Source organism: Mesorhizobium sp. WSM4820 (genome assembly GCF_055811075.1).
In genome coordinates, this window is sequence record NZ_JBVVQN010000013.1 from 165,905 (window position 1) to 223,575 (window position 57,671).

Here is a 57,671-nt window from a genome sequence, read left to right on the forward strand (position 1 = left end):
CGCCGCCACTTTTGCCGTGCCGATCACCAGCTTCAGCGGATGGATGTGCCCGGTGCCGGTGTCGCGGGTGCCGCCGAAATAGCGCGCCGAGCCCAACCGCTCCGCCGTCTCCCTGGCGTCCATGAAGCTGATGTGCGGATAGCCGAAGCGGTTCGCCATGATCTCGGCATGCGCCTTGTAGTCGTCGACATAGCGCTGCTTGTGCGCCACCGACATCTGGCCTTGCATGTAGTCGATCTCGATCTTGTTGACGGCGGCGAATTCGAGGAGATGCGCCTTGGCCTCTTCGGCGAGGTCGAACAGCGCCTTGGCCCGGGAAAAGCCGTATTCCGCTTCGATCTCCTCGGCCCAGGCGCGCTGACCGGTGCCGAGCTGGCCGCCATTGCGGCCCGATGCGCCGTCGCCGAAACGATGCGCTTCGACCAGCACGACATTGCTGCCGGCCCTGGCGAGGTGCACCGCCGCCGACAGGCCGGTAAAACCGCCGCCAACGACGACGACGTCGCAGCTCAGGTCACCGTCAAGCGCCTTGTATTCGGGCCGTGGACCGGCGGTGTCCTCATACCAGGAGCGGCCGGGGGAGATTGGGGATTGGTAGGTCAGGATTGCACCGCCTTTCGGCGGTGGTGAATAGTGAATGGTGAATGGTGAATGGACGACGAAGCGGCTCGCTTGCCATCGGCGAAGACGTCGTTCATTTCACCATTCACCATTCACCATTCACGGGACGAAGTCGCCACTCACACATTCAATAACAAATACTCCCGCTCCCACGGGCTGATCACTTCCATGAAGGTCTCGAATTCCGCCCGCTTGATCGCCGCATAGGTGGCGGCGAACGACTTGCCGAGCAGCGTGCAGAGTTCCTCGTCGGCTTCGAACAGGTCGACCGCCTCGAGCAGGCTGCGCGGCAGGTCGATCTCGGCCGCGTTGGCGGTGGTGAGAACCGGCGGTTCGGCCTTGATCTTGTTGGTCATGCCGATCAGCCCGCAGGCGAGCGATGCGGCCATCGCCAGATAGGGATTGGCGTCTGAGGAGGGGATGCGGTTCTCGACTCGCCTGGCTGCCGGGTCGGAGCGCGGGACGCGGAAGGCGGTGGTGCGGTTGTCGTAGCCCCATTTGTTGTTGACCGGCGCCGAAGCCGACTGCGTCAGCCGGCGATAGGAATTGACGTAGGGCGCAAACATCACCAGCGCGTTCGGCACATGTTTCTGCATGCCGCCGAGGAAATGGAAGAAGGCTTCGGTTTCCGAGCCGTCCTCGGCAGAAAAGACGTTCCTGCCGGTCTTCTTGTCGATGATCGATTGGTGGATATGCATGGCCGACCCGGGCTGCCCCTGGATCGGCTTGGCCATGAAGGTGGCATAGATCTCATGCTTCAGCGCCGCCTCGCGGATGGTGCGCTTGAACATGAACACCTGGTCGGCCAGTTCGATCGGATCGCCGTGGCGCAGATTGATCTCGAGCTGGCCGGCGCCTTCCTCGTGGATCAGCGTGTCGATTTCCAGGCCCTGGCTTTCGGAGAAATGGTAGATGTCGTCGATCAGTTCGTCGAACTCGTTGACGCCGGCGATCGAATAGCCGGCGCCACCGCCGATCGCCCGTCCCGAACGCCCGACCGGCGGGGTCAGCGGGTAGTCCGGATCGGGATTCTTGCGCACCAGGTAGAACTCGATCTCGGGCGCCACCACCGGCTTCAGCCCGCGCTTGTCGTAAGCGGCAAGCACACGCTTCAGCACGTTGCGCGGCGTGAACTCGACCGAGCGGCCGTCCTGGTGGACGAGATCGCAGATGACCGCCGCCGTCGGGTCCTCTTCCCACGGCACCACGGTCAGCGTCGAAAGGTCCGGCATCAGCTTGAGGTCGCCGTCGTCTTCCGGATAGTTGAAGCCGTTGCCGTTCTCGGGGTAGCCGCCGGAGATCGTCGTCATGAACACCGCCGAAGGCAGCGCCAGCGAGGTGTTGGAGGTGAATTTCTTCGACGGCATCATCTTGCCGCGCGCAACACCGGCCTGGTCGGGGGTGATGCACTCGATATCCTCGATGCCGCGCCACGCCAGCCAGGCGCCGACTTCCTTCCAGTTTTTCACACCACGTTGATTTTTCACGAAGGCAGGCGTGCGGATACGTCCTCCGCGGCTCGACGGACGGACTTCCTTTTTTGCAGGCGGCATCATTCACCAGATTAGGTTGCGGATTTGGGAGTATAGCCGGGGCCGGTGATGGAAGGGAAGGGGAGCCGGCCCTGCCTTCGCCCGCCAGTTGAAAATCGCTCCAGGCAGCTTAGGTTCGAGGCAAGTCCAATGACCTCGGCTGAAGACGTCGAATGCGGAACCATGAATTGACCACGATCGGCTTCGATGCCGACGACACGCTCTGGCAGAACGAGCAGTTCTTCCGCATCACCGAAAAGCGCTTTGCCGCGCTGCTCGCCGATCATGCCGAGGAGGAGCACATCTCGGCAAGATTGCTGGAGGTCGAGAAGCGCAACCTCGCCGTCTATGGCTTCGGCATCAAGGGGTTTACCCTGTCGATGATCGAAACGGCGATCGAGATTACCGAGGGCCGCGCGCCGGCCTCGGTCATCGCCGAAATTCTCGCCGCGGGCCGCGAGATGCTTGGCCATCCGATCGAGGCGCTGCCTCATGCGCGCGAAACCGTTGAAAAACTGGCGGACGCCTATCGCCTGGTGCTGATCACCAAGGGCGACCTTTTCGATCAGGAACGCAAGCTGGCGCAATCGGGTCTCGGTGACCTGTTCGATGCCGTCGAGATCGTCAGCGACAAGAGCCCAGCCACTTATACCAGCATCTTCAGCCGTCACGGTGATGGCGCCGAAAAAAGCATGATGGTCGGCAATTCGCTCAAGTCGGACGTGGTGCCGGCCATCGAGGCCGGCAGTTGGGGCATCCACGTGCCGCATGAGCTGACCTGGGCGCTGGAACATGTCGAGCCGCCGGTCACCGCGCCTCGCTTCCGCCAGATAGCCGATCTCTCGGAACTGCCCCGGCTGGTCGAAAGCATCGGGAAAGCCGGCTGATCGCGTGTCTCGGCGTCGGACCGGACGTGCGCGGCAGGCGTATCGATGCCGGACATTGCGCATCGCAATCCTTGTTGTCGGCTCCGCCAAAGAGCCGCGCTGTCGCTGACCCTACTCGCGCGGCCCCTCCATCGCGCGGCCCCTCCAAACGCGCGGCTCTTGTACAATCGATGCTGCAAAATCGTTTTCTACTTGCAAATCAGTCGCAATTGCAGAATATGCGACAAGCGCGGCGTCACAGCGCCCGCGCGACATGCGAGTAAATCGCGACAGGAGATTTTGATGATCGAGAGATACGGGCGATGGGTTGCCGTCGGGTTGATGGCTGCGGTTTTCGCTGCGGCAGTGGCTTCAAGCCCAGCGAAAGCGCAGGAAAAATTCAAGGCCGTGACGACCTTCACCGTCATCGCCGACATGGCGAAGAACGTGGCGGGCGACGCAGCGATCGTGGAATCGATCACCAAACCGGGGGCGGAGATCCACAATTACGCGCCGACGCCGGGCGACATTCAGCGGGCGCAGGGCGCAAAGCTCATTCTGTGGAACGGGCTCAACCTCGAACTCTGGTTCGAAAAATTCTTCCAGAACCTCAGCGACGTGCCCGGCGCCATCGTCTCCGAGGGCGTCCAACCGATGAGCATCGACGAGGGACCCTATACCGGAAAACCGAATCCGCATGCCTGGATGTCGCCGACAAACGCGCTGATCTACGTCGACAACATTCGCGACGCCTTCGTCGAGCACGATCCGGCGCATGCCGAGACCTACAAGGCCAATGCGGAAGCCTACAAGGCAAAGATAGAGGCGGCCGTCGCGCCGATCCGCGATAAGCTTGCCTCGATCCCGCAGGACAGGCGCTGGCTGGTGTCGAGCGAAGGCGCTTTCTCCTACCTCGCACGCGATTTCGCGCTGAAGGAGCTTTATTTGTGGCCGATCAACGCTGACCAGCAAGGCACCCCGCAGCAGGTTCGCAAGGTGATCGACGCCGTCAGGGACAACAAGATCGTCGCCGTCTTCAGTGAAAGCACCGTGTCGGACAAGCCGGCCCGGCAGGTCGCGCGCGAGACGGGGGTCCATTACGGTGGCGTGCTCTACGTCGATTCCCTCAGCGAGGCGGACGGCCCGGTGCCGACCTATATCGACCTGCTGCGTGTGACATCGGATACAATTCAGAAAGGCCTCGCCGCAGGGCTGTCGCAATGAACGAAGCCGTTCCGCCTCTTGCCGCCGCGTCGCAGGATGCGGGAGGCGGTCTCGCCGTGCGCGGCGCGACCGTCACCTACCGCAACGGCCTCACGGCGCTGCGCGATGCGAGCTTTGAAATTCCGACAGGCACGATCACGGCACTTGTCGGTGTCAACGGCTCGGGCAAGTCGACGCTGTTCAAAGCCATCATGGGCTTCGTGCGGCTGGCAAAGGGAGAGATTCTTGTTCTCGGACGGCCGGCCGCGGCCGCGCTGAGGGAGAACGTCGTCGCCTATGTGCCGCAGGCCGAGGAGGTCGACTGGGACTTTCCAGTACTGGTCGAGGACGTCGTCATGATGGGGCGTTACGGCCATATGGGCATGATGCGCATTCCGAAGGCTGCTGATCGCGAGGCGGTTACATCAGCGCTTGCGCGTGTCGGCATGAGCGATTTCCGCAAGCGCCAGATCGGCGAGCTTTCGGGCGGGCAGAAGAAGCGCGTCTTTCTCGCTCGGGCGCTGGCGCAGGACGGGCGCGTCATCCTGCTCGACGAGCCCTTCACTGGCGTCGACGTCAGGACCGAGGACGCTATCATCGAACTGCTGCGCGCGCTCCGGGACGAAGGCCGGGTGATGCTGGTCTCGACGCATAATCTGGGTAGCGTGCCGGAGTTCTGCGACCGTGCCGTGCTGCTCCGGAACACGGTCCTTGCCTACGGGCCGACAGGCCAGACCTTCACGCAGGCGAACCTGGAAAAGGCTTTCGGCGGCGTCTTGCGTCATTTCGTGCTGGGCGGCGCCGGGCTGCATGAGGACGACGACAGGCGCCGCCTTGCCGTCATCACCGACGACGAGCGGCCACTGGTCTTCTACGGAGAGAACGGAGCCATGCAGCACAAGATGCGGGAACCGGACGAATGAGTGTCCTGCTCGAGCCGTTCGGCTACGAATATATGCTCAATGCCATGTGGGTGTCCGCCCTGGTCGGCGGTGTCTGCGCCTTCCTGTCCTGCTATCTGATGCTGAAAGGCTGGTCGCTGATCGGTGACGCGCTATCGCATTCGATCGTGCCGGGCGTCGCCGGCGCCTATATGCTGGGCCTTCCCTTCTCGATCGGCGCCTTCTTCTCCGGCGGGCTCGCCGCCGCGGCGATGCTCTTCCTCAACCAGCGCACCAAGCTGAAGGAAGACGCCATCATCGGCCTGATCTTCTCCTCCTTCTTTGGCCTCGGCTTGTTCATGGTGTCGCTGTCGCCGACCTCGGTGAATATCCAGACGATCGTGCTCGGCAACATTCTGGCCATCACTCCGGAAGACACGCTTCAGCTCGCCATCATAGGCTTCGTCTCGCTCGCCGTCCTGCTGGTGAAATGGAAGGATCTGATGGTGGTCTTCTTCGACGAGAGCCATGCCCGCTCGATCGGCCTCAACCCGAGCGCGCTCAAGATCATGTTCTTCATGCTGCTATCGGCCTCCACGGTCGCCGCGCTTCAGACCGTCGGCGCCTTCCTGGTCATCTGCATGGTGGTGACGCCCGGCGCGACCGCCTATCTTCTGACGGACCGCTTTCCGCGCCTGCTCGTCATCGCGGTCGTCATCGGCGCGGCGACGAGTTTCACCGGCGCCTATGTCAGCTATTTCCTCGACGGCGCCACCGGCGGCATCATCGTCGTGTTGCAGACGCTGATCTTTCTCGCCGCCTTCTTCTTCGCTCCCAAGCATGGAATGCTGGCAGCCCGCCGCCGCTCGGCGAGAGCCTTGGAGGCCAGCCTGTGAGCATCCTCGATACACTGCTTGCCCCCTTCCAGTTCGGCTTCATGGTCAATGCGCTGATTGCTTCGGTGCTGGTCGCCGTGCCGACGGCGCTGCTCTCCTGCTTTCTCGTTCTCAAGGGCTGGTCGCTGATGGGCGACGCCATCAGCCACGCCGTCTTTCCCGGCGTGGTCATCGCTTACATCCTCGGATTCCCGTATTCGATCGGCGCCTTCGCCGCCGGGATGGTCTGCGCTCTCGCCACCGGCTTCCTCAAGGACAACAGCCGCATCAAGCAGGACACGGTCATGGGCATCGTCTTCTCCGGCATGTTCGGCTTCGGCCTGGTGCTCTACGTGAAAATTCAGTCCGACGTGCATCTCGACCACATATTGTTCGGCGACGTTCTGGGCATCGGCCTGCGCGACATCGTCGAAACGGGGCTCATTGCTGCGATCACGGCCGGCATCATCGGCATCAAGTGGCGCGACTTCCTGCTGCACGCCTTCGACCCGGCTCAGGCGCGCGCGGTCGGTCTTCGGGTCAACCTGCTCCATTACGGCCTGCTTTGCCTGATCTCGCTCACCATCGTCGGCGCGCTTAAGGCGGTCGGCATCATCATGGCCATCGCCATGCTGATCGCGCCGGGCGCCATCGCCTTCCTGCTCACAAGGCAGTTCAGCGCCATGCTGATCCTGTCGGTGGCGATTGCGGTCGCCGCGTCGTTCCTAGGCGTCTATCTGTCCTTCTTCATCGACAGCGCACCGGCGCCGACCATCGTTCTCATGCTGTCTGCCGCCTTCATTGCCGCCTTCGTCGTCACCACACTCAAGGCGGGCCGAATGGAGCTCGGTGAGGAGGGCTAGAAACTGGCGGTCATTCCTTGGTTTGACGAGAGCGACGCTGTTTCTGGATCGGCTTCACGTAGATCTCCAGTCTGTGGCTGATGATCGTGAATCCGTGCTGTCGAGCGATTTCCTCCTGGAGCCGCTCTATCTCCGCCGACTGGAACTCGATGACATCTCCGGTCTCGATGTTGATGAGATGATCGTGATGCTCGCGGGGGACGGTTTCGTATCTGGCGCGCCGATCGCCAAAGGTGTGCCGCTCCAGAATGCCCTTTTCGCGCAGAAGGCTGACGGTGCGATAGACAGTGGCGAGCGCGATCGTCGGCTCGATGGCGACAACACGGCGATGGAGTTCCACCACATCCGGATGGTCGCTGGATTCGGATAGAACGCGCATGATGACGCGGCGCGGACCGGTGATGCGCAGTCCGAGTTCCCTGCAAAGCGCGGCGATGGTCTGTTCTGAGGACATGTCACGATCCGCCAATATCGACAGCCATGTCGCGAAGTCGGAACATGCCTGCGGATTTGTTCGAAGGTGCTATCCCAGATGCGTCGCAATTGCAAAAGGACATCGGACTGGGTTCGCTGTCAGGCGGTCAGACACTGACACAAGATATCCAGATCCGATCGCAAGAAGCGAGGAAGGAGCCGGATAGGACGCCGGCTAGCTGCGTCCGAGCCCGATCAAATGGTCGATCACCGGCTGCAGCCGTTCGGTCGTGATCGGCTTGACGACCACCGCATCGACGACGCTCGACAGGCCGAGGCTCTCCGGCGTGCCGCTTTTGGTCGAGAGCAGGATCACCGAGGGACGCGATCTGCCCGAGATGCGCCGCAGCGCGTCGATACGCGACATCAGTGCGTCGCAGTCCTTGTTGTCGGCTCCGCCATCGAGGACGACCGCTCCGGGAATCAGCGAGCGCAGCGTCGTTGCCGCCGTTTCGGGCGATTCCGAGATCGGTTTGAGCCCGGACCGTTCGACGATTTTCGAAACCACCACCCGGTTGACCGGCGATTTTCCGACGACGAGCACGCGGGTGAAGTCGGTGAGCATTTCGGGGTCCACATTCCGGCTCATCAAACTCAACTGGTTCACAGTGCGATTCAAGGTGCGCATGAGCAGGGCGGGCACTCGCTAGTTTCAATGCAGGGTTGTACCTTGGAAACAATTGCCGTGAGATCGCTGCCTATGTCAAGCTGAAATGGCCGGCGTCGAGAACATCGCAAGAAAGGTTAGAATTTAAAGCAAGTTCTTTTCTGGCCGTGCATGCAAACTGGTTGTGCAAGTGCAAATCACCTGCGCAGAGAACTGCGCAGGTGATGCCGCCTCCGCCAGCAGGGATTTCGATCAGCCGACGCTCCGCTGCGTGACGATGACCGGGATCAGCAGGTCGCCCCAGTTGCCGTCGCCGCCATGGTGTCGTGCCGAGCGCACCAGTTCCACCGACACACCGGCCTCGACCGCCTTCATCACCGACTGGTTGAGCCTGTGCAGGTCGTTGGCCAGCATGCGGATGGTCGCCTGCTGGTCGACGGTCATCGTGGTGGCCTGTTCTTCGGCCCGTTCCTTGACGCGGCTTATCGATGCCATTGGTCTTCTCCTTGCGTATTTTTTACCCTTTTGGGGCGTTGCCTCTATTTTGTTGCGTTCGTGCTATTCCGCCGCCGGTTTGAACTGGGCGTGCTCGGTCGATTCATGCATGGCCGTCGTCGAAGACCGGCCACCGGTGATCGCCATCGACACGGCGTCGAAATAGCCGGTGCCGACTTCGCGCTGGTGCTTGGTCGCGGTGTAGCCGTGGGCTTCCGCCGCGAATTCAGCCTCCTGCAGTTCGGAATAAGCCGCCATCTGACGTGCCTTGTAGCCGCGGGCGAGTTCGAACATGCCGAAATTGAGCTGGTGAAAACCGGCCAGCGTGATGAACTGGAACTTGTAGCCCATGGCGCCGAGTTCCTTCTGGAACCTGGCGATGGTGGCATCGTCGAGGTTCTTCTTCCAGTTGAACGACGGCGAGCAATTATAGGCGAGAAGCTTGCCGGGATGGTGCCTGTGCACGCCCTCGGCGAACTTTTTGGCCTGCGCCAGATCGGGCTTGGAGGTTTCGCACCAGATCAGGTCGGCGTGGGGCGCGTAGGCGACGGCCCGTGCGATGCAGGGCTCGATGCCATTCCTGACTTGATAGAAGCCCTCCACCGTACGGCCGGCGCCATAGTCTACGAAGGGCTGGTCGCGCTCGTCGATGTCGGAGGTGAGCAGCTTTGCCGCTTCCGCGTCGGTGCGCGCGACGACCAGCGTCGGCGTGCCCATGACGTCGGCGGCAAGCCGCGCGGCGTTGAGGTTGCGGATGTGTGCGGCGGTCGGGATCAGCACCTTGCCGCCGAGATGGCCGCACTTCTTCTCCGACGCCAGTTGGTCCTCGTAGTGGACGCCGGCGGCACCCGCCTCGATGAAGGCCTTCATGATCTCGAAGGCGTTGAGCGGTCCGCCGAAGCCGGCTTCCGCATCGGCGACAACGGGCGCGAACCAGGTGTCGACCGAAAGCCCCTTGCCTTCGGAGGTCTCGATCTGGTCGGCGCGCTGCAGGGTGCGGTTGATGCGCTTGACCAGTTCGGGCGCCGCATTGGCGGGATAAAGCGACTGGTCCGGATACATGGCGGATGCGGTGTTGGCGTCGGCCGCGACCTGCCATCCGGACAGGTAGATCGCCTTCAGCCCGGCCCGGACCTGCTGCATCGCCTGGTTGCCCGACATGGCGCCGAGCGCGTTGACGAAATCCTCTTCGTGGATGAGCTTCCAGAGCCGGTTGGCGCCCATTTCGGCGAGGCTCTGCCGGATCTGGACCGAACCGCGCAGCCGCTTCACATCGTCCGGCGAGTAGGGCCGCTCGATGCCGTCGAAGCGGCCTTCCGGCGCAGAAGGGACGAAGTTGTAAAAATCAGTCATTGGTCGCTCCGTCAGATCGTTGTTGGGATAGAAACGCCGCCTCATGAAAAGTTCTGCGCCGTTTTGGTATGACAGCATTTACATTTTGGCGCGGGCCAGGCGAGGAAAACCAGAAGATTGGCTGGAAAATAGGGGAAAACCTGTGTTGCGTTTGACAGTCAGGCGCTGTAAATTTGTTACGATTGTAAGGCCGGCATGGCAGCGCCGCGCGGGAGTCATGTAAATTCTGTCAAGGACAGCCGAGTGGCCGATCAAAAAATCTTCGCCGGGCCGCGCATCCGCCGCATCCGCAGCGCCAAGGGCCTGACCCAGACGGCGATGGCCGAAGGGCTCGGCATCTCGCCGTCCTACCTCAATCTCATCGAGCGCAACCAGCGGCCGCTGACGGTCCAGCTGATCCTCAAGCTGGCATCTGTCTACAAGGTCGACCCGCATGAATTGCAGGGGGAGGCGAGGGGGTCGGTCACCGCCCTGAAGGAAGTGTTTTCCGATCCGCTGCTGGTCGGCGAATTGCCTGGCGACCAGGAGCTGATCGAGCTTGCCGAGGCGGCGCCCAACGCTTCCGCCGCGGTGATAAAACTGTTTCGCGCTTATCGCGAGCAGGCCGAGCGCCTTTCCGACCTCAACGAACTCCTGGCGCGTGAGGGCAAAGCGACGGCGCTGTCCGGCGCCCGCTTGCCGATCGACGAGGTGCACGAGATTTTCGAGCGCCGTCCGAACCATTTTGCCGCGCTGGAAGAGGAGGCCGAGGCATTCATTTCGGTGCTCGATCCCGGCGACGACCTGCTCGGTGCGCTGAAGGCCTGGCTGAAGCGCGAATACGGCATCGTCGTCAAGGTGCTGCCGGTCGCCACCATGCCGAACTGGCGCCGCCGCTACGACCGCCATTCGCAGCGTCTGTTCCTGTCCGAGCGCCTGTCGCCGTTCGATCAGTTGCGCGAGGTGGCGATGGAGGCCTGCCTGATCCGCATGACGGTCGCCGTGGCAAGCGAGATCCAGGCGCTGAAGCTGACCACGGATGAAGCCCGCCGGCTCGCCCGCTTCGAGCTTGGCCGCTACGCTGCCCACGCGCTGATGATGCCCTATCAATCCTTTCACGCAGCCGCCACACGCGCGCGTTACGACATCGACGTGCTGCGCTCGCGCTTCGGCGTCTCCTTCGAGCAGGCGGCGAACCGGTTGACCACGCTGCAGCGGCCGGGCACGCCGGGCGTGCCCTTCTTCATGCTCGAGGTCGACAATGCCGGCAACCGCTTCCGCAAGGCTGGCAGCCAGGGTTTTCCGCAGAGCCGCTTCGGCGGCGGCTGTCCAAAGCTTCCCGTGCATGCCGCCTTTACCCAGCCCGCCCAGATCTTCGTCGAGGCGGTGGAAATGCCGGACGGCGCCGAATTCCTCTGCGTTGCCCGCACGCTCGAGGGGCCACAAGGCTCGTTTGCGGAGCGCCCGCGCCGTACCGCGCTTCTGCTCGGCTGCGACATCGGCTTTCGTGATGAGATCGTCTATGGCGCAGCACTGCCGGGGCCGGCTGCCGCTGCGGCCGGAAAAGCCGGACAGGGCACAAATCCGGCCACGCCGGTTGGCCCGGCCTGCCGGCTGTGCGAACGCATCGGCTGCCTCGCCCGCGCCGAGCCGCCGGTGACACGCCCGCTCGGCCTCGACGAAATGGTGACCGGATTAAGCGCCTTCGATTTTCAGTAGACGGGCACAGCGTTTCCATCAAATTGCGCCGCGGCGCATTGTTCTATCGCCCACCGCTGCCTATCAGAACGTCCATCTCAATCGTCAGCGGCTCTCCAACGCTCGGCGAAGCCAGCCCGCGCCAGACTTCCTCGCGCACTGTGACCTGCATGTCTGGAGCAAGCTGGACATACTCCTGACCGCTCAATGTTGCTCCTTTGGTGATTCCGCTGAAATAATCGTCGAAAGATGAGAATTTGATGGGCCGAGTTTCAAGCTGGACATAAATCTCTTGAAACCCGGCGCGGTGGAGCAAGGAATGCAAGCATGTCGCGTCAGGGATGGAGAAGAAGCGATTTAGCTTTTCAGCTTTTTCAGGGGCGCAACGGGCGATTACCGCGCCTATTCTGGCGAACAGCGAGCGCTCCGGCGTCGTCGTCACGCTAACTGCAGTCCAGCCGTTGGGGCGCAGAACCCGACGAAACTCCGAAAGCGCTCCAAGCGGGTCTGAGAAGAACATGAGCCCAAGCTGACAGATCACCGCATCGAACCGACAATCCTCGTAAAGGAGCGCGTGAGCGTCAAACGTTGCGAGGGTGATTGGCTGGTTCTTCAAATTGCGTTTGGCAGTTTCGAGCATGGCCGGCGAGATATCGCCGGCAATCACAGAGCCGGATGGGCCTACCACGATCGCTGCAGCTTGCGCTGCTGCTCCTGTACCCGTCGCGACATCGAGCACCCGATGGGCAGGCGCGATTTGCGCTGCCTTCAGCAAGGATGGAATGAACGAGTTCGTTGCGCGGGCGAACAGCTCGTCATAGCCAATCGCCGCTGTCTTGTAGAATGGCTCATCCATAAGGTCGCCCCAAAATACAATTCACGTCGTCACAGGACGTCTCTTGTCGTGCAGCAGCCGTCCAGCCACGCATCGTAAACTATCCCTGCCAGCTCCGCACGACCGTCTTGCCTCGTCTGTGCGCTCGTCGGTGCGCCAAACGGAACACGGTGCTGGATCACGCCCGATCTTCGTCTTTGCGTTACGCGATGTATGCACGTTTCTGTCGTTTGCTATGCATCGTGTTGCCTCGAAATCGCCGACAGTCGCAATCATGACCGATATATCATCATCACCGTTAGCCGTTTCGCCTGTCGTCTCGCCGCGTGACGAGCGTGTCGGCTTCCTGCTGATTTTCCTGTCGGCGCTGATGTGGAGTTTCGGTGGCGCCATCGCCCGTTTCATCGACGCCGGAGACAGCTGGACGGTGGTGTTCTGGCGCTCGGTCTGGGCCGCCGCCTTCCTCTTCTGCTTCATGGTCTGGCGCGACGGCTGGCACGGCACGGTGAGGTTGTTCCGCGGCATGGGCCTGCCCGGCCTTGCCGTGGCGTTCTGCTTCGCCACCGCATCGACCTCATTCGTCGTGGCGCTTGCCTACACCACTGTCGCCAACATCCTTTTGATGCAGGCTGGCGTGCCGCTCCTGGCGGCGCTGTTTGCCTGGGTGCTGTTTCGCGAACGGGTGGCCTTGGCGACCTGGGTGGCGATTGCCGCCGTCATTGCCGGCGTTGCCATCATGGTATCGGAATCGCTCGATGGCGCGGTGTCGCCCATTGGTGACGGCCTGGCGCTGCTTATCGCCGTGATGTTTTCGATCGCCACGGTCATCACGCGACGCTTTGCCCATGTGCGCATGACGCCGGCGACCTGCCTCGGCACGATGATTGCCGCCGCATTCGCCGCGTCGCAGGCATCGCAATTCGGCGTTTCCAGCAGCGACATGGGCTTCCTGTTTGCATTCGGCGTGGTCAATCTCGGTCTCGGCCTTGCCTTTTTCGCCACCGGCGCCCGGCTGGTTCCGGCTGCTGTCGCAGCACTGCTCGGCACGTTCGAGCCGATCCTCGGCCCGATCTGGGTCTGGCTCATCCATTCCGAGGTGCCGTCCGGACGCACCATCCTTGGCGGAACGGTCGTGGTCACGGCGCTGCTCGTCCATATCGGGCTCGAATTCAAGCGTCAGACGCGGCCGGTGCGGCCGGGTGTCACCGGTATGCCGTCGCCTAATTGATGCAGCGCACGCGCCAAAGCGAGATGAGCCATTGACAATGGCGCAGCCGCGCGGGCAGGCTGTCAATACGGCAACAACAAGACAGGCTCATCTTGCCAAGTCTCCCCTCCGGCCCGACCGAGACCGGACAACATCGTCGTATCCCTGCCCGCGCCGTGGCGAGAGCCTTTGACGGCGCCGGAATGCCACCTGGATCACGAGAAAGGAACCGGGGGATCGGCCGTTGCGCATCGAACCGCTGTCGTGTTGGCGGTTCGCGCTTGTCGCTTGTCGGAAAGCCCAATAATCTGAAGCAAACGCCCAGCCGCGCAGCCCCGCGACGAGCTGGCGATGGAACACTCATCAAAGGAGAGACGCATGATCCGCAAAGCATTCTGGCTTTCGGCGACCTCGGCATTTCTGGCGCTTTTCCCCCTCGGCGCTCATGCCCAGGAGCGCGTCGTCAACGTCTATAACTGGTCGGATTACATCGACAGCTCGATCATCGACGACTTCACCAAGGAAACGGGCATCAAGGTCACCTACGACACCTTCGATTCCAACGAGCTGCTTGAGACGAAACTGCTTGCCGGCGGCAGCGGCTACGACGTTGTCGTACCGACCGCCAATTTCCTCGCACGCCAGATCCAGGCAGGGGTGTTCCAGAAGCTCGACAAGTCGAAGCTGCCCAACATTTCCAACATGTGGGACGTCGTTTCGGAGCGCACGACCAAGTACGATCCCGGCAACGAATATTCGATCAACTACATGTGGGGCACGGTCGGCCTCGGCTATAACGTCAAGAAAGTGCAGGAAGCGCTCGGCACCGACAAGATCGACAGCTGGGACGTGTTCTTCAACCCGGAAAAGCTGGCCAAGCTGAAGGATTGCGGCGTCTTTGTCCTCGATTCTCCGAGCGACATCCTGCCGAACGTCTTCAAATATCTGGGCATCGATCCCGAGACCACATCGCCGGACGATTTCGCCAAGGCCGAAGAAGTGATGCTGAAGGTCAGGCCTTACATCCGCAAGTTCCACTCGTCTGAATATATCAACGCGCTGGCCAATGGCGACATCTGCCTGGCCGTTGGCTGGTCGGGCGACGTGTTCCAGGCGCGCGACCGTGCGACGGAAGCAAACCAGGGCGTTGAGATCGCCTATTCCGTGCCGAAGGAAGGCGCCGAAATGTGGTTCGACCAGATGGCGATCCCGGCCGACGCGCCGCATGTCGCCGAAGCTCATGAATTCCTGAACTACATGATGAAGCCGGAAGTCATCGCCAAGGCGAGCAATTTCGTCTTCTACGCCAATGGCAACAAGGCGTCGCAGCAATTCATCGACAAGGAGATACTCGAGGATCCGGCGATCTACCCGGACGAGGCGACGCTGGCGAAACTGTTCACCATCACCCCCTATGATTCCAAGACCCAGCGCGTCGTCACCCGCACCTGGACCAGGATCGTCACCGGGCAGTAAGCGACAATCAGCGACCCCGGCAGGTGCTGCCGGGGTCAAGTCTTCTGGGGATAGAACGCGAGCACGGAGTGGGACATGAAATCGCTTGGCAGCATCCGCAGGGATTTCGCGCCATGGAACGATCCGAACGCCAAGCCGTACATCCAGTTCGACAAGGTCACCAAGAAGTTCGGTGACTTCACTGCCGTCAACAATTTGTCGCTGACCATATTCGAGCGCGAGTTCTTTGCCCTGCTCGGCGCATCCGGCTGCGGAAAGTCGACGCTTCTGCGGATGCTCGCCGGTTTCGAGGAGCCGACCGCCGGCCGCATCCTGCTCGACGGCCAGGATCTGCGCGGCATCCCGCCATACCGGCGGCCGGTCAACATGATGTTCCAGTCCTATGCGCTGTTCCCGCATATGACGGTCGAGAACAACATTGCCTTCGGCCTCAAGCAGGACGGCATGCCGAAGCCCGAGATCGCGGCGCGCGTTGGAGAGATGCTGAAGCTGGTCAAGCTCGAGCAGTTCGCCAAGCGCAAGCCGCACCAATTGTCCGGCGGCCAGCGCCAGCGCGTCGCGCTTGCCCGCTCGGTCGCCAAGCGGCCGAAGGTGCTGCTGCTCGACGAGCCGTTGGGCGCGCTGGACAAGAAGTTGCGCGAGGAAACCCAGTTCGAGCTGATGGATCTGCAGCAGTCACTCGGCCTCACCTTCGTTGTCGTCACCCACGACCAGGAAGAGGCGATGACCATGGCCGACCGCATCGCCATCATCGACAAAGGCGAGGTGATGCAGGTGGCGACGCCGGCGGAAGTCTACGAGGCGCCGGGCTCCCGTTTCGTCGCCGGCTTTGTCGGCAACGTCAATATGTTCGAAGGCAAGATTGCGCATGGCGAGGCGGGTGCGGCAAGCATCGATGCCGGCAACGGCATCACCATCCGCACCGAGCATGCCGGCGATGCCGCAACTGGCGCGGCCGTCGCCTTCGCGATCAGGCCGGAGAAGATCAGGATATCGTCGACGAGACCGGCCGGCGCCGTCAACGCCATCGAGGGCGAGGTCTACGATATCGCCTATCTCGGCGACATGACCGTCTATCACGTCAGGCTGGACGACGGCCAGGTGGTGCGAGCGAGCACGATGAACGCGGCCCGCATCACCGAGGATCCGCTGAGCTGGAACGACCGTGCCTGGGTGTCGTTCCGGCCGGATGCCGGCGTCGTGCTGACGCGATAGGGGCGGCCATGTCGAATGCCGCTGTCACCGCTGCAACAAGCTCTCGAGCCACCGCTGCGGACAAATCCGCCCTGGCCAGGCTGGGAGAGGCCTTCGTTGGCCGTCTTGTCATCCTCATCCCGTATCTATGGCTGGTCTTTTTCTTCCTTGTTCCGTTCGTCATCGTCTTCAAGATCTCGCTGTCGCAGACCGCGATCGCCATACCGCCCTACACGCCGGTGCTCGGCTTCGGCGACGGCCTTGCCGGTTTCTTCGCCCAGCTGAATGAGCTCAGCATCGACAACTACACATGGCTGACGCAGGACGCGCTCTACGTCAACGCCTATGTGACCAGCGTCATCGTCGCCGCCATCTCGACGGTGCTGACATTGCTTGTCGGCTACCCGATCGCCTACGGCATGGCGCGCGCCCCGGCGATGCTGCGCCCGACTTTGCTGATGCTGGTGATCCTGCCGTTCTGGACCTCGTTCCTGATCCGGGTCTACGCCTGGATCGGCATCCTCAAGCCTGAGGGGCTGCTCAACCAACTGCTGCTCGCCACCGGCGTTATCAGCCAGCCGCTGATCATCCTCAACACCTATACGGCGATCTTCATCGGCATCGTCTATTCCTACCTGCCGTTCATGGTGCTGCCGCTCTATTCGTCGCTGGAAAAGATGGATTATTCGCTGATCGAGGCAGCCAAGGATCTCGGCTGCCCACCGACCAGCGCCTTCTGGAAGATCACCTTTCCGCTGTCGCTACCCGGCGTCATCGCCGGCTGCCTGCTGGTGTTCATCCCCGCCGTCGGCGAATTCGTCATTCCCGACCTGCTCGGCGGCTCACAGACGCTGATGATCGGCAAGACGCTGTGGAACGAGTTCTTCGCCAATCGTGACTGGCCGGTGTCTTCGGCCGTCGCCGTCATCCTGCTGTTGCTGCTGATCGTGCCGATCATGCTCTTCCAGCGGGCCCAGGCCCGCGCCCAGGAGCAGGACAGATGAACCCGACCTGGAGCCGCTTCAACATCACTTCGATCGTGCTCGGCTTTGCCTTTCTTTACCTGCCGATCGTCCTGCTCGTCGTCTTCTCTTTCAACGAATCGAAACTGGTCACCGTCTGGGGCGGCTTCTCGACCAAATGGTACGTCTCGCTGTTCCACAACCAGGGTCTCATGGACGCCACCTGGGTAACGGCCCGTGTCGCCGTCATCTCGGCCACCGTGGCGACCGTGCTCGGCACGCTGGCGGCTCTCACCTTGACGCGCTACACGCGCTTCAAGGGCCGGACGCTGTTTTCCGGCATGGTCTTTGCGCCGCTGGTCATGCCGGAAGTCATTACCGGCCTGTCGCTGCTGCTGCTCTTCGTCGCCGTCGGTCTCGACCGCGGTTTTGTCACCGTCACGCTTGCCCACATCACCCTGACCATGTGCTTCGTCGCCGTCGTCGTGCAGTCGCGCCTGATCACGTTCGACCGCTCGCTCGAAGAAGCCGCGATGGATCTTGGCGCGCCGCCGGTGAAGACCTTCTTCCAGATCACGCTGCCGGTCATCATGCCGGCGATCGTGTCCGGCTGGATGCTGGCGTTCACACTGTCGCTCGACGATCTGGTCATCGCCAGCTTCACCTCAGGGCCTGGCGCCACCACGCTGCCGATGAAGATCTACAGCCAGGTTCGTCTCGGCGTGACGCCGGAGATCAACGCCGCCTGCACAATCCTGATCGCGGTTGTGGCGGTTGGCGTCATCATCGCTTCGCTCGCCAACAAGCGGCGCGAGGTCCAGCGCCAGCGCGACGAGCAGGCCGCTCAGCGTGGGTGACGAAAGGGGCGGCAGCAGCAAAAGCCGGCAGGAAGCACTTCTGACGACGACCGCAGCAGCTTCGTTGCTTACTCGCCGGATACCCCGCGGCTTATCGGCGAAATGAACGGCGTGCTCCACGTTCCGCCGATGAAGAACGAAGACTGGTTGGGACCTTGGCTATTTGTCTGCGTGGCTGGCTGGTCCGCCTGAATGATGCCGCCGGACAGCGCCAGTCCGCGCCCGGCATAGGAGGCGATACCGGAAAGCCAGATCTTGTACTTCGCCGAATTCGCTTCGGCCTTGTCGATCTTCGCCACACCGTTCGAAATGCTCGCCTTGAGTTCGGCCCCGTCGATCGGCAGTGTTCCGTCGGAGACATCGTCGAGCGCGAAGAACCCGCCCTGTTCGTTGTGTTTGAGAAACGCCGGCAGGTTGAACCGGCTCAACGCGCCTTGGCCGAATTTCGCCGAAACCGAGCCGTCGGCATTTTCGAAAATGGAATCCCAGGTTCTGCCCGGCCCCTTGAGGATGACGGAAACGGTTCCCGTGCCAATCGGCACCAGTCGCGTCATTCCGGCTGCGGTGCCAAAAGCGCCGCCGTCGATGTCGGAGGCGAGCAGCCTGATCTCGACCTGCGTGCCTTCCGGCTTGCGGTCAAAACGAAGGCTGCTCTGGATGTTGCCGCCAAAGGCCGATGCATCGGAAATATCGAAGACGGCAAGACCGTTCTTGACCTGGGCAGCCGCGGCGACGTCGGCAAGCTGGATGGCGCCTGCGGTGGCCTGCGCTGCCGACAGTCTGAGATCGAGATCGATGCGGTCGGCGACGCTTATGTCGATTTCGCCGGGGCCAGCGCCGTTCGCGGGCGCCAGGGGTGCGAAGGCGGAGAGAAACGACCGCAGGTCGAGCGTCTCGAAGGCGAGCGTACCGGCGATCACCGGCCGCGCCTCGCCAAAGGAGAAATCCAGCGCACCCATTCCCGGATTGTCGTCCAGGGCGATCTCGGTGTTTTCGAATTTAATGCGGCCGGAGGTCGCCGTGAGCTTGCTGGAAACGGAAACCGAGCCAATTGCTGCGCCCGGCGCGATGCCGGCCCGCGACCATTCGAGCGCGCGCCTGAGCGAGGGTGCGGCAAATTTTGCCTGGCCGTCGAAATAGGCGTTCTCGGACATGCTGGCCACGCCGTCGAACGAAAAACTGGCAGGGGCCGCCTTGAAGGAAAGCGTCATCGGCGCCGCACCTCCGCCAAACAGCACCAGCGGGTTTGACGATGCGGCATCCACGGCGACGCTTTCGCCGCGCCAGATCCCGGTCGCCGACAGCGTCGCATTGCTGTTCATTGCGGCCCAGTTCGCCTGGCCGCTCAGGCTGCTCAGTATCTCAGCGTCCTTGCCATCGACGGAAGTCACCACGCGGCCGTTCCTGAACTCCACGGTGCCGAACGGATCAGCCGGCAGCTTGCTGAGGTCCGGCTTGGCTGGATTGGCGCTGACAACGGCGCGAGCGACGTCGATGGAACGGGTGATGCGCCCGCCCGAAGGCAGGGCGGGCAGGAAAAATCCATGTGCTGCGCGTTGAACCCTGATCGTCGGCCGGATCAGCCGCGCCGTCGAGAACACCACATTGCCACGCAACGCCGCCATGGCGGAGAGATTGACCTCGACCCGTTCAGCCTCGATCACCGGCGGCGCGTCGGTCTCTGTCCATTGCGAAAGCGTCACGTCGGCCAGGATGGCACGGAAATTCGGCCAGACCTCGATCCGTGGCGCGCCGTCGATGGTGACCCTGAAACCGCTCCACGCACTCATTTCCCAGGCGATGCGGTCGCGCACGATACGGGTCGAGGCGACGAGCGGCAGGGCGGCAACGGCCAGCGCGATGACGATCACGGCAACGCCGATCGCCCATATTCCGCGCCGGATCAAAGGTGATGGCATGTCGCCCCGTATGCTTCCGTTCCGACAAAAAATCGCCCGACGGGTGTAACCCCAGTCGTTTACCTACGACTTAGGGCTGACGCATTTCAAGTCTTTATAGCCCAGCGATGGCATTTGCGCACATCCGCGTCGCTCGGCCGAACAAAATCTTGCTCTGCTGCGCTGCGATATGCATAAGCGATGCCAATGCATGTCGCCAAAATGCGCAACGTTTTCGGATAACGACATGATAATAACAAAGTCTAAAGCGCGTCGCTTGAATCTCTTCAAGCGTAACGTGCTTTAAGGAGGAACGATCATGGCTGGCGACGCCCCGCTCTGGACACCGACCAGAGACCAGATCGACGCGGCGCCGATGACCGCCTTCATGCAGGCCGCGGCGGCCGCAACCGGCAAGGTTTTTTCCTCCTACGCCGATCTTCATCGTTGGTCGATCGACGATCGCGAGGCGTTCTGGAGCCTGATCTGGGAGTTTTGCGGGATCGTCGGCGACAAGGGCGCCAATGGGGGCGCCGGCGACGGGATCAGTGGCGGCGAGCGCGTGCTCGTCGATGGCGAGAAGATGCCCGGCGCCGCCTTCTTTCCCGACGCCAAGCTTAACTTCGCCGAGAACCTGTTGAAAAAAACCGGGCTCGGTGACGCCATCGTCTTTCGCGGCGAGGACAAGGTCGAGCGCCGGCTCTCCTGGAACGAGCTGCATGCGCTGACCTCGCAACTGCAGCAGCTTTTCCTGTCGCTCGGGGTGAAAAAGGGCGACCGCATCGCCGCCATGACGCCCAACATGCCGGAGACGGTCGCGGCAATGCTGGCGACAGCCTCGATCGGGGCCGTGTGGTCGTCCTGCTCTCCCGATTTCGGCGAGCAGGGCGTTCTGGACCGGTTCGGTCAGATCGAGCCTGTCGTCTTCATCGCGCCCGACGGTTACTGGTACAATGGCAAGGCGATCGAGGTTGCCGACAAGATCGCGGCCGTTGCGGCAAAGCTCGTCACCGTCCGCAAGATCCTGATCGTCGACTATCTCGGCACGTCGACCGACGTGGCGGCGACCATCGAGAAGGCGACTGCGCTGGACGAGGCGCTCTCATCCTTCGCTGCCAAGTCGGTCACCTTCGAACGGTTGCCGTTCGCGCAGCCGCTCTACATCCTGTTTTCTTCCGGAACGACCGGCATCCCCAAATGCATTGTCCATTCGGCCGGCGGAACGCTGATCCAGCATGTCAAGGAAGAACGGCTCCACGCCGGCCTGCTCGACGGCGACCGCTTCTTTTATTTCACCACCTGCGGCTGGATGATGTGGAACTGGCTGGTCTCCGGCCTGGCGTCGGGCGCAACCCTTCTGCTTTATGACGGGTCGCCCTTTTACCCTGACGGCAACGTGCTGTTCGACTTCGCCGACGCAGAGAAGATGACCTATTTCGGCACCTCGGCCAAATTCATCGATTCCGCGCGCAAGGCCGGCCTCAGGCCGATCAACACGCACGATCTTTCCAGCGTGCGCACGATCTCCTCCACCGGCTCGCCACTGTCGCCGGAAGATTTCCGCTTCGTCTATGACGGCATCAAGAAAGACGTGCATCTCGCCTCCATCTCTGGCGGAACCGACATCGTCTCCTGCTTCGTGCTCGGCGTGCCGACCCAACCGGTATGGATCGGAGAGATCCAGGGACCCGGCCTCGGCCTCGCCGTCGATGTCTGGGACGACGACGGCCAGCCGCTCAGGCAGGAAAAGGGTGAGCTCGTCTGCACCAAGGCGTTCCCGGCGATGCCGATCGGCTTCTGGAACGATCCCGAAGGCAAGAAATACCACGCCGCCTATTTCGAGCGCTTCGACAATGTCTGGTGCCATGGCGACTTCGCCGAATGGACCGCCCATGGCGGCCTGATCATCCACGGCCGTTCCGACGCGACGCTCAACCCGGGCGGTGTGCGGATCGGCACGGCGGAAATCTACAACCAAGTCGAGCAAATGCCGGAAATCCTGGAAGCGCTGTGCATCGGCCAGGATTTCGACAATGATGTGCGGGTCGTGCTGTTCGTGCGGCTGGCGGCCGGCGTTGAACTCGACGCCGAACTGGAAAAAGGCATCCGGGCGAAAATCCGAAGCGGCGCGAGCCCGCGCCACGTGCCGGCTAAAATCGTCGCCGTCGCCGACATTCCACGCACCAAATCGGGCAAGATCACCGAGCTTGCGGTGCGCGACGTGGTGCATGGCCGCGCCGTCAAGAACAAGGAGGCGCTGGCCAATCCCGAAGCGCTCGAGCTGTTCCGCGACCTGCCGCAGCTGGCCGATTAGTTTCTCGAGGTCCAGGACATGCGATCCGTCACGCGTTCAAACGGAGCCGAGCATGGTTAACGAAATATCTCGCTCGAATTTACCTAGATTTCATGAGTGGTACACATCGGTAAATTTTTCGCGGTGCCGGTAAGGTTTTGTTAAGGGCCGACATCGATAGTCGTGCGTAACTTGAGGGAGAAATCCCGTTCCTCTAAATCCCAAGAGGATCTGAATTCGCTCAAGCCCCCGATGTACAGCAATCGATCATTCAAGGCGTCCTGTTGGACGCCTTTCTTTTGTGTGCCGAGCATGAGCCAAAGTGGACACCGGTTTGGGAAAATCCGATGCTCAAACAAAGAGATAGCGCGGCGACACGGGCGACTGAAGATCCGCTGCCCTAATCCGCCAGCACGCGGGTCGACGGGAAGGCGACTTCGACCAGGGTGCCCTCGCCGGGTGTCGAGTTGATGGTGAACCGGGCCCGGTTCGCCTCGACCATGGCCTTGGTCAGCGGCAGCCCGAGACCGGTGCCGTCGCCGCGCCCGCGCTTAAGCGCGTTGAGCTGCTTGAACGGCTTGAGCGCCTGCTCGATCTCGGACTGGCTCATGCCGATTCCGGTGTCGCGCACGCGCATCACCACGTCGCCGGAGTTCTCGTAGGCTGTCGATACGATCACCTGGCCGCCGGCCTGCGTGTAGCGGATGGCATTCGACAGGATGTTCAGCGCGATCTGGCGCACGCTGCGCAGATCGGCCACCACTTCCGGCAGCCGGGAGGCGAAGCTGGAGCGGATGATGACGCGTTCGCGGTTGGCTTGCGGCTGCATCATCGCCACCGTCTCGGCCAGCGTGTCGTTGAGCGACACTGCCTCATAGGCCATCTCCTGCTGGCCGGCCTCGATTTTCGAAATATCGAGCAGATCGTTGACCAGGTCGAGCACATGGTTGCCCGATCGGTTGATGTCGCGCAGATAGTCGCGGTAGCGGTCATTGGCGACCGGTCCGAATTTCTCGTCGACCATCAGTTCGGAGAAGCCGATGATGGCGTTGAGCGGCGTGCGGATTTCGTGGCTGATGCGGGCGAGGAAGTCGGTCTTCTGCGAGGAAGCGCGCTCGGCCACGGCGCGCGCCTGGGTCAGATCCTCTTCGGCCCGCTTCCACTGGGTGATGTCGCGCACCACCGCGCAGAAACCGCTGTCGTTGGGCAGCCTGCCGATGGTCATGAACAGCGGAATGAAGCGCCCCTGCGCCTCGCGTCCGATCACCTCGCGGCCGTCGTTGAGCACGCTCGCCACGCCGGGCTCGGACAATCCGTCGAGATAGTCTCGCGCGGCGCGCTGGCTTTCGATCGCGAACAGCGAGACGAAGGGTTTTCCGGTCACCTCGTCGCTGTCGAAACCGAACAGCGCCTCCGCCGGTCGGCTGATCGAGCGGATCGTTCCGTCTCGGCCGATCAGCACGACGCCGTCGGTCGCGGTGTCGATGATGGTGCGCATCTCGGCAATGCGCGCCTTGAGCTCCGAAGTGTCCGGCTGCGTCTGGTCGTCGGCGGCACCTGCTGCCTCGTCGTCGCCGGAACGGCGCACGACCAGCATCAGCGCCTTGCCGCCACGCCATGGCACCGAGCGCAAAATGGCCTCGATCGGGAACTCCTGACCGTCACGCGTCTTCAACCGCAGCGCGTGGTCGGTTCCATCGGAGGCGCTGCCGTCGTAAGGATCGGCAAACAGCGCGTCGAGGCCACCGGCATCCTCCAACTGGTCGAGCGTGTCATAGCCGGTCAGGCTGAGGAATTCCTCGTTCGCATAGTGAAGATCGTCGCCGGAATGGATCAGCAGCGGCACCGGCAGCTTGCCGAGGATCGAGATGTCCGGAGCCTTGTTGTCGTCCGCGGTCGAAAAAGCCGACGGCACGAACCCTTCGAGCTTGAGCGGCGGCACCGGCAGGCGCGGCCGCTCGACCGTCGCCGGCTCGACGTCGCCGGCATCGCCGATGCCATCGGTTGGCGAACCGGTTTCGCCGCCATCGGGTCGCGCCCAGTCCTCGCTGTCTTCTGCATCGCGGAAATCGGCGGCCGTCGTGCTGTCGGCGTCTTCGGCGATCGATCGACTGGCGGCATCGGTGGGCTCAGCGATCTCCTGCGCCGGTTTGTCCGGCTCGGAGACCGGCGCACCGTCGCCATCGTCGGCGACGTAGTCCCGGTCGGCATAGTCGAGCAGCGAGCCTGAGAGGTCGGACACGGTTGCTTGCGGCTGCTCACCGTCGAGCCTTGCGACATCCTTCTCGTCTTCGACATCGGTTTCGGTCGGTTCCGCCGCAGCCGGCTCTGCCGCAATTGCGGCAGCGGGCTGTTCGGTCGGGGGATTGTCCTTCTTGAGCCGCTCGCCGATCTCACGGAATGCACTGCGTTCCAGCGTCGACAGGCCTTTGTCGTTGGCCGGCTGCCTGTGCTCCGCCAACCGGATCACCTTGTCGGCTAAGCGCCGCTCCGGCTTCGGCACGATGGTCAGCGCCGGCACCTCGCCTTGGAACGGGTCGGTTTCGTCAGGCGTTTTGGCGACTTCCGGCTCGACGGCCACGGGGACGTCGGCATTGGCGACAAGCGCCATGCCGATCGCTTCCGGATCGACCACCGCATCGCCGGTGCGAGCAACGCCGAAACCGCGAAAGCCTTCGAAGGCACGGCTGCGGCCGTAGACGGGCAGCGCCGCCAGGTCGACGGGTATCTTGAAATCGGTGCCGGCGACCGGCCACAGCACCGAGCGGCCGGACCAGGTATCGCGTCGGTCGAGCAGGCCGGCGATGTCGCCGGTCGCATCGAGGTCGAAGGTGGCCGCGACGTCCCTGAAGCGCCGGCCGATCACATCGGCGGCAGGCTTGCCGACGAGTTCCGCGAATTCCGGCGACAGCGCACTGAATTTGCCCTCGGCGTCGGTGCGCCAGACGAAACGCAGGGGCGCCGCCGCGCGGTCGATCGAGGGGATGGCATTTTTGACCGGGGAGGCGGCCCTGACGGCATTTTGTGCGAAGCTTTCCGCCGAAGCATCCGCCTCGACAGGACCGGATGCATCCGGTCCCGGCTTTTGCGCCTCCTCCTCGCTGGCGCTGAAATACCAATGGTCATGCTGTTGAGGTATCCCGCCGGCCGCTTCCGGACCCTGCTCGGTTGAATCAGGCGCAGTTGAATGAGATCCGGTCGAATCGAGCCCAGTGGAATCGGGCCCGGTGGAATCGGGAACGTCATGCTCCGCCGACAGCGAAGTGTCTTCGTCGGCTGCCGCAACTGTCTGCACTGCCGCAGCCGTTTTCGCGACTGTTGCCGGCGGGTTGTCCTGTTGTGCTTTTGGCGGGACTGCGGCATCGGCCGCCGCCCCTGCGCTGAGCACGCCAGCAGGGGCTGCTTCGGAGTCCAGCTGGTTCTCGTCGATCACCACCAGCAGGTGCCGCTCGTCAGTCAGCCGGGCGAGGCCGGCCGGGTAGGAAGCGGTGCCGCCAGGAACGAGGCGTTTGACGACGCGACCGCTCTCGTTCGCAACATCGGCGACAAGTGCTGTCAGCGTTTCGGGCAGGATGCCGAGTGCCGAAAAACCATCGGAAGCGGCCTCTATGTTGCCGTTGGCATCGACGAAGGCGATGAAATGACCGTCTTCGGTAAAGCCGCTGATGGCCCGAGCGGCAAGCTCGGCGGCGCTGCGCGAGCCGGTCTGCGTCGCCGGCACCGCCAGCATGATGGCGTTTTCGCCGTCAGGCATTGTCACCGCGCTGGCCAGAAAGCCAACCGCGCGGCTGGTCAGCCCGGTTGCCAGCCGCACCGTGATGGCGCGGTCGCGGCCGATCTGTGGAAAACCGCTTGTCGCCATGATCTGGCGCCTCGCGATCGGCGGCAAGCCGGCCGAGGCGCCGATGATCGCCTCGATGTCGGGGTAGCCGAACACCGCTGCCCCTGGTCCGTTGGCCCAGATCACCTGTTCGAGGTCTGCCGACAAAAGGGCGATCGCGTCGCCGACGGCAAAGCGCTGGCGGACCGCGTCGAGCACGGCGACGTCGAGGAAGGAGTAGTTTTCAGACGGCATGCGCTTTGGGAACCCTTACGAGGCGGGCAGTTTGCAGTTAACGCTTTGTTAATAAAAGCCGACGGCGCGAAGGTCCACAAGCCATAGCGTGCAACCGCCGGAATCTCTGGGCGCGTGGTTAACGCTGGGAGAGAAAATTTATGGTGCGCTGCAACAAAGATATTGCAATGCACAAGATTTGCCTTTATATTGCCGTCATACATGAACGAGACGGCTTTCCTATCGAAGCCGCTGCCACTGCAAAGGATGGAAAATTGTCCAGGACCAAGACCGCTGATACTATCGAGAGCGTTGAATTCCCGAGCTTCGACGCTTCCAAGGCCACCGACCAGATCCGTGCTTTCGCCGAAAAGGGCGTCGAGCAGTCGAAAGAGGCCTATGCCAAGCTGAAGACCGGCGCCGAAGACACCCAGAAGGCTCTTGAGTCCACCTTTGAGACCGCCAAGACCGTTTCCAACGACCTGTCGCTCAAGACCATTGCCGCTCTGCGCGCCAATACTGAAGCCGGCTTGTCGCATTTCGAAGCTCTGATCGGCGCCAAGTCGCTGTCGGAAGTTGTCGAACTGCAGACCGCATTCCTGCGCAAGCAGGTCGAGATGACTGTCGAGCAGGCAAAGGATTTCCAGACCGTCGCCTCCAAGGCGGCCGAGGACGTCTCCAAGCCGATCAAGACCGCCTTCGAGAAGGCGATGAAGGAAGTTAAGATCGCCTAATATTTGCGCATAGTTCGAAGATGCAACAAAAGGTCGCATTTCTTCGAACAGGATTATGTGAGATATAGTGGTCCAAGCGAATACCCGGCGGGTGGAATCTCCTCCCTCTGCTCTCCGGGATGACCAGCCAGCACCTCCTCCCGCTGGCTCGGAACAGGAAAAGGCCGGCACCTCCTCCCGCCGGCCTTTTTCTTTGCCCGGCGAATATGATGTCGGTGCCGGAACACCCTTTGCCTACAGCGCCGGGCGCCTTCCTGGACGCGCAAAGCACGTTGCGGAACCCTGGGATTTTGCGCATGATCCCCAGCGAAATCGATTCTGATTTTCCGGGCCATGCGCGGCTAAAAGCCTTGAATTAAACTCCGATAGCCCGTATGGACGCATCGCCGAACGACAGAGCGGAGGATGAACGTTCCATCCCGCTCAGGCGAACGTGCCGTTGTAGCTCAGATGGTTAGAGCGCCGGATTGTGGATCCGGAGGTCGCTGGTTCGATCCCAGCCAACGGTACCATTGGTGCACGGTCGCCTTCTTCGGTTTCGGCCGCTTCTCTTGGCTACAGATGTCAGTTCTTACGGAGGGACCGGTCGGTGCCCCGCTTGGTTCGGTTTCCTGATGCATGTTGCGCAAAAGCATGCCCTCGGGCCTGACCCGAGGGTGCGCAGCGTAAAGCGCGTCGCATGAATCCCTTCAAACGCGACGCGCTTTAGCTTGGCCTTAGTAGAGCTTCCGAGTAACGGCAACGTGATGCGAGATTTGGTTACCCACCAGCTCAGGCGACACGTGCGGCGAAGATGTCCTTCTTCACCACCGCATGCACCCCCCAGTTTCCATCGACGACCTGGGTGATGCCGAAGTCTACGCCGATCGACATCAGCGAAATCGCCTCGTCCTCTGTCAGTCCTTTGGTTGTCATGAGGAAGTGGCGCATCTTCCGGAACGCATCGCGCAGCGCTCTGTCGACAGACGACTTCGAATAGATGTCGCTCTGAGCGCTCGGTCCCAGTTCCTCAAGATAGTTGGCGTAGGAAAACCCATGCACCAGCCAGTCCGTTTGCGTCTCGAGCATGGGGTAGTTGAGCTCCTCGAGCGGTGTGCCGGCAAGGTCCGCTTTCTTGTGCAAGATGAGCTGGAACGTGCCGGTGAGCGAGCATTCGATCGCCGTGCCGCATAATTCGCTGTCGCCTTGGCTGGCATGGGGATCACCGACCGAGAGCAGCGCGCCGTCGACGGAGACCGGATAATACATCGTGGCGCCCTTGCCGATGCGCCAGTTATCGATGTTGCCGCCGGTGTAGCTCGGCGGGATGGTGTCTACGACGTCCGCTTCTTTCGGTGCCAGTCCGATCGTGCCGAAATGCGGGCGAATAGGCAGTCTCACGCCCTTCAGCACATCGTAGTTTCGTTTGGTCAGGCTATGGTCGACCGGAACCCCGGGATAGTCGATCGTGTCATGCCTGACGCCAAACGGATCAGTCTGCGGCACCCATTGGAAATTGTAGACCGCTTCGGCCCAGCTTTTGCCGCCGGCAACGTCGACCTCGTAGATGGTGACGACCTCGCGCTTGGTGCCGCCAAGCAGGTCATTGTAGTGGAAGCCCCAATTGGCCGCCGCGTTGGAGCCATATGATTTGCCGCTGAACTTGGGATTGCCAGAGGGACGCGGCCCGCAATCGAGAATCCGCACCTCTAATATGTCGCCCGGCTCCGCGTCGCGGACATAGACCGGGCCGGTCATGATGTGCACGCCCTGCCCCTCACCAGAGCCTTTCTTGTACTTGGCCGGGTCGGTAGGGCCGGCACCGCGGCGGTCGACGCCCTTCTTCTCTTTCGTCCAGACATAGACGCTCTCTGCACCCTCGTCGCCGTCAACCATGCGCTCCAGGTCATCGCCCGCATGGTGGGTGAGCGACTCGATCGTGACGATGTCGCCGGAATTGACCTCGATGCGCGGCTTCAGCGATTTGCTGAAGTAGCCCCAATGCACGGTCTCGGCGTTGGCCGGCAAATAATGATAGGCGCGTTGTGCAGGCAGCTTCGATGTCGTGGCCTGCGCCAGTGCGGGTGTGACCAGCGAGATGCCACCGGCGCCCAGCGTGGCCAGACCACTGGCTGCGAACAGGCCCCCCTTCAGAAAGCCGCGTCGCTCGGCATTTAGATCTTGCTTCAATTTGTTGTAGTGAAGCTCGAAATGCGGACAGCTGATATCATCGCCTTTGCACATGAACAGTCCCCTTGTTTTTGTTGGAAGGAATGTGCGCGATTTTATGCACCACGCGCGCCGTCGGCAATCCAGCCAGCCGGCCGCGAAATCAATGCATCGCGCTGTTTCTTAAAAAAATGCAGGTCAATTCAATGGCTTATGCTCACGCCGGCGAAATCAGCGAGCTTGAGCTCCGTCTGGTGACAGGGTAAAGTCAAGAGATTGTTCGCATGCGCACAAAGACTGTCGCCGGCGTCGCGCTAAAGTGAATCTCGGCGGGCGGGTCGCCTGATGGACGTAACGCGCCCCGGAAAGGTCTCTTATGGTTGCGGCTCTGCGATCGATCGACCACCTGCCCCTCGAACACCGCGACAAGGCGTGGCTCGACTGGTTTGAGGAGCTTTCGCTTTCCGCGTCTGTCGACGACCAGCCGATCCCGAGAGGCACCATGCACCTGCGGGCAGCGAACGCCACCACGCGCCTCGCCGACGTCTCTGGTACACCCCAGCGCATCGTGCCGATGCGCCGGGACCACGGGATTCTATTCGCTCTCATCGTTGCTGGGCGCGGGCGTCTTGTCGCCCCGCACCAGGCGTTCGATCTCGCTGACGGCGACATGATGGTGCTCGGCACGGCCGACGACTGGTCTATGACCTTTCGCAGTGACTTCCGCGCGTTCATACTTCAGGCGGCCGCCGGTCCGCTGGAAGCACGGCTGGGCCGCAGCGGCATCCGCTTGCCGAAGGTGCTAGGCAGCACCGTCGTCGCTGCGGTTGCGAAATCCGGATTGCGAACGCTGGGCTCCAATCTCGAGACTTCCGGTGCGGCCGATCTGACAGCCGCCGAAGTGGCTTTGACGGAACTCGTGGCAAGCGCCCTGCTTGGCGAGGTACGTGAGCCCGCTGGCAGCCTGACCGGGGTGCAAACGGCGCATTTCAGGCGCGTCGCGGCGACGATTGACGCCCGGCTGTCGGACCCGGATCTTGCCTTGGCCCTGATCGCGAGACTGGAAGGGCTTTCCGTACGCTACGCGCAAAAACTGTTCGAGGGGCGCGGCGAAAGCTTCTCCGAATATGTGCGCCAGCAGCGCCTCGAACATTGCCGCATCGACCTGGCGGATCCCAACCATGCACATGAAAGCGTGGCCGCGATCGGACAGCGCTGGGGCTTTCGCGATCAATCGCATTTCAGCCGCACTTTCGGCGCGACGTTTGGAATGAGTCCCAGGCAGGTGAGGCGCGCTAGATCGCAGACGGAGGAGGCTTATCCGCTGCGCGGCAAACCGGACGGCCGCAAGTCGGCGGCGGCGCGGCCGGCCCCGATGCTGCAGGCCGCTATGGATCGCCCGCCAACGGCAAGAGCGCGCGAACGCACGGACCATTGGCATTTGCCAGCAACAGCGGAGACCGTGCATTGGGGCTTTTTCAGCCGCTCGCTGCCGCCGGTGTTGCGCGTCGATTCGGGCGACTCAGTCACCGTTGAGACACTCACTCAGCACGCGGGCGACGACTGGCAGCGGATGGTGGCGGGTGACAGCGGGGCTGAAAGCGTGTTCGATTGGTCACCGGAACACAAGCGCGTCGACCGTCGCGGGGCCGGTCCGGCAAACGCTTCCATCTTCGGGCGCGGCGCTGGCGAGGGGTTCGGCGTTCACATCATGACTGGCCCGATCTATGTGCGCGGCGCCGAGCCCGGCGACGTGCTCGAGATCGAGTTCGTCGAAATTCGGCCACGGCCGAGCGCTGCCTTTCCCGGCAAGGCCTTCGCATCGAACGTATCGGCGTGGTGGGGGTATCAGTATCACGACCTTCTGGACCGGGATGCCAAACGCGAAACGGTGACTATCTTCGAGATCGACATGCGGTGCCCGGCCGCAGCGCGGCCGCTGTACAGCTACGAATGGCAGCCGCAGACCGACCCCTTCGGCGTTGTCCACGCGACGATCGACTATCCTGGCATACCCGTCGACCACAGCAAGGTTTCGCATCGCGACTTGAGTGGTAGCGGCGTGCGCATACCGGCGCGCCTGCACTTCGGGTGCATCGCGGTGGCTCCGCGCGAGGCCGACCTGGTCGATTCCATCCCGCCGGGCTATTTCGGCGGCAATATCGACAATTGGAGGATCGGAGCCGGCGCGAAGCTTTATTTGCCCGTTGCGGTTCAGGGCGCACTGCTCTCGCTCGGCGATGGACATTTCGCGCAGTCGGACGGCGAGATCAATGGCACGGGCCTTGAGTGTTCGCTGACCGGCGACATCATCATCAAGCTGCATAAGGCGGGCGAAGGGTGCCCGGCTTTCCTGCGCGGTCTCAACTCGCCGCTCATCGAAACCGAGCACAGCTGGGTGATACAGAGTTTTAGCCATCCCAACTACCTCAGGGACCTCGGCAGCAACGCGCAGTCGGACGTCTACAAGACATCCACCATCGAGTTGGCGCTGCGCAACGCCTTCCGCCAGACGCGCCGATTCATCATGCAGACATACGATCTCACGGAGGACGAGGTGTTGAGCATCATGTCGCTTGCCGCCGACTTCGGCATCACGCAAGTCGCCGACGGAAATTTCGGCGTGCACGCCACGATCACCAAGGCCGTGTTCGGCGAGCGACAGCACAGCCAGCGCACCGCTCGCCCCTGACCACCCATGATCAGAGATCACGCAGCGGTTTCATTGATGGCGTGTGCCCTCACAACTCCGTGGCGTGCTCTTTTAGTGTCACCTCAAGCGCCTGGCTTAGCGGCACCGCCTTGGAGAATAGGAAGCCCTGAGCAGTTCTGCAGCCGAGCTTGTACAGAATTTGCCGGTCCGCCTCTGTTTCGACGCCCTCGGCCATGACATCGATCCCGAGCGCCCGACCAAGGTCGATCACCGTTTTGACAAGCAGCCGGTCCTCCCGAGACTTGGCCAAGCCGCGAATGAAGCCTTGATCGATTTTCACCTTGCGTATCCGGCTGTCCTTGAGCGATGCCAACGTGGAAAAGCCGGTGCCGAAGTCATCGAGCGCGATGGAAATGCCGGCATGTGCAAGCCGTCCGAGCTTTTCATCCAGTCTTTCCGGGTCCACTGGAGATTCTTCGGTAATCTCGATTTCGAACATCGTTGTCGGGAGGTCTTTTGCCGCCAGACCATTCAGAACCATGTCGTCGATATCGCCGGCTTCCAATTCGCGCGGTGAAACATTCATTGCCACACGAACGTCTCGACGGTCAGCTTTCACCAAGCCGTCGATAAGAGCACAACAGTCGGAGAATACCGTTTGCGTTAGCAGTTGAAGCATTCCGGTTTCGCGTGCGGCTGTCATGATTTCGGGTGGAGAGATGGAACCATGGATCGGATGGGACCACCTCAGCAAGGCTTCAAAACCGATCACGGCCTCGGTGTCGAGTCTTACGATCGGCTGGAACCAAGGTGCCAACCTTCTCGCCTCTATTGCCGAAAGAAGGTCGCGTTCGATGGACTGGCGACGTTGCAATTCCGTGTCGAGTTCGGCATCGAACAGACGAAATTCGTTCCTGCCACGACGCTTGGCCGTGTAAAGAGCGACATCCGCCCGCAGCAACATTTCCGTCAGCCCCGGGCTTTCAGCCAGGTATATTCCGATCGATGCGCCGATCCGGACGGACGCGACCTCAGGATAGGGGCTGGCGACTTTGGCGATGATATTGGATGCGAGGTTGCTGGGAGAAAGCGAACTCCGGAGTGAGGGAAAGAACAGCACGAACTCATCGCCACCGATGCGGGCGAGCGTTGAGCCTACCGGCGCTTCCTGCTCTATGCGGCGGGCGATCCTGACGAGCAGTTCATCACCGGTCCTGTGACCGTAGGTATCGTTGACGGATTTGAAGCCGTCCAGATCGATCAGCATTGCAACGAAGGGGCCGTCTTTATTCTCGAGCTGACTGATCGCGTGTTCGAGGCCGCGTCTGTTGAGAAGCGCCGTCAGGTGGTCCTCCCTGGAATTGCGCTCCATTTCCGCCGCAAGCCGCTCCGCCTCATGTGTCAATCGGCTTGCTTCGCGGAAGCGGGCTTGTCCAACAAACAAGGCTCGAACCAGACCGCCCAAGAAGAGCAGAACGGCGAAAGCAAGAACATAGGCTTCAAAGTTGCCTTGCGCCAGCAAGCACGCCGCTGTGATGAGGAGCGGGGGCGTGATGAAGTTTATCGCTGCCGCGGCATATGAACTGCCATATGTAACCGCACCAGCTGAAATCCCCGCCAGAATAATCAGATGCAGAGGCGCTTGCGGGGTTGTGTAGCCAGCAGTAAGGACGGCAAGGAACGACCAGGCAAACCCTGCCAGAAGGGCAAGGATGCCAAACCAGCGAAGCCGCTGCGAAATCCCGGTCAAATCGTCCTGATGCGCCTTCTCCTTTAGCTGATAACTGGCAAGTCCGAGGCGGGCCGCATTTATCGCATTGACAACCAGGAACCAGATTGCGGCGGCAAAGCCACCGCCAGAAAGGGCCTGCACCGTCAAAATCAGGCCTGACAGAATGAAGCTTATCGGCATTGAGACGACGAGACCGGCCCTCAGGTCAGCAAGCTGATCTCCGAGGATTCTGGCCTCCAGTGCGTGTTCTTTCTTCAGGGCCATAGACCAGTCAATTCGCTTCCCATGCCGCTTCGCAACGTAAGCTTATGCAAGCCCACTGAAGGACGGGTTAACTACTCGGCTTGTATCAGGCTTCCGCGAGGACTTCCTCCTCATTTGTGTGGTGATCGAGAACATGGATCGGCAGCATCCTGGCGCTCGGGAGTTCGGCGCCGGCTTGTTCATGCACGTCGCGCAAAAGCCGCGCTGCCTATCTGTCAGCCGCAATCGTCGCCTGCAGCCACTGCGCGATGGCGTCGAAAGCGATCGGTTTGGTCGTGTCGACGTCAAATAGCGGTCCGCGCCGCAGCGGCTCGGCGCGCTTGGCCAGTTCGATCAGTTCGGGGATGTAGGCCGCGCCGGGATGGCCGGCGGGACGCTGGTCGAGCCGTGCGCGATAGCGCTCGGCCAGAACCTCGCCGGGCGCATGGCACCAGATCTCGGCGGTCTGCTCGACGCCGGCGCTGCGCAGGTGATCCTCGAGCACCTGGCGCGGCTGGAAGCCGAACCAGGCGTCGACGACAAATATGGTGCCCGCCGGAGCCTCGCCGACGACTGACCAGATGGCCTGGTAACTGGCGCGGCCGAGTATGCGGTTGAATTCGCGATCGCCGCCGCCGAGCACTTCGAGGAACGGGTTCTTGATCGTATCGAGCGCCAGCAATGGCCAGCCCATGCGCTCGGCGATGCCGCACGAGACCGTGCTTTTGCCGCTGGCGGGGATGCCGTTGACGAGCACGGCGCGCCGGCCGGGCACGGTGCGCCTGGTGCGATCGAGCCGAGCGGCCGGCAAGGGTATTGGCGAGGCATGTGCAACTTCTGATTGTGCAACTGCCGCTTGCGCGGCGAGCGCTTGCAGACCGGCGCCGATGACCCCGGCGTCGTCGCCCAGTCGCGCCGCTTCCACCGGGCATTGGTACCAGGGCGCCAGGGCAGGAGCCCTGGCAAGCGCCCGATGGGCCGCTAGGCCAAGTCCGCCGCCGAGCAGCACCAGGTCGGGGTCGAACATGGTCACGGTCGTGTCGATTGCCGCACGCAGCGGCCCGGCCCAGGCTTCCAATATACCGCGCGCCAAGGGATCGCCGCCCGCATCCCGGGCAAAAAGCTGATCGACCGAAACGTCCGGACCGAGGCCTGCCCGCGCGATGTGACGGCCAAGCGCCGTGCCTGAGCTGGTGGTTTCAACGCAGCCGCGCCGGCCGCAGACGCACGCTTCGCCTGATAGGTCGACGGTGATATGGCCGAGCTGCCCCGCCGTCCCTTTTCCGCGGACGATCCGCCGGTCCTGGACCACGGCACCGCCAATGCCGGTCCCGATCGTGAACATGACGATGCTTTCATGGCCTCTGGCAGCGCCGAGGGCCATTTCCGCGACCAGTGCCATGTTGCAGTCATTGTCGATCACCACGGGCTTGCCCGCCAGGCTTTCCAGTCGTTGCGCAGGGGAGACCGAGGCGAGGTTGACATAGCCCCCTGACAAGACCGCGCCAAGCCGCGCATCGACGCGGCCGGGGATGCCGATGCCGATGGCCGCAACTTCGGGACAATCGAGCCGGCGCACCATTTCGGCGATCCGGGAGAGCACGAGCTCGGGGTCCGGCGCGCTTTTCTCGGAAATGCGCTCGAGGATTTCGCCCGTGCCGGAAACACGGGCGGCGCGCAGATTGGTGCCGCCGATATCGATTCCTATGGCCATCGAACCAGAGCCTGTTCCATTTCGACTAAATCGAAATGGGGCTCTATCTCTTTGTTTGACCATGATCTTCTCCGAAAACCGGTCCCCACTTTTCGGGATCATGGTCAGAGGCATGACGTCCCGTGCGTGCCTGGTGTGAACGTCGGATAGCTACAGCGCCGCGCATCCTGGTGCGCACAGGACGCTATAGTACTTTGATTTGCGCATGATCCTTTTCGAAGATCGACTACGATTTTGCATCGCGGACCTTCGGTTCGGGGTCATCGTGCTAAGCGGCTTTCTGCCGGTAGTTTCCGATCACCGCCTGAAGCTCGCGCAATCTCGACACCGCGATAGTCCTGAGCCTTTCACGCTGAATGTCACGGTCGAGCGAGATGCAGTCCTTCCACAGCGACCGGCCGGCGATGACGCCTGACGCGCCGTTCCGCATCGCGATCTCGACCTGGCCCAGGAAGGTTGCGTGGTTGACGCCGGCGGAGAGGACCGCCCAAGGCACCTCGCCAGCCATGCTGCTGATCCTGGCGCAGGCTTCCGGCGTTCCGGGATAAGGAAGCTTGAGCACCTTTGCCCCGCATTCCAGCGAAATACGGGTGCCCTCTTCGACGAGCCAGGGGATCTTGGCTGTATACTCTTCAAGGCTTTCCGCTTCGAGCTGATAGGTCAGGAACTCGACGACGAGCAGGAGGTCCTCTTGCGCGAAATCGGCGATGCATTGGCGCAGAATGGCGACATTATGCTCGTTCGCCTCAGGCCTGTCGGGCCTGAGATAGACCATGATCTTGCCGCCGGTGCCGCCGAGCTCGCGCACGCGGCGCGCGCCGATTCCGGGAACGAGACGCGACAGGCGGTAGCCGGCAGGCGAGACGTCGAAGCCCGAAGCGTCGAGGCCGATGAGCAGAGCCGTATCGCGGCTCAGCACCCCGTCATCGACAACCCGCGGCACCGCGCAGAGCGGGTCGAGCAGCACGCAGGATGCCTGGCTGGCGAGGTATCGCGTGATGTCCGACTTGGTGTCGCCCAGCATGTCGTTGGTGATCTTGGCCTGTTCTTCAGGGTCCGACGCAAGCAAGCTTCGCATGCCGCCGCGCTGGTCACAGGCGATGGCCATCATCGCCCCGTCCTTGCCGCATATCTGCTGGTAGCCGCGCAACTCTGCGGTCGTCATCTTTGTCATGGGTCTTCTGTCCGATGTTGGCGCCCATTCACCGGGCGCAGATCAGTGGAAACAAGAAAGGTTCAGTTTTACCTGCCTCCCGACAGGAGGTTTTGCCGCTTTGCTGCGCTATCGGACCGAGAAATTCGGCCTTGGCCGCAATCTGCCGTGGAAACCAGCCCACGTTGCGAGTCAGCCGGATTTGCGCGATAACTCCCATCGGTCGATGGGTCTGTAACACATTGCTGAAAGGAATTGCAAGCTGTCTGCACCTCCCGCACAAGATGCAGCCGCATCGCGGACGATGCTGCATACGGTCGCCAAACTGCACTATGAGGCGGACATGTCGCAGGTCGATATCGCGCGGCGGCTTGGCGTCTCCACCGCGACCATATCGCGCCTCCTGCAGCGGGCGAGAGCGGAGGGCATCGTGCGGATCGAGGTTCTCGATCTTGCAACCCCCGAAGGCATCACCACGCAACTGGTCGAGGCACTCGGGCTGCGTGACGCGGCGGTCATCGAAACGCCGTCAGCCGGTGCGCTGGCGGCGCTCGCTGCGCCGCTCGGCGCCTTGCTCAAGCAAGCGGGACTGACGGCCGGCAAGGTCGTCGCCATCGGCTGGGGGCGAGCCATTCGCCAGGTGATCCAGGCAGGCCTGCCGCGCATTCCCGGCGTTCTTACCGTCGCTGCCACCGGCGGCATGCAGCAGCAGGCGGCGCATTTTCAGATCAACGAGTTTGTGCGGCTGGCCGCAGAAGAGCTGGGCGGGACGCCGCATTTCATCCATGCGCCCTATCTGCCGTCGTCCGAATTGCGTGAGGTCTTCCTCGGCGATGCGGCCATCCGCGACAGCGTCGCGCTTTGGGACCGGACCGACGTTGCGATCGTCGGCATCGGCCTGCCCCATGCCATCAATCCGCCCGAAGCGAGCGCGGCCACGCTGAGCGAACAGGCCCTGTTTCATGCGGCGGGAGACGTCATCCGCCACTACTTCGACGCCGAAGGCAAGCTCATCCCGTGGGAGGGGGAGGGCCGGATGATCGCAATGTCGCCGGCCCAGCTTCGAGCCGTGCCGCTGGTGATCGGCGTTGCCGCCTCGCCGGAGAAGGCGAAGGCGATCATAGGTGCCGCCCGCGCCAGGCTTATCAATGCTCTGGTGACGGACACGAAGACGGCCCAGGCCATTCTCGAGGCTCTCTTGCCCCGATAATGCTGGGCACGCCGATACGTGACATCGGCACAGCTGATCGATTCCAGACCGATCGACACCAAACCCGCAGCCGCGAAATCATCAGTTGTGTCGTCAAGGCGTTGGGGCAATAGTCTGCGGGAGGGGCTCTGCGGAGCAGATGGTGTCCGGTTTGAAAGCGTTTCGATCCCGGAAATGTGCGGTTGCAATTTCTTTCAGCAAAGTGTTACAATATTGCGACCAGGCAAGCATGCGCGCCGAACGGCGCAGTTTCCTGCACCTGCGGAGGCTCGTAACGGGACTGCGCATCAGGCTGGTCGGTTTCGACGGTCGATTTATTGACTGGGGCGCTTGGGAGGAGGCTGCCCCATAACAGCAAGCAGGCGAAACCCGCTTCTCGCCGCCAGCACTTCACAGAGCCGGGACGACTCGCAACGGCAAAATCTGCCAACATTAGGAGGAGGATGTTATGAAGAAGATTGTTGCCGCTCTGGCGGCTCTCGCCATCTGCGCAGCGGCGCTGGTCACGCCCGCATTGGCGCAGGACAAAAAATACACCATTGCGCTCATTCCGGGTCTTACCACCGACGGCTTTTACATCACCATGCGCAAGGGAGCCCAGGCGGCAGCCGATGCCCTTGGTGTGACCCTGGTTTTCCAGGGCGCCCCGGATTTCAATCCGGTAACGCAAGTCCCCGTGCTTGACGCGGTCATCGCCAAGAAGCCGGATGCCATCCTGATCGCGCCGACCGACAAGGTTCAATTGGTCGAACCCCTGCGCAAGGCCCATGACGCCGGCATTCCGGTGATCACCGTCGACACCTTCATCGGCAGCGGCGTCTACCAGACCGGCGCCGGCGAGGCGGATTTCCCACTATCCTATATTGCCTCCGACAACATTCTGGGCGGCGAGATCGCCGCGCGGGCATTGGCCAAGGCCATAGGCGACAAGGGCAAGGTCTACGTTTCGAACGTCAAGCCTGGCATTTCGACCACCGACCAGCGTGAAGAGGGCTTCAAGAAGGAGATGGCGGCCAACCATCCCGGCATCACCGTTCTCGAAACCCAGTTCAACGACAATGACGCCAACAAGGCCGCCTCGCAGCTGCAGGCTGTGTTCGCGCGCAATCCCGATCTCGTCGGGGTGTTCGGCGCAAACCTGTTCTCGGCGCTTGGCGCGGCGAATGGCGTCCAGCAGGCCGGGCAGACCGGCACCGTCAAGGTCGTGGCGTTCGACGCGCCGACCAGCATTGCCGACAACATCAATTCTGGCCTTGTCGACGTCGCGATTGCCCAGCATCCCGCGGAAATCGGCTATTTCGGCGTCGTGTCGGCCTATGCCCATCTGACCGGCCAGTCGATCCCGGTTGCGATCGGCACCGGCTTCACGATCATGGACAAGGCCAACATCGCCGACCCGAACATCTCGAAGTACCTCTATTCCGAATAAGTCCAGCCAGCCTCCTTCCGGCCTGCCGGAAGGAGCCCCTGCGCCGGGTCTTTTTGACCCTGTTTGAGGCCGCTCTGCGGATCGGAACCATTCATGACTTTAACATCGCCAACCGAAACGCATGTCGCTCCTCAGGCGGATCACGGTGATCCGGCCAGGAGCTGGCTCGCACGCGTCGCCGAAGGGCGCGCCTGGCTGTTCCTCGCCGGCCTGATCATCTGTTTCGAGGTCTGGTCGAGGCTCTCCTTCGGCGCGACCTTCGTGCTCAACCCGTTCAACGTGCAGTCGATTGCGATATTCGCCGTGGCGCCGTTGCTGCTGGCGACCGGGCAGACCTTCGTCATCATTTCGGGAGGCATCGACCTCTCGCTGGGCTTCATCATGGGTCTCGCGGCCGTCGTCGCCGCCCACGCCACCAATATGGCTGGCGTCGCCATGCCGGTGCCTCTGGCCATGCTGTTGGGCATTCTGGCGGCCGTGATCGTCGCCGGCGTGCCTGGCGTCATCAATGGCTTGCTGATCTCGCGCCTCAGAATTCCCCCTTTCATCGGCACGCTTGGCATGTTTGGCGTGGCGCGCGGCGCTGCGTTCCTGCTGGCCGGCGGCACGACGGTGCCGGTCCAGAATTCCTGGTTCGCGCTGCTTGGCAACGGCAGGTTCTACGGGGTGCCTTATCTCGTCATCATTGCCGCCGTCTTTGTCGTGGTGATGCACTACATCCTGAGCCAGACCCGGTTCGGCCAGCATAACTACGCCATCGGCGCCAATGTGCAGGCGGCGCGGCGCGCCGGCATCGACATCAGGGGCCACATCCTGCGCCTCTACGTGCTTTCGGCGATGTGCGCCGGCCTCGGGGGCGCGCTCTATGCAGCGCGCTTCACCGCCGGCGCCGCCCAAGCCGGCGAACCGTTGCTGCTTGACAGCGTCGCAGCTGTGGTGATCGGCGGCGCCAGCCTGTTCGGTGGCTCCGGCACCATTTTTGGGACGGTCGCCGGCGCCTTGGTCATTGCGGTCATTCAATACGGGCTGGTCTTCGTCAATGTCGAGCCGTTCTGGCAGTTCATCGCCGTCGGCCTCGTCATCATCATCTCCGTCCTTATCGACCAGGCGCAGCGCCGGTTCAGTGGAGCTCGCCAGGATGAATAGTTCCGAACAAACCACCCCCCTTCTCGAAGTCCGACACCTTTCCAAGCATTTCGGCGCGGTGCAGGCGCTGAACGATTTCTCCATGGCCGTGCGGCCGGGCGAAGTGGTGGCGCTGGCCGGCGACAACGGCGCCGGCAAGACGACCCTGATCAAGGCGATATCGGGCGTCTTTCAGCCGACCGGCGGTGAAATTCTGCTGAGGGGGCAGCCGGTCACCTTCGCGACGCCGCAGGAGGCGCGCGAAAAAGGCATCGAGACCATCTACCAGGATCTCGCTCTCGCCGACAATCTGTCCATCGGCGCCAATATCTTCCTCGGCCGTGAGCCCATGCGCAAGGCCTTCGGTTTCTTGCCGGTGCTCGATCGCAAGGCGATGGCCGTCGCCGCCAAGCAGACCATGGGGCGGCTGGACTTCCATGTCAGCCGGCTCGACGCCCCGGTCAGCAATTTCTCCGGCGGTCAACGGCAGGCCGTTGCCATCGGCCGGGCCGTCTATTGGGACGCGCAGATCCTGATCATGGACGAACCGACCGCGGCCCTCGGCGTGCCGGAGCAGCGCAAGGTCATCTCGCTCATCCACCAGCTCAAGGCGCAAGGCCGGGGCGTGATCTTCATCTCGCACAATCTGCAGGACATTTTCGCCGTTTCCGACCGGATCGTCGTGCTGCGCCGCGGCGTCCAGGCCGGCGAGCGCAAGATCTCGGAAACCAATCATGACGAAGTCGTCAAGCTGATGGTTGGCGGATAGGCCGAGCGCCCGACCGATTTCCGGCGAAACATGCTCGCCCCCGACGATGACAAAATGCCATCCAGATACGCTCGGCGCGGCGGAAAGAAGCAGGTCGGCCAGCAGAGTCGACATTGCCTGAGGATGTCACTATATAGCGGCGGCTTTGGCCGCGTATCCTAGGGTTGCGCAGCGAATGGCGCCGCAAACGTGCCGCGTAATGTGATACCTATTGTCATACAAATTGACTGGATTGCCGGAAAATAACAAGTAGAAACAATGGCGCGATCCGGGACCTGATCCCAGTCAACGGTGCCAGTCTGCTCAGGAAAATAGAATCTCCTTCAGAATTAGAATGTGCTCCTCGAACCTTCGATTTCCGTCAGCCCTGTGGAGCTTGGGCAAGATCGGCTTGCCGGGTGACGGCGACTCGGTTGGAATAGGAGCGTGCATCTTTTCGGGGATGCCGGCGTTTATGATTACCAACCGGCGCAGCCGCCAGGGAACAGCAGCATGAGCGAACACGCGATCGAGTTCTTGCAGGAGTGGATCGGCGAAAAGGTCCACTGCCAGTCCTCGCTGGACAGGATCGAGGAGCAGGCCGAGACCCTCGCCAAGGAATGCGCGGCGAAGGCGGCTGAGGCCGGCATACCGCTGGAGGATATCCAGGAAGAGGTCGGCGACATTCAGGAACTTATCGCGTCGAGGCTGGAAGAGGCGGCTGAGGCCGACCAGGACGAAAAGAATTCGGACTAATGCATGTCGCCAAAAGTGCGCAGCGGTTTTGGGATAACGACATGCATAAAACAAAGAACTAAAGAGCGTCGCATGAATCCCTTCAAACGCGACGCGCTTTAGCGAGTGACATGCCGACCCGGCGAAAGGCATCTATTCACCTGTGCGACGCGTGACACGCCGCACAGTTCTACTTTCCCTGCCTAGCCCCGAATTTGCTCTTGAGCCATGCCTTTGGCAGCGCCGGCACGAAATTGCCGTCGCGCCCGGTCATGTCGTCATTGGCGACCAGCGCATTGAGGATCGCTTCCTCCACACTCCCGATCACGGCGTCGAAGAACGGGTCGATGTCGGTATCCGGGATAAAATCGGCGCTGGCGATGCGGCCTGACGGCGCCAGCGCCGCCTCGCGGTTGGCGGTCGAAAAGGCCAGGAAAATATCGCCCGAGCTGTGATAGCCGAAGCCGCCGGTCATGGCGACGCCGAGCGGCACCCGGCGTGCCAAGCGCTTCATCTGATGCGGCAGCAACGGCGCATCGGTGGCGACGATCCCGATGATTGAACCCTTTTCCGCACGCGGCGTGCTTTCGCGGATCGCCGGTTCGATGAGATCGGGCCCGGCGCGCAGGCCGCGAATGGTAAAATTGCTCCGCCTGCCGAAATTCGCCTGCACGAAGGCGCCGACCGTGTAGCGCCGGCCGTGCCATTCGACGAGGCGCGATGCCGTGCCGGAGCCTGCCTTGAAGCCGAAGGCGATCATGCCGGTGCCGCCGCCGACGCTGCCTTCCTCGATCGACCCGCTGGTCGCGCCATCGAGGGCCGCGGCGACATGCTCAAACCCGAGATGGTGCCCATTGATGTCGTTCAGGAAGCCGTCATAGGTTTCCGCCGCCACCGGCAGGCCCCAGCCGCTGTCGAGCGCGGCCGGCAGAACGCGCTGCATCCAGCGCAGCGTTGCGTCGCGTGAAACGCCGCAGGAATGCGTGTTGGTGATGGTGATCGGAAAGGCGCCGGTTTCCTCGATGATGTGCGAGCCGGTCAATTCGCCATTGCCGTTCTGGCCGAAAATGCCGGCAAACACCGGCGTGGCCAGTTCGGCGCGCGGTCTGGGCAGGATGGCGGTCACGCCGGTGCGCACCGGCCCCTTGCCGACCACCAGCGCACCTTCGCCCGAAATCAGCGTCGAACAACCGACCGCAACGCCAGCCACATCGGTGATGGCGTTGAACGGTCCGGGCGTGCCGTCAAAACGAATGCCGAAGGCTCGCGCGCGCTGCTTGCCGGAAGGCGTCGTCTGGTGATGTGGATTGCCGGAAATCATCGGCACTCAAAACAGCGAGCCTTGGCTGCCGGGCTCCTTGGCTTTGGCGGCCGGCTTTGCAACAGTTTTCGGCCGTGCCGTGCCGCTGGTCGCAATCGCATCGGCGGTCCCGTCGGCGAACTCCAGCGAAAGTGCCAGCCCCGGCGTCACTTCCGCCGCTTGCTTGATCACCGCACCGTCGGCGTCTTTCACCAGGGCGAAGCCGCGCGCCAGCACCGCCTTGTGCGACAGCGTCGCCAGCAGCCGGTCGGCCTGGGTCAGTTTCCCGCGCAAGCGCTCGAGCCGCACCGAAATCACCCGGTCCTGTCGTCGCGACAGCGCCGTCAGGGCATCTGCCTGCAATTTCTGCCGCCTTGCGAGCGGCGCCGGCGACAGCCGCGCCGCGGAGCGCGATAACCGCGTTCGCCGCTCGCGCACGATGGCGAAGAACGCCGCTTGCGCGCGGCCAAGGTCGCGGCCGGCCAGTGTGCGGGCCTCGTTCATGCGTCGCGACAGGGTGGCAGGCGTCAGCCGCTGCGCCTGAAGCCTGGCTCGCTTGTGCTGGACGCTGACGGACAGCGCCCGGCCAAGCCGGCTCGTCGCCTCGTCGAACCGCCGGCGCGGCAATGCCAGCAACTGGTCGGGCGAGGGCAGCGCCCGGGCGGCGGCACGCACCGCCTGGCGCTTGCGCTCGAAATTGCGCGACACCGCGGCCTTGAGCCGCGCACCAAGGCCGGCAAGCGTCACTTCGAGGTCGGCGCGTACGGGCACGGCGATTTCGGCGGCACCCGTCGGTGTCGGCGCCCGCACATCCGCCGCCAGGTCGATCAGCGTCCAGTCCGTTTCATGGCCGACGGCGGAAATCACCGGAATGCGCGAGGCGGCGACGGCGCGGGCCAGCGCCTCGTCATTGAACCCCCAAAGATCCTCGAGGCTGCCGCCGCCGCGCGCCACGATCAGCAGGTCGGGCTGCGGGATGACGCCATCCTGCGCCAGTCCGTTGAAGCCGTTGACGGCGGCGGTCACTTCCGCGCCGGCCGTTTCGCCCTGCACCCGCACCGGCCAGACAAGCACATGCAGCGGAAACCGGTCCTTGATCCGGTGGATGATGTCGCGAATGACAGAGCCTGTCGGCGAGGTGACGACGCCGATGACGCGCGGCATGAACGGCAGCAAGCGCTTGCGGCCGGCATCGAACAGGCCTTCGGCCTGCAGCCGGCGCTTGCGCTCTTCCAGCAGTGCCATCAGCGCCCCGGCGCCGGCGGGCTCCAGATTGTCGATGACGATCTGGTAGGTGGACTTTCCGGGATAGGTGGTGAGCCGGCCGGTGGCGATCACCTCCATGCCTTCTTCAGGGCGGAATTTCAGCCGGCCCATCGTGGTCTTCCAGACCACGGCGTCGAGCCGTGCGCGGTCGTCCTTGAGGCAGAAATAGGCATGGCCGGAGGAGTGCGGCCCGCGATAGCCTGATATTTCGCCGCGCACCCTCACATTGCCGAAGACGTCCTCGACCGTGCGCTTCAGCGCGCCGGAAATCTCGCTGACCGTGTATTCGGTGGCGTTGGTACGTGATTCGGATGCAGCGTCGCTCATTGGCCGATTGGGGGGCGGTTGTTGGCCGGCGTCAAGGCCGTCGCTCGTAGCCGATGTCATAACTCGATCTTAACCCGATCTGATGACTGTGCGGAAAAGAGAGTGGCCAGGACGCATGAGCCGTCGTCTTCAACGCAGCCCATTAACGTTCCAGGTCACGCTGACGGTGATGGCGCTTGCCATTTTCGCGCTTGCCATGGTCGTCGGCTTTGGCTTTTACGCCACTGTGCAGGCGGATAGCGTCTCCCTCGAGCGGCAGAAAATCCTTTTCGCCAATGGCATGCGGGACCGGATCGCGGCGGTGGATCGCGAGCAGGAAAGCATCGCCGTCTGGGACGATTCCGTCATCAATGCCAAGGCCGGCAACGTGGACTGGATGATCGATAACATCAGCGTCTGGATGTATTCCTACTATGGGCATGATCGCGTCTATGTACTGGATGCCGCCGATCGTCCGGTCCATGCGATGCGTGAAGGAAACGTGCTGGCGCCGGCGCGTTACAGCGGGGATGAACCGGTTCTGTTGCCCACGGTCGAAAGGGTGCGCCGGTTGATCCGCGAGCCGGCGAAAGAAGACCTGGCCGGCGATCCGGTCAAATTGGCCGCAGGGGATCTGGTGGAGCTTGACGGAAAACCTGCCATCCTTAGCATTATGCCGCTGGTGCCGAGTTCCGACCGCGTCATCCAGACGCCTGGCAGCGAATACCTTCATATCTCGGTGGACTTCATCACCGACGCGCTGCTGGCCAAGATCGCCGGGCAATATCTGTTGGCGGGCGCCCGCCTGCTGCCGTTGTCGCAGCCGGTCGGCGGGGCTGCCATTCCGCTGGTCGACTCACACGGCGTCATCCTGGCTTATGCCGGCTGGGATCAGGAGCGGCCCGGCAGCGCGCTTGTGCGCGAGGCAGGGCCGGCCCTGATCGGTGGCGCGCTGCTCGCGGCAGGTGTCCTGGCATTCCTGCTGCGCCGCCTACGCCGTGCATCGTCGGCGCTGCAGACCAGTCAGGCCGAGGCGCAGTATCTCGCCTTCCACGACACGCTCACCGGCCTTCCCAACCGGGCGCTGTTCGAGGACCGGCTCCGGCGCGCTTTGCTCACGGCCAGTCACGAAACAGCCAAAGTGGCGCTGCTTTATCTCGACCTCGACCGTTTCAAGCATGTCAACGACACGCTTGGCCATCCTGCCGGCGACGAGCTTGTCCGCCAGACCGCCGCGAGGCTCCAGCAGGCAATCCGGGAGGTCGACACGGTGGCACGGCTCGGCGGCGATGAGTTCGCCATGATCCTGATCGATGTTAACGACATCCGAGGCGCCGAAGATGTTTCGGAGGGTCTGCTTCAAAAGCTGCAGGAGCCGTTCAAGCTGGCCGACGACCAGGTTTTTGTCAGCGCCAGCATCGGCATAGCATTGTCGACCGGTCCGGATGCCGATGCGGACGACTTGCTGCGCAAGGCCGATATCGCGCTTTACGAAGCCAAGAAGAACGGCCGCGGCCGCTACCAGGTCTTCGCCGGCGACATGGACGACCTCCTGTTGCGCAAGCGCCAGGTTGAGAGCGAGCTTCGCCATGCCCTGAATGGCGGAACCGGGATCAAGCTGGCGTATCAGCCGATCTTTGCGGCGGACGGCAGCACGATCCTCGGTGCCGAGGCGCTGATCCGCTGGGGACATGCGGTCCATGGTGGCTTGCCGCCGGCACAATTCATCGCCATCGCCGAAGAACGTGGCATGATCGGCCAGCTTGGCAAATGGGTGCTGCAAGAGGCTTGCCGCTTCGCTGTCGGCACCGAATTGCCTTGGGTGGCCGTCAACGTGTCGCCGCTGCAACTGCGCGACACCGGTTTCGCCGAGCAGCTCGCGGCGGTTCTCGCCGAGACCGGATTGGCGCCAGGGCGCCTGCAGCTCGAGATCACCGAGGGCGTGCTGTTGGATAACAACGATACGACCAGGGCGGCTCTGGCTGCCTTGCGCCGGTCGGGGATCGCCATAGTGCTCGACGATTTCGGCACCGGCTATTCGTCGCTGAACTATCTGCGCCGCCACGCCATCGACAAGCTCAAGATCGACCGCTCCTTCGTCAACCTCCTCGGCCGCGACGAGAGTTCGGCGGCGATCGTCAGGGCGCTGGTCGATCTTGCCGACGCTCTTGACGTCGGCGTCACCGCGGAAGGCGTGGAGACCGAGGAGCAAAAGGCGCTGCTCGTCGCCATGGGCTGCCGAGAGTTTCAGGGCCATCTGCTGTCGCTGCCGCTGGAGCCGGCGCAATTGCTGCGGCTGGCCGGCCTTTTGCCTGGCAAGGACAGCACGCCGGCAGCAGTTTCCGCCTGATCCTTACCAGCCCGGCACGATCTGGTTCGGCTTGCCCCGCTTCATCTTCGAAAAGGCTGCGAAGTCGAAGCTTCCCGTCTCTTCGCCGAGCGGCACGGAGATATTGTCGAGGCTTTCCGAAATGTGACGGGCCAGCGCGTCGACGATCTCCGGCCGCGACGTCTGGCCGCGCATGATGCCGATGCGGCAATCGGGCAGGGCACCGAACCCGTCGGCGTCGCCCAGCACCCGCATGCCGGGGCGCAGCGCGCATTCCGGCAGCACCGAGATCGCCAGGCCGGAAAGCACCGCGGCGGTGATGACGGTTGCCGAGAAGCTGGTGAACAGGATGCGGTAGTCGCGGTTCTGCCGGTCGAGCACGTCGACCGCGGCCCGCCGCCAGATGCAGTTTGGCCGGCCGAAGGCCATCGGCAGAACGTCCTGTTCATGCGTCGCATGGTTGGCCGAAGTCACCCACAGCAGCGGTTCGCGCCGCACCACTTCCGACTGGCCGTGCGCGTCACTATGCGTCACCAGTGCCAGATCGAGATTGCCGCGCTTGATATGCTCGACCAGCCCCGGCGTCGGCTCGCAGATCACGGTCAGTTCGACACGTGGGTTGGAACGGGCGAAGCGGGCCATGATCTCGGGCAGGAAGCGATCGGCATAGTCGTCCGGCGTGCCGATGCGGATCGTGCCTTCGAGCCGCCGGTCGTCGAAGGCGGCCAGCGTTTCCCGATTGAGGAACAGCAACCGTCTTGCGTAGGAGAGCAGCCTGTCGCCTTCCTCGGTCAGCCTGTTGGTACGCCCGTCCTTTTCGAACAGCGGCTTGCCGATCCGTTCCTCCAGCCGGCGCATCTGCATGGATACCGCCGACTGGGTCCGATGCACCGCTTCCGCCGCGCGGGTGAAGCTGCCGGTGTCGACGATTGAGACGAAGGTCTGCAACTGATCGAGATCGAGTGGCGCTTTCATCGGTCTAATCCATCACTAGTGTTGATGCTAAAGATTAGAAACATTCGTTGGATTAATCAATCGAACGATGGCAAATTTACGACTGTCCACATGACGGCAATGCAGGTCGCCTAAAAGTGGTCACCGGTTTTAGGACAACGACCTGCATTTTCTATGTGAATCGGGACCGGAACGGCGGCTGTTTCCAGCGCCGATCGCCCGTCTTCGTCCGTTCGAATATGAAGGAGACTGACATGGCTACGTTTGATTTCGCCACCGAGACTTCGCGCATCACGTCGCGTCCGGCTATTGCGACGCGCGTGGTCAACACCATCTCCAATGTCTATCGCGCTTGGAAAAACCGCCGCGCCTTCTATCGCCTTGGCGAGATGTCGGACGCCGAACTTGCCGACATCGGCTTGACGCGCGGCGATCTCCACGTCGCCATCGACGTGCCGTTCGGCCGCGATCCAACCGAGAGACTTCGCGCCATCGCGGCCGATCGCACGGAAACGATCGAGGATCTTGCCCGCAGGTGACCTGATCGCGCTGGCTGCGTGCCCTTTGGGGCACGGCGCTAAAGGACTTCGCAGGCTCCCACTCCCTGCCGGTTTCCCCGCCGGCCCGCCTGCGCACTGCCCGGTCCTCCCAAGGATCGGGCATTTTTCTTTTTGAATCAGGCGAAGGCCAGCTTCACGCTACCGCCGGTCCATGCCTCGCTTGAACTGATCGAAGATCGACTCCATGCCCTTCTGGTAATCGTCGCGTTGCTGCGCGCCCGCTTCGAACATCTTGCCGAACAAATCGTCGAACGGATTGCGTGGCCTGCCGCTCGGATTGGTCTGCGGCTGCGGCGCTTCGCGTTGCTGCGGCGCTTCGCGCTGCGGCTGTTGCGCGCCGCCGCCGAACATGTCCTGCAGCACCTTGCCGAGCGGATTGTCGCCGTAGGGATTGGGCGCCTGCTGCGGCTGACCCTGCGGCTGCTGCGCGCCGCCGAACATGTCCTGCAGCACCTTGCCGAACGGATTGTCCATCGGGCCGGGCTGCGGTGCCTGGCGCTGTTGCGGCGCCTGCGCGCCGCCGCCGGCCTGCCGCATCATCTGCTCGATGATCTCGCCGAGCGGATTGCTGCCGCCGCCGAATCCGCCTGCTGCCTGCATCTGATTTGTGGTCTGCTTGAACAGGCCGCCCATCATCATCGAAGCCACGACCGGCAACATCTGCTGCAAGATCTGCTGGCTGACGCCGCTCGCCTGCGCTGCCTGGCTGGCAACGGCGCGGGACAGGTCTTTCGAGCCGAACAGATGGCCAAGAATGCCGTTGCCTTCATCGACGCCCTGCGGCGACAAGGCCCGGCCTGCGTCCTCGAAATATTTGGCGTGCTGGCCGCTGGCCATTGCCGTCATGAACGCGCCGAGCCCGTAGGGGTCGGAGGTGCTGCGCTTCAGTCCCTGTGAAAAGGCCGGCAGCAGCGCCTCGACCGCCGATTGCGCTTGCTGCTGCGAAAGGCCGAACTGTTGGGCCAGGGCCTGCATGCCGTTACCGTTCTGCGCCTGCGCCAGAATGTCGAACAAGGAAGCCATTGGTTTTCTCCTCGGGAAAATCCTCGTAGGAGAGCCTACCGCATCGGCCCGAAAATCGGAATCGATTTCGGAAAGCGCGTTTCCCGAGTTGTCAGCCAAGCCGATAGCAAACGGCTAATACGCATACTCCATGAACACCGGCTCGATCGAGCCGCCCCAGCGCGTATGATAGGCGGAGAGCAGTTCCTCGGCGCTGGTGGTGCCGCGCGCGACGACTTCGTCCAGCGTGCTGAGGAACGACGTTTCGTCATAGCCGTCGCGGTTCTTGCGGCCGCGGTTCTTCAGCCCCATGCGCGAGATGACGAGCACGTCGCGGGCGATCTCGCGCAGTGTCGTGTTGCGGAACGGCGCCGAAATGCCCTGTTCCGGCACGGCGTTGCGCATCGCCAGCACCTCTTCATAGCTCCAACTCGAGGTCAGCGCCTCGGCCGCGTCGAGCGCCGCCGCGTCGTAGAGCAGCCCGACCCAAAAAGCCGGCAGCGCGCAGATGCGCCGCCACGGTCCGCCATCGGCGCCGCGCATTTCAAGGAAACGCTTCAATCGCACGTCGGGAAACAGCGTCGACAAATGGTTCGCCCAATCGCCCATCGTCGGCAGCCCGTCAGAAATCTCGTTGCGGGCCGCACCTGCCATGAACTGGCGGAAGGTGACGTGCGTCATGTCGTGGTAGTGGCCGTCGCGGATGACGAAGTACATCGGCACGTCGAGCGCCCATTCGACATAGTCGGCGAAGCCGAAATCGGGCGAAAAGCAGAAGTCGAGCAGTCCCGAGCGCTGATTGTCGGTGTCGCGCCAGATGTCGCCGCGCCAGCTCTGAAATCCGTTGGGCCGGCCCTCAGTGAACGGCGAGTTGGCGAACAGCGCCGTCGACAGCGGCTGCAGCTTCAGCGACACCTGCATCTTGCGGCGCATGTCGGCCTCGCTCTCGAAGTCGAGATTCACCTGGATGGTGCAGGTGCGGTACATCATGTCGAGGCCCTTGCTGCCGACCTTGGGCATGTAACGCGTCATGATCTCGTAGCGCGACTTTGGCATTTTTGGCGTCTCGGCCAGCGACCATTTCGGGCTGCCGCCGAGGCCGAGGAAGCGGATGCCCATCGGCTCGGCGATCTCGCGCACCTGCGCCAGGTGCGCATTGCCCTCGCGGCAGGTCTGGTGGATCGTCTCCAGCGGCGCGCCGGACAGTTCGAATTGGCCGCCGGGTTCCAGCGAGATCGCTCCCCGGCCGGTCGGCTCGACCAGGCCGATGATGCGGCCGGCATCCATGATCGGATCCCAGCCGAGTTTTTCCTGCATGCCTTCGAGAATGGCGCGGATGCCGTGCTCGCCGCCATAGGGCACCGGCGCATTGCCGTCGACATAGAACGGGAATTTCTCGTGTTCGGTGCCGATGCGCCATTTGTCGCGCGGCTTGTTGCCTTCAGCCAGGTGCTCGACAAGCTCGTCGACGCCTTCGATCGGCCGGAAATCGGTTGTGTCGCGCGCCATTACAGGTCCTCTAGCACATGACCCCGAAAATCGGCTTCGATTTTCGGAAAGGATCATGTGCCCAATCAAGTGCTACAGCGTCCTTTGCGCGTCCGAAAGGACGCGCGGCGCTGTAGGTGGTCGGACGACCGCCGGCGCTAGATGGACGAAATGTCAGTAGGCGATCAAGCGAAAAATCCTGAGCCACAGGGTAACTGGAATTGATTGGCTGCTTCTTCCTTCTCCCACAAGGCCCACAAGGGGAGAAGGGAAGTGCCTTCACCAGTCCCCGACCGTCGCCTGTATCACCGCCAGCGCCGCCACCGCAGCCGTATCTGCGCGCAGGATGCGCGGCCCGAGCGGAATCGCGGTTACGAAAGGCAGCTCCCGCAGCATCCTTCGTTCCTCGTCGGAAAACCCGCCCTCGGGCCCGACCAGCAGCCCGAGCTTCTTCTCCCGCACCGCCTGCAGCGCCGGCAGCGGATTGTTGGTGGAAGCATCCTCGTCGCAGTAGATCAACCGCCGCTCCTTGTCCCAGCCGGCCAGCAGGCGCTCGATTTTTTCCGCTTCGCGCACTTCCGGCACCGCAAGGATGCCGCATTGTTCGGCGGCCTCGACGACATTGGCGCGCAGCCGTTCGATGCCGGGCTTTGCCACCTGCGTGTGCTGGGTAATGACCGGCTGCAGGACGCCGGCGCCCATCTCGACCGCCTTCTGCACCAGATAGTCGAGCCGACCCTGCTTAAGCGGCGCAAAGCAGTAGACGAGGTCGGGCAGCGGCGGCTGCGGCCGCTGCAAGGCCAGCACCTTCAGCCGCACCGTCTTTTTGGACCTGGCGGCGATAGAAGCCGACCATTCGCCGTCGCGGCCGTTGAACAACAGGATTTCGGCGCTCTCGCCGAGCCGCAGCACATGCATCAGGTAATGGCCCTGCTGCGGGTTCGCCTCGAACTCGATATCCGGTCCGAGGTCGTCCGGCACGAACAGCCGCTGCATCTTGTAATTGGCGCGCATCGCCGAGGAATGGGCGAGCCGGCTCTTGGCGTCAAGTCTCGGCCGACGGATGCCACACGGGCACATAGCCTTGCCTCAGCACGGCAACGGTGGTCGCCGGCGTGAGCAGGCGGATTGGACGGTCGGCAAAACCGCCGAACCCCACGGGATCGCCGTCCACCGGATCGCCCCCCACACGATCACCATAGCCTGCGAACGACCAGCGCAGCGCCTTGCCGCCGCGCATCGCATAGGCATTGCCGCCGTCCGCAACCATGGCGCCGTCCGGCAACCCGGCAAGCTCTTCTACGGATACGACCGGTGCCTGCCCACCCGACGCCAGCCGCTCCCTATGCAGCCGCTTGTCGACCTGTGGTGCGCGCGGCGCGGCAATGCCGAAGGCCATGCCGAAGCGCCGGACGAAGTCCCTGGCCCGCTCGCGCCGGCAGAAGAAGCAGGGCCGATGCCCGGCCGAGAGCGCGGTCACCTCGTCCAGGAAAAACAATTCGGTCCAGCCGGCCTTGCCGCCGTTCCGGTTGCGGCCCATCGGCTCGCGCCGCACATCGCGGAATCCGCATGCGCAGATGATCCAGGCCTGCAGCGCCCAGCGCTTTTTCAGCAGCGTCTTCGTTTCGGGGTCATGGATGATGCCGCGATTGCCCATGAACAGGCCGCGCTCCGGCACGGCGTGGATGACACCGAACGGGTCGACCCGATTCTGCAGTGGCATAGCTTTCTCCCCGAATGCGTATCTTGGCCGGAATGACGGCGGCATGATATCGCTCGTCGCATCGTTTTCATGTCAGCAGGTTTTTCGATGCGGGTGCTGGTGGTCCAGAATTTCGACAGCGAGGGTCTTGGCCAGATCGGCGCGGCGCTTGTCGAGGCAGGCGCCGATATCGATCTGCGCCGGCCCTATTGTGGCGAGATGCTGCCGCAGGACAGCGCTGCGCACGACGCCATGGTCGTGCTCGGCGGCGCCCAGAATGCGCTGGACGACGAGATCTGCCCGTATTTTCCTGAACTTCTCGACCTGACGCGCGATTTCGCCGGCAAGGATCGCGCCGTGCTCGGTATCTGCCTTGGCAGCCAACTGGTGGCGCGCGCCTTCGGCGGCGAGAACCGGATAGGCGGCGCCTCGGAATTCGGCTGGCACAAGGTTTCGCTCACGCCGGCGGCGACGGCCGATCCGGTGCTCGCTGCGCTGCCCGAAAATTTCCCGATCTTCGAATGGCACGACGACACCTTTGTCTTGCCCGAAAATGCCGTGCGGCTCGCCGGCAACGACGTCGCCGAGAACCAGGCGTTTCGCATCGGCCGCGCCGTCTATGGCTTCCAGTTCCATTTCGAGGCGGACCGGCCGATGGTCCGCGACTGGAGCGCATCTTTCGCATCGCTCATTGCCGAGCGGCACCCGGACTGGAGCGATCGGCTCGACGACGAAATGGCCCGCCACGGAGCGGCTGCCGATGCCGCCGGGCTGGCCATCGCCCGCGCCTGGGTGGCGACGATCTGATCGGTCAGTATCGACGTTGCATATTTGGCACGCCGGCAAAAATCCGCTGTGGACAGCATGTTTCGTGCTTGGCTTGTGGCCGCCCGCCACCCTAGAAGGCACCCGCTCTGCATCGTCCGTGCAACGCGATGAACCTTTTGGGTCACTCGCGCGACACATCGCCGATACAGAACATGCCTAAAAGCAGCGAAATCGTCGAAACTTTGAGACGCATTTTCCGTTTCAACCCATTCGTAACCCACCCCGTGCACAGATGCAGAAAGCCTAACCAAGAGATGACGTCCGTGAAAGCAGCGCTTCTGTCCTTTGTCATGTTGTCGGCCATCTTCTTGTGCGGCCTCGGCACCTATGCCGGCGACGCAGCCAACAACCACAACGCCGTCGACGGCTACGGCGTCACCGCCGCGCTTCGCTAAGCGCTTTAACCCCTCTCGCCCGACACCACCAGGATACGCTTGTCGGCACCGTCGAGGACGAGCGCGCTGAGGTTTCCCGTCTGGTAGGCGAGCGTGTCGATATTGACGCGGTTGACCATCACCTCGGCCTCCGGCACCGGCGTGTGGCCATGCACCACGATTTTTGGATGCAGGCCGGAATGATTGTGGAAGACATCGCGGATCCAGATCAGGTCCTGCGCGCTCTGACTTTCCAGCGCAATGCCCGGCCGGATGCCGGCATGGCAGAAGAAGAAGTCGCCGAAGGTCAGTGAAAACGGCAGCGACTGCAGGAACTCGACGTGGCTTTTCGGCACGGCCTCGACAAGTGCTGCATGGCCTTGCCGCAATGCCGCCTCGGACCTGCCGAACCACGCGCCGCCACCTTCATTGAGCGCTACGCCATAGGATTGCGCGGTCTGGATGCCGCCGTAGCGCATGAAAAGCCCGTCCGCATCGGGAGTGTCGAGGAAGTCTAGGAAGCCGATGTCGTGATTGCCGGCGAGCATCAGGTGGCGCGGGTCGCGTTTTCGCACTTCGATCAGGAAATCGATGACGCCCTTGGAGTCCGGGCCGCGGTCGACATAGTCGCCGAGATGGACGACACGCCAGTCGACTGGCCGCGCCTGGCTGATCTCGGCCGCAATCCGGCGGTACATGGCGGCGAGCAGGTCGAGCCGGCCATGCACGTCGCCGACCGCATAGATGCGCATGCCTTCCGGTCCGCGCGCGTCGAGAAAGTGGATGCCGGGGGCAGTCAATGCTTCCATCTCCGTGATCATGCCGCCACGGGAGTCTAACGCCGAAGCTGATCCTTGCCCATGTCGGTCACCAGACGCTTTCCGCACAGTGCCAGCGTTATGTCCATCTCCTTGCGGATGATTTCCAAGGCTTTGGTGACTCCATTCTTGCCGAGCGCGCCGAGGCCGTAGAGGAAAGGCCGGCCGATATAGGTGCCCTTGGCGCCGAGACACAGCGCCTTCAGCACGTCCTGGCCAGAGCGGATGCCGCCATCCATATGCACTTCGATCGTGTCGCCGACCGCGTCGGCGATTTCTTCCAGTACCGAAATCGACGACGGCGCGCCGTCGAGTTGGCGTCCGCCATGATTGGAGACGATAATCGCGTCGGCGCCGGTCTTGGCCGCCATCAGCGCGTCCTCCTTGTCGAGGATGCCCTTCAGGATCAGCTTGCCGCCCCAGCGCTCCTTGATCCAGGCGACGTCCTTCCACGACAGATGCGGATCGAATTGCTCCGTCGTCCACGACGACAGCGAGTTGAGGTCGCCGACGCCCTTGGCGTGGCCGACGATGTTGCGAAAAGTCCGGCGCTTGGTACCGGCCATGCCAAGGCACCAGCCCGGCCTGGTCGCCACCTGCCAGACATGCTTCGGCGTGAAGCGCGGCGGCGCCGACAGCCCATTACGGATGTCCTTGTGGCGCTGGCCCAGGATCTGCAGGTCGAGCGTCAGCACCAGGGCCGAGCACTTCGCCGCCTTCGCCCTGTCGATGAGACTGAGGACGAAATCCTTGTCGCGCAGCACATAGAGCTGGAACCAGAACGGCTTCCTGGTCACCGATGCGACATCCTCGATCGAGCAGATGCTCATTGTCGACAGCGTGAACGGCACGCCGAATTCCTCCGCCGCCTGCGCCGCCATCATCTCGCCGTCGGGGTGCTGCATGCCGGTCATGCCGGTCGGCGCCAGCGCCACCGGCATCGCCACCTTCTCGCCGATCATGGTCGATTCCAGCGAGCGGTTGCTCATGTCGACCAGCACGCGCTGGCGGAACTTGATCTTTTGGAAATCCTCCTCATTGGCCCGGTAGGTGCTTTCGGTCCATCCACCGGAATCGGCATAGTCGAAGAACATCTTCGGCACGCGGCGGCGCGCCAGGTCCTTGAGATCGGCGATGGTGAGGATCATGCTCATGGGCTTCCCGCTGATGGTTCGCTAATTCGTCGCAATTCTTGGCCGGCGCTCACGAGCGTTTTCGTGCCGGCTCGCTGTCGCCGGCTTCCGAGCGCTGCATCAGCCTCAGCCGCGACACGCGTTGCCAGTCGCCGCTGCGCTCGGCCTCGGCCATGGTGCGTTCGACATGGGTGATGTGGTCCATCGCCGCCTGCCGCGCGGCCGCCGGATCGCCGGCCTTGATCGCTGCGTAGATCGCCCGGTGCTGCGAAAGCAGCGCCTCGCGCGCGCCCGGCACGTTGAACACCAGGAGCCGGTTCTGGAACACGCCCTCCGACAGCAGCCGGTAGCACGAGCGCAGCGTGTGCAACAGGATGATGTTGTGCGCGCATTCGCAGATCGCGTGGTGGAACTCGACGTCGATTTCCGCCTCGTCGTCGAAATTGCCGGTCCGGTGCGCCTCGTCCATGCGCGCCATGATGCGATCGAGCAGCGCCAGGTCGTCTGATGTGGCGCGCCGCGCCGCATACTCGGCCGCCACCGCCTCGATCTCGCGGCGGTATTCCAGATAGTCGGTCGCCGCCTTGCGGTGCATGGAGATCAAGTCCGTCACCGGCTTGGTGAACAGCTGGCCGATGACGTCGGCGACATGGGTGCCGCCGCCGGGCCGGGTCGTCAAAAGCCCGCGCCCCTCCAGCGCCTTCAGCGCATCGCGCAGGATCGGCCGCGACACCTCGAACCGGCGCGCCAGTTCGCGCTCGCCCGGCAGCCTGTCGCCGGTGCGCAGAACGCCTTCGAGGATCAGACTCTCGATCTGCTGCACCACCTCGTCGGCGGTGCGGGAATGCTCGATTCTGGAGAAAATGTCGCTCAACGGGGATGGCCTGGGGATTGAACCGGTGTCGCGCAGGATAAGGCCAGTGTCAGCAACTGGTCAAATTATTTATCCAGTTCGCCCGCTTGGCCGAAGCCGATGTCGCCCGGCATATCGCTTTCGGCTAATTTGTCGTTTGCTTGCCCCGGCAATTGGCTCTAGAGGGACGCGAGTGCACCAGGCCCGGGGGACCAGCCGTGGCAGATGACCCGTCCAATCCAAAATTCCAGCCGCGCGTCGAGGGCAGCGTCATGGGCTTTCCCGCGCATGAGGGACGGCCTGGCGCGCTCGGCGAGGTTCACGCCCGTCCGCATCCGCTGGTCGAGAAGCCGCGCGTGCTGGTGCAGCTTTCGTTCATGACCGAAGCCGGCTCCGGCGTCGACCAGGCGGTGCTTTCCGAACTGTCGCGGCGCCTCGGCATCGCCGCGCCTGACCCTCATGCCCGCCACCACGCGATGAAGTGGGGCAAGGGCTCGCTGCGCTGGGAACGGCATACGGAATTCTCCACCTATCTATGGGAAGGACCGCTCTCCGAGAGCGGCCAGCGCCAGGAAGGTTCGCCTTTCGGCAACGGCTTTTCGCCGCCGGGAACGGTGATTTCCGGCATCAGGCTCGAAATCCGCAAATGGACGCAGGCGAGCGAAAGGCTGATCGCTGGCTTCGACCCGACCAGCATGTGCTATTCGCTGGTCGAGCGCGGCAACGCCGCCATCGTCACCGATTTCCGCCAGGACGGTGACGGCATGACCCGCATGCTGGTGCTCGACCGCGGCCTGACGCCGGCACGCACCGGTGCGCTGGCGCAGCGGCTGATCGATATCGAGACCTACCGCACGCTGGCCATGCTTGGCCTGCCGCTGGCGCTGATGCTGTCCGGTCGCGCCCGCCGC

General features: G+C 62.9%; 48 protein-coding genes and 1 tRNA gene (2 of these 49 running past the window's edge). 26 read left to right on the plus strand and 23 right to left on the minus strand.

Annotated features, from left to right (window positions below):
• Positions 1–603 carry the beginning of an NAD(P)/FAD-dependent oxidoreductase gene (locus tag AC0L2R_RS21540; RefSeq protein WP_473511468.1) on the minus strand. The gene continues 681 nt to the left of window position 1, outside the view, so the window shows 603 of its 1,284 coding nt (coding positions 1–603); the start codon lies at positions 601–603; its stop codon lies beyond the left edge, outside the window.
• Between the two features lie 137 nt (positions 604–740).
• Entirely contained in the window at positions 741–2,177 is a 1,437-nt protein-coding gene (locus AC0L2R_RS21545) for a glutamine synthetase family protein (protein WP_473511413.1), read from the minus strand.
• Positions 2,178–2,326: 149 nt separating this feature from the next.
• Between AC0L2R_RS21545 and AC0L2R_RS21550 the strand changes: the two genes are divergently transcribed.
• From AC0L2R_RS21550 to AC0L2R_RS21570, 5 genes are all read left to right on the plus strand, one after another.
• A complete protein-coding gene (locus AC0L2R_RS21550) occupies positions 2,327–3,040 on the plus strand; it encodes an HAD family hydrolase (RefSeq protein ID WP_473511414.1) in 714 nt (237 codons plus the stop codon).
• Between the two features lie 321 nt (positions 3,041–3,361).
• Positions 3,362–4,243 carry a metal ABC transporter substrate-binding protein gene (locus tag AC0L2R_RS21555; RefSeq protein WP_473511469.1) on the plus strand — a complete coding sequence of 294 codons (882 nt, stop codon included), beginning with the start codon at positions 3,362–3,364 and terminating at the stop codon, positions 4,241–4,243.
• The gene (locus tag AC0L2R_RS21560) at positions 4,240–5,145 is read left to right on the plus strand and encodes a manganese/iron ABC transporter ATP-binding protein (protein ID WP_473511416.1); all 906 of its coding nucleotides are present in this window, start codon (positions 4,240–4,242) and stop codon (positions 5,143–5,145) included. The genes AC0L2R_RS21555 and AC0L2R_RS21560 overlap by 4 nt, the downstream gene beginning before the upstream one ends.
• Positions 5,142–5,999 carry an iron/manganese ABC transporter permease subunit SitC gene (gene sitC, locus AC0L2R_RS21565; protein WP_077379653.1) on the plus strand — a complete coding sequence of 286 codons (858 nt, stop codon included), beginning with the start codon at positions 5,142–5,144 and terminating at the stop codon, positions 5,997–5,999. The genes AC0L2R_RS21560 and sitC overlap by 4 nt, the downstream gene beginning before the upstream one ends.
• On the plus strand, positions 5,996–6,841 hold the full coding sequence (locus tag AC0L2R_RS21570) for a metal ABC transporter permease (RefSeq protein ID WP_091595221.1): 846 nt from the start codon (positions 5,996–5,998) through the stop codon (positions 6,839–6,841). The genes sitC and AC0L2R_RS21570 overlap by 4 nt, the downstream gene beginning before the upstream one ends.
• A 10-nt stretch (positions 6,842–6,851) precedes the next feature.
• On the opposite strand, the gene AC0L2R_RS21575 is transcribed toward AC0L2R_RS21570, so the two are convergent.
• From AC0L2R_RS21575 to aceA, 4 genes are all read right to left on the minus strand, one after another.
• On the minus strand, positions 6,852–7,295 hold the full coding sequence (locus AC0L2R_RS21575; protein WP_473511419.1) for a Fur family transcriptional regulator: 444 nt from the start codon (positions 7,293–7,295) through the stop codon (positions 6,852–6,854).
• A gap of 195 nt (positions 7,296–7,490) precedes the next feature.
• Complete coding sequence (locus AC0L2R_RS21580; RefSeq protein ID WP_236473010.1) at positions 7,491–7,904, minus strand: ANTAR domain-containing protein; 414 nt, start codon at positions 7,902–7,904, stop codon at positions 7,491–7,493.
• Positions 7,905–8,174: 270 nt separating this feature from the next.
• Positions 8,175–8,417 carry an SMc00767 family acetate metabolism repressor gene (locus AC0L2R_RS21585; RefSeq protein ID WP_027156310.1) on the minus strand — a complete coding sequence of 81 codons (243 nt, stop codon included), beginning with the start codon at positions 8,415–8,417 and terminating at the stop codon, positions 8,175–8,177.
• A gap of 63 nt (positions 8,418–8,480) precedes the next feature.
• Positions 8,481–9,770: an isocitrate lyase gene (gene aceA / locus AC0L2R_RS21590; RefSeq protein WP_473511421.1), complete on the minus strand. Its 1,290-nt coding sequence runs from the start codon at positions 9,768–9,770 to the stop codon at positions 8,481–8,483.
• 243 nt (positions 9,771–10,013) lie between these two features.
• Between aceA and AC0L2R_RS21595 the strand changes: the two genes are divergently transcribed.
• Positions 10,014–11,468, plus strand: coding sequence for a helix-turn-helix domain-containing protein (locus AC0L2R_RS21595; RefSeq protein ID WP_473511423.1), 1,455 nt, complete (start codon positions 10,014–10,016; stop codon positions 11,466–11,468).
• Between the two features lie 43 nt (positions 11,469–11,511).
• On the opposite strand, the gene AC0L2R_RS21600 is transcribed toward AC0L2R_RS21595, so the two are convergent.
• The gene (locus AC0L2R_RS21600; RefSeq protein ID WP_473511424.1) at positions 11,512–12,303 is read right to left on the minus strand and encodes a class I SAM-dependent methyltransferase; all 792 of its coding nucleotides are present in this window, start codon (positions 12,301–12,303) and stop codon (positions 11,512–11,514) included.
• 253 nt (positions 12,304–12,556) lie between these two features.
• Here AC0L2R_RS21600 and AC0L2R_RS21605 point away from each other — a divergent pair, with 253 nt between their 5' ends.
• The 5 genes from AC0L2R_RS21605 (at position 12,557) to AC0L2R_RS21625 (ending at position 17,978) form a co-directional block, all read left to right on the plus strand.
• Positions 12,557–13,510: a DMT family transporter gene (locus AC0L2R_RS21605; protein WP_473511426.1), complete on the plus strand. Its 954-nt coding sequence runs from the start codon at positions 12,557–12,559 to the stop codon at positions 13,508–13,510.
• 357 nt (positions 13,511–13,867) lie between these two features.
• Entirely contained in the window at positions 13,868–14,965 is a 1,098-nt protein-coding gene (locus AC0L2R_RS21610; RefSeq protein WP_473511428.1) for a polyamine ABC transporter substrate-binding protein, read from the plus strand.
• A gap of 75 nt (positions 14,966–15,040) precedes the next feature.
• Complete coding sequence (locus AC0L2R_RS21615; RefSeq protein ID WP_091595229.1) at positions 15,041–16,180, plus strand: ABC transporter ATP-binding protein; 1,140 nt, start codon at positions 15,041–15,043, stop codon at positions 16,178–16,180.
• A gap of 8 nt (positions 16,181–16,188) precedes the next feature.
• Entirely contained in the window at positions 16,189–17,163 is a 975-nt protein-coding gene (locus AC0L2R_RS21620) for an ABC transporter permease subunit (RefSeq protein ID WP_473511429.1), read from the plus strand.
• Positions 17,160–17,978 (plus strand): ABC transporter permease, encoded by an 819-nt coding sequence (locus tag AC0L2R_RS21625; RefSeq protein WP_287065432.1) that lies wholly within the window; start codon positions 17,160–17,162, stop codon positions 17,976–17,978. Before AC0L2R_RS21620 ends, AC0L2R_RS21625 begins: the two co-directional genes overlap by 4 nt.
• Before the next feature lie 68 nt (positions 17,979–18,046).
• Here AC0L2R_RS21625 and AC0L2R_RS21630 read toward each other — a convergent pair whose 3' ends face one another.
• Positions 18,047–19,897 (minus strand): AsmA family protein, encoded by a 1,851-nt coding sequence (locus tag AC0L2R_RS21630; protein ID WP_473511430.1) that lies wholly within the window; start codon positions 19,895–19,897, stop codon positions 18,047–18,049.
• A gap of 298 nt (positions 19,898–20,195) precedes the next feature.
• On the opposite strand from AC0L2R_RS21630, the gene AC0L2R_RS21635 reads away from it, so the two are divergent.
• Complete coding sequence (locus AC0L2R_RS21635; protein ID WP_473511431.1) at positions 20,196–22,190, plus strand: acetoacetate--CoA ligase; 1,995 nt, start codon at positions 20,196–20,198, stop codon at positions 22,188–22,190.
• 379 nt (positions 22,191–22,569) lie between these two features.
• Here AC0L2R_RS21635 and AC0L2R_RS21640 read toward each other — a convergent pair whose 3' ends face one another.
• Complete coding sequence (locus AC0L2R_RS21640; RefSeq protein ID WP_473511432.1) at positions 22,570–26,244, minus strand: PAS domain S-box protein; 3,675 nt, start codon at positions 26,242–26,244, stop codon at positions 22,570–22,572.
• Between the two features lie 254 nt (positions 26,245–26,498).
• Here AC0L2R_RS21640 and AC0L2R_RS21645 point away from each other — a divergent pair, with 254 nt between their 5' ends.
• Both AC0L2R_RS21645 and AC0L2R_RS21650 read left to right on the plus strand, forming a co-directional pair.
• A complete protein-coding gene (locus AC0L2R_RS21645) occupies positions 26,499–26,957 on the plus strand; it encodes a phasin (RefSeq protein ID WP_473511434.1) in 459 nt (152 codons plus the stop codon).
• A 435-nt stretch (positions 26,958–27,392) separates the two neighbouring features.
• Positions 27,393–27,469 (plus strand) — tRNA-His (locus tag AC0L2R_RS21650).
• Between the two features lie 259 nt (positions 27,470–27,728).
• Here the strand turns inward: AC0L2R_RS21650 and AC0L2R_RS21655 are convergent.
• Positions 27,729–29,180, minus strand: a complete 1,452-nt coding sequence (locus AC0L2R_RS21655; protein WP_473511435.1) for an acetamidase/formamidase family protein — start codon at positions 29,178–29,180, stop codon at positions 27,729–27,731.
• Between the two features lie 11 nt (positions 29,181–29,191).
• Here AC0L2R_RS21655 and AC0L2R_RS21660 point away from each other — a divergent pair, with 11 nt between their 5' ends.
• Positions 29,192–29,371, plus strand: a complete 180-nt coding sequence (locus tag AC0L2R_RS21660) for a hypothetical protein (RefSeq protein WP_473511436.1) — start codon at positions 29,192–29,194, stop codon at positions 29,369–29,371.
• 110 nt (positions 29,372–29,481) lie between these two features.
• On the plus strand, positions 29,482–31,797 hold the full coding sequence (locus tag AC0L2R_RS21665) for an acetamidase/formamidase family protein (protein WP_473511437.1): 2,316 nt from the start codon (positions 29,482–29,484) through the stop codon (positions 31,795–31,797).
• A 49-nt stretch (positions 31,798–31,846) separates the two neighbouring features.
• On the opposite strand, the gene AC0L2R_RS21670 is transcribed toward AC0L2R_RS21665, so the two are convergent.
• From AC0L2R_RS21670 to AC0L2R_RS21680, 3 genes are all read right to left on the minus strand, one after another.
• Entirely contained in the window at positions 31,847–33,754 is a 1,908-nt protein-coding gene (locus AC0L2R_RS21670; protein ID WP_473511439.1) for a putative bifunctional diguanylate cyclase/phosphodiesterase, read from the minus strand.
• Between the two features lie 208 nt (positions 33,755–33,962).
• On the minus strand, positions 33,963–35,447 hold the full coding sequence (locus AC0L2R_RS21675; protein ID WP_473511441.1) for an ROK family protein: 1,485 nt from the start codon (positions 35,445–35,447) through the stop codon (positions 33,963–33,965).
• Between the two features lie 268 nt (positions 35,448–35,715).
• Positions 35,716–36,621 carry a tagatose-bisphosphate aldolase gene (locus AC0L2R_RS21680; protein ID WP_091595244.1) on the minus strand — a complete coding sequence of 302 codons (906 nt, stop codon included), beginning with the start codon at positions 36,619–36,621 and terminating at the stop codon, positions 35,716–35,718.
• Between the two features lie 283 nt (positions 36,622–36,904).
• Here AC0L2R_RS21680 and AC0L2R_RS21685 point away from each other — a divergent pair, with 283 nt between their 5' ends.
• From AC0L2R_RS21685 to AC0L2R_RS21705, 5 genes are all read left to right on the plus strand, one after another.
• Complete coding sequence (locus AC0L2R_RS21685; protein WP_473511442.1) at positions 36,905–37,810, plus strand: sugar-binding transcriptional regulator; 906 nt, start codon at positions 36,905–36,907, stop codon at positions 37,808–37,810.
• A 448-nt stretch (positions 37,811–38,258) separates the two neighbouring features.
• Positions 38,259–39,239 (plus strand): ABC transporter substrate-binding protein, encoded by a 981-nt coding sequence (locus AC0L2R_RS21690; protein WP_023800330.1) that lies wholly within the window; start codon positions 38,259–38,261, stop codon positions 39,237–39,239.
• A gap of 93 nt (positions 39,240–39,332) precedes the next feature.
• On the plus strand, positions 39,333–40,385 hold the full coding sequence (locus tag AC0L2R_RS21695; protein ID WP_473511444.1) for an ABC transporter permease subunit: 1,053 nt from the start codon (positions 39,333–39,335) through the stop codon (positions 40,383–40,385).
• Entirely contained in the window at positions 40,378–41,133 is a 756-nt protein-coding gene (locus AC0L2R_RS21700; protein WP_095519375.1) for an ATP-binding cassette domain-containing protein, read from the plus strand. Before AC0L2R_RS21695 ends, AC0L2R_RS21700 begins: the two co-directional genes overlap by 8 nt.
• A 492-nt stretch (positions 41,134–41,625) precedes the next feature.
• Positions 41,626–41,868 carry a DUF768 domain-containing protein gene (locus AC0L2R_RS21705; protein WP_027156330.1) on the plus strand — a complete coding sequence of 81 codons (243 nt, stop codon included), beginning with the start codon at positions 41,626–41,628 and terminating at the stop codon, positions 41,866–41,868.
• Between the two features lie 169 nt (positions 41,869–42,037).
• Here the strand turns inward: AC0L2R_RS21705 and AC0L2R_RS21710 are convergent, their stop codons facing one another.
• Both AC0L2R_RS21710 and xseA read right to left on the minus strand, forming a co-directional pair.
• A complete protein-coding gene (locus AC0L2R_RS21710; RefSeq protein WP_473511471.1) occupies positions 42,038–43,165 on the minus strand; it encodes a DmpA family aminopeptidase in 1,128 nt (375 codons plus the stop codon).
• 9 nt (positions 43,166–43,174) lie between these two features.
• The gene (gene xseA, locus AC0L2R_RS21715; protein WP_473511445.1) at positions 43,175–44,740 is read right to left on the minus strand and encodes an exodeoxyribonuclease VII large subunit; all 1,566 of its coding nucleotides are present in this window, start codon (positions 44,738–44,740) and stop codon (positions 43,175–43,177) included.
• 115 nt (positions 44,741–44,855) lie between these two features.
• On the opposite strand from xseA, the gene AC0L2R_RS21720 reads away from it, so the two are divergent.
• The gene (locus tag AC0L2R_RS21720; RefSeq protein ID WP_473511447.1) at positions 44,856–47,069 is read left to right on the plus strand and encodes a putative bifunctional diguanylate cyclase/phosphodiesterase; all 2,214 of its coding nucleotides are present in this window, start codon (positions 44,856–44,858) and stop codon (positions 47,067–47,069) included.
• A 3-nt stretch (positions 47,070–47,072) separates the two neighbouring features.
• Here AC0L2R_RS21720 and AC0L2R_RS21725 read toward each other — a convergent pair whose 3' ends face one another.
• Positions 47,073–48,023 carry a LysR substrate-binding domain-containing protein gene (locus AC0L2R_RS21725; RefSeq protein WP_023800337.1) on the minus strand — a complete coding sequence of 317 codons (951 nt, stop codon included), beginning with the start codon at positions 48,021–48,023 and terminating at the stop codon, positions 47,073–47,075.
• 233 nt (positions 48,024–48,256) lie between these two features.
• On the opposite strand from AC0L2R_RS21725, the gene AC0L2R_RS21730 reads away from it, so the two are divergent.
• A complete protein-coding gene (locus tag AC0L2R_RS21730; RefSeq protein WP_091595344.1) occupies positions 48,257–48,541 on the plus strand; it encodes a DUF1127 domain-containing protein in 285 nt (94 codons plus the stop codon).
• Positions 48,542–48,700: 159 nt separating this feature from the next.
• Here the strand turns inward: AC0L2R_RS21730 and AC0L2R_RS21735 are convergent, their stop codons facing one another.
• The 4 genes from AC0L2R_RS21735 to AC0L2R_RS21750 form a co-directional block, all read right to left on the minus strand.
• Entirely contained in the window at positions 48,701–49,585 is an 885-nt protein-coding gene (locus tag AC0L2R_RS21735; protein WP_473511449.1) for a DUF937 domain-containing protein, read from the minus strand.
• Positions 49,586–49,699: 114 nt separating this feature from the next.
• Complete coding sequence (locus tag AC0L2R_RS21740; protein WP_091595268.1) at positions 49,700–51,073, minus strand: glutamate--cysteine ligase; 1,374 nt, start codon at positions 51,071–51,073, stop codon at positions 49,700–49,702.
• Positions 51,074–51,331: 258 nt separating this feature from the next.
• Positions 51,332–52,066, minus strand: a complete 735-nt coding sequence (locus tag AC0L2R_RS21745; RefSeq protein ID WP_473511472.1) for a 16S rRNA (uracil(1498)-N(3))-methyltransferase — start codon at positions 52,064–52,066, stop codon at positions 51,332–51,334.
• Between the two features lie 31 nt (positions 52,067–52,097).
• Positions 52,098–52,775, minus strand: a complete 678-nt coding sequence (locus tag AC0L2R_RS21750) for a hypothetical protein (RefSeq protein ID WP_473511450.1) — start codon at positions 52,773–52,775, stop codon at positions 52,098–52,100.
• An 87-nt stretch (positions 52,776–52,862) separates the two neighbouring features.
• Between AC0L2R_RS21750 and AC0L2R_RS21755 the strand changes: the two genes are divergently transcribed.
• Positions 52,863–53,561, plus strand: coding sequence for a type 1 glutamine amidotransferase (locus AC0L2R_RS21755; RefSeq protein ID WP_473511474.1), 699 nt, complete (start codon positions 52,863–52,865; stop codon positions 53,559–53,561).
• 284 nt (positions 53,562–53,845) lie between these two features.
• Entirely contained in the window at positions 53,846–53,977 is a 132-nt protein-coding gene (locus AC0L2R_RS21760; RefSeq protein WP_473511478.1) for a hypothetical protein, read from the plus strand.
• Positions 53,978–53,982: 5 nt separating this feature from the next.
• On the opposite strand, the gene AC0L2R_RS21765 is transcribed toward AC0L2R_RS21760, so the two are convergent.
• The 3 genes from AC0L2R_RS21765 to AC0L2R_RS21775 are packed head-to-tail and all read right to left on the minus strand — an operon-like array spanning position 53,983 to position 56,781.
• Positions 53,983–54,756, minus strand: coding sequence for a metallophosphoesterase (locus tag AC0L2R_RS21765; protein ID WP_473511476.1), 774 nt, complete (start codon positions 54,754–54,756; stop codon positions 53,983–53,985).
• Positions 54,757–54,791: 35 nt separating this feature from the next.
• A complete protein-coding gene (locus AC0L2R_RS21770; protein WP_473511451.1) occupies positions 54,792–55,928 on the minus strand; it encodes an alpha-hydroxy acid oxidase in 1,137 nt (378 codons plus the stop codon).
• A gap of 49 nt (positions 55,929–55,977) precedes the next feature.
• Positions 55,978–56,781: a FadR/GntR family transcriptional regulator gene (locus AC0L2R_RS21775; RefSeq protein ID WP_473511453.1), complete on the minus strand. Its 804-nt coding sequence runs from the start codon at positions 56,779–56,781 to the stop codon at positions 55,978–55,980.
• Between the two features lie 197 nt (positions 56,782–56,978).
• Between AC0L2R_RS21775 and AC0L2R_RS21780 the strand changes: the two genes are divergently transcribed.
• A protein-coding gene (locus tag AC0L2R_RS21780) for a DUF3422 family protein (RefSeq protein ID WP_473511455.1) crosses the window boundary here: on the plus strand, positions 56,979–57,671 show its 5' portion. The gene runs 651 nt beyond the window's last position; only the first 693 of its 1,344 coding nucleotides appear in the window; its start codon is at positions 56,979–56,981; its stop codon lies beyond the right edge, outside the window.

Bases quoted from the DNA above. Each gene is read 5' to 3' on its own strand.
- AC0L2R_RS21575 (WP_473511419.1), bottom strand. From the start codon at position 7,295: ATGTCCTCAGAACAGACCATCGCCGCGCTTTGCAGGGAACTCGGACTG.
- AC0L2R_RS21690 (WP_023800330.1), top strand. From the start codon at position 38,259: ATGAAGAAGATTGTTGCCGCTCTGGCGGCTCTCGCCATCTGCGCAGCG.
- AC0L2R_RS21720 (WP_473511447.1), top strand. From the start codon at position 44,856: ATGAGCCGTCGTCTTCAACGCAGCCCATTAACGTTCCAGGTCACGCTG.
- AC0L2R_RS21695 (WP_473511444.1), top strand. From the start codon at position 39,333: ATGACTTTAACATCGCCAACCGAAACGCATGTCGCTCCTCAGGCGGAT.
- AC0L2R_RS21740 (WP_091595268.1), bottom strand. From the start codon at position 51,073: ATGGCGCGCGACACAACCGATTTCCGGCCGATCGAAGGCGTCGACGAG.
- AC0L2R_RS21750 (WP_473511450.1), bottom strand. From the start codon at position 52,775: ATGCCACTGCAGAATCGGGTCGACCCGTTCGGTGTCATCCACGCCGTG.
- AC0L2R_RS21700 (WP_095519375.1), top strand. From the start codon at position 40,378: ATGAATAGTTCCGAACAAACCACCCCCCTTCTCGAAGTCCGACACCTT.
- AC0L2R_RS21580 (WP_236473010.1), bottom strand. From the start codon at position 7,904: ATGAGCCGGAATGTGGACCCCGAAATGCTCACCGACTTCACCCGCGTG.
- AC0L2R_RS21730 (WP_091595344.1), top strand. From the start codon at position 48,257: ATGGCTACGTTTGATTTCGCCACCGAGACTTCGCGCATCACGTCGCGT.
- AC0L2R_RS21615 (WP_091595229.1), top strand. From the start codon at position 15,041: ATGAAATCGCTTGGCAGCATCCGCAGGGATTTCGCGCCATGGAACGAT.
- AC0L2R_RS21670 (WP_473511439.1), bottom strand. From the start codon at position 33,754: ATGGCCCTGAAGAAAGAACACGCACTGGAGGCCAGAATCCTCGGAGAT.
- AC0L2R_RS21620 (WP_473511429.1), top strand. From the start codon at position 16,189: ATGTCGAATGCCGCTGTCACCGCTGCAACAAGCTCTCGAGCCACCGCT.
- AC0L2R_RS21705 (WP_027156330.1), top strand. From the start codon at position 41,626: ATGAGCGAACACGCGATCGAGTTCTTGCAGGAGTGGATCGGCGAAAAG.
- AC0L2R_RS21635 (WP_473511431.1), top strand. From the start codon at position 20,196: ATGGCTGGCGACGCCCCGCTCTGGACACCGACCAGAGACCAGATCGAC.
- AC0L2R_RS21555 (WP_473511469.1), top strand. From the start codon at position 3,362: ATGGCTGCGGTTTTCGCTGCGGCAGTGGCTTCAAGCCCAGCGAAAGCG.
- AC0L2R_RS21735 (WP_473511449.1), bottom strand. From the start codon at position 49,585: ATGGCTTCCTTGTTCGACATTCTGGCGCAGGCGCAGAACGGTAACGGC.
- AC0L2R_RS21610 (WP_473511428.1), top strand. From the start codon at position 13,868: ATGATCCGCAAAGCATTCTGGCTTTCGGCGACCTCGGCATTTCTGGCG.
- AC0L2R_RS21655 (WP_473511435.1), bottom strand. From the start codon at position 29,180: ATGTGCAAAGGCGATGATATCAGCTGTCCGCATTTCGAGCTTCACTAC.
- AC0L2R_RS21675 (WP_473511441.1), bottom strand. From the start codon at position 35,447: ATGGCCATAGGAATCGATATCGGCGGCACCAATCTGCGCGCCGCCCGT.
- AC0L2R_RS21605 (WP_473511426.1), top strand. From the start codon at position 12,557: ATGACCGATATATCATCATCACCGTTAGCCGTTTCGCCTGTCGTCTCG.
- AC0L2R_RS21625 (WP_287065432.1), top strand. From the start codon at position 17,160: ATGAACCCGACCTGGAGCCGCTTCAACATCACTTCGATCGTGCTCGGC.
- AC0L2R_RS21685 (WP_473511442.1), top strand. From the start codon at position 36,905: ATGCTGCATACGGTCGCCAAACTGCACTATGAGGCGGACATGTCGCAG.
- sitC (WP_077379653.1), top strand. From the start codon at position 5,142: ATGAGTGTCCTGCTCGAGCCGTTCGGCTACGAATATATGCTCAATGCC.
- AC0L2R_RS21745 (WP_473511472.1), bottom strand. From the start codon at position 52,066: ATGCGCGCCAATTACAAGATGCAGCGGCTGTTCGTGCCGGACGACCTC.
- xseA (WP_473511445.1), bottom strand. From the start codon at position 44,740: ATGAGCGACGCTGCATCCGAATCACGTACCAACGCCACCGAATACACG.
- AC0L2R_RS21630 (WP_473511430.1), bottom strand. From the start codon at position 19,897: ATGCCATCACCTTTGATCCGGCGCGGAATATGGGCGATCGGCGTTGCC.
- AC0L2R_RS21560 (WP_473511416.1), top strand. From the start codon at position 4,240: ATGAACGAAGCCGTTCCGCCTCTTGCCGCCGCGTCGCAGGATGCGGGA.
- AC0L2R_RS21640 (WP_473511432.1), bottom strand. From the start codon at position 26,244: ATGCCGTCTGAAAACTACTCCTTCCTCGACGTCGCCGTGCTCGACGCG.
- AC0L2R_RS21550 (WP_473511414.1), top strand. From the start codon at position 2,327: ATGCGGAACCATGAATTGACCACGATCGGCTTCGATGCCGACGACACG.
- AC0L2R_RS21770 (WP_473511451.1), bottom strand. From the start codon at position 55,928: ATGAGCATGATCCTCACCATCGCCGATCTCAAGGACCTGGCGCGCCGC.
- AC0L2R_RS21725 (WP_023800337.1), bottom strand. From the start codon at position 48,023: ATGAAAGCGCCACTCGATCTCGATCAGTTGCAGACCTTCGTCTCAATC.
- AC0L2R_RS21600 (WP_473511424.1), bottom strand. From the start codon at position 12,303: ATGGATGAGCCATTCTACAAGACAGCGGCGATTGGCTATGACGAGCTG.
- AC0L2R_RS21680 (WP_091595244.1), bottom strand. From the start codon at position 36,621: ATGACAAAGATGACGACCGCAGAGTTGCGCGGCTACCAGCAGATATGC.
- AC0L2R_RS21585 (WP_027156310.1), bottom strand. From the start codon at position 8,417: ATGGCATCGATAAGCCGCGTCAAGGAACGGGCCGAAGAACAGGCCACC.
- AC0L2R_RS21545 (WP_473511413.1), bottom strand. From the start codon at position 2,177: ATGATGCCGCCTGCAAAAAAGGAAGTCCGTCCGTCGAGCCGCGGAGGA.
- AC0L2R_RS21755 (WP_473511474.1), top strand. From the start codon at position 52,863: ATGCGGGTGCTGGTGGTCCAGAATTTCGACAGCGAGGGTCTTGGCCAG.
- AC0L2R_RS21665 (WP_473511437.1), top strand. From the start codon at position 29,482: ATGGTTGCGGCTCTGCGATCGATCGACCACCTGCCCCTCGAACACCGC.
- aceA (WP_473511421.1), bottom strand. From the start codon at position 9,770: ATGACTGATTTTTACAACTTCGTCCCTTCTGCGCCGGAAGGCCGCTTC.